Source organism: Flagellimonas pacifica, assembly GCF_900215465.1.
Classification (GTDB): domain Bacteria; phylum Bacteroidota; class Bacteroidia; order Flavobacteriales; family Flavobacteriaceae; genus Flagellimonas; species Flagellimonas pacifica.
The window spans coordinates 1-57,671 of the sequence record NZ_OBEH01000001.1; the positions used below are offsets into that span (position 1 = coordinate 1).

The window sequence follows — 57,671 nt, forward strand, 5'->3', positions numbered from 1 at the left end:
TTCTCTTTTACGCTGTCTATACAATATGTCAAATGAACTTCTCAATCTTACAAAGTGAGAAAAAAACCAGGTCAAACAACCCTCGCAATCCCCCCTTCAACACCCAGCCTCATCAGCTAAGCGGGTGCAAATATAAGCAGCTTATTTTTACTCCACAAATAGTTTTGATCTATTTTTTTTCAAAAAAACACCCTCCCTTTGTAAACCTCTGTTTATCAACATCGAAATACTCTTGTTTTCTTGAGATTTTAAGAAAAGAAATTCCACACCAGTCCAAAACGGATAACAAAATCTCTGTATGGATAATTTGGGGCTGAATAAAAAGTGGGTTCGGAGAAAGATGAATTGAAATGTTCTGCCTTTAAATATATCCTTGTTTGCCTAACCTTTGCGTTGATAAAAAAGTCCAACAATGGGTATCCACCAAACTCTTCCCTGTTCTGAATATAAAATTCGCCCAACAAAGGGTTATAGGCATTCATATTATAAGAAGTAAAGTATTTAAAAGTAACTCCCGTCTGTAAAAACATTGCTTTCTTAAAAACATCCTTCGAAAAATACAATGTATTCCTTGTTACCAACTGAGGTACGTTTAACACCTGTTTATCCTGGGTAACATCTTGATACAATATAGTATTGTTCAACGCCCATCTTCGCCATTTGATTTCTTTAGTATATTTTACACGCAAATGGTTTATGGTCTCGGTTTGCTGAAAAGGTTTTACAAATGCCGTTTCCTGGACATTGTCTATTTGCTCCTGAGTAGCAGTTGATTCAAAAAACGTATAATTGTCCACAGCACTGTAAGAAGCTTCCAATAATCCAAACTTTTTTGAATCAAATGCAAAATTGATACTCTGTATTTGTTGGTTTTCAAAAGTATCGGTATTCTGCCAATTAAAATTTCGATAATCACTTTGATACAACAAAAAATTAAAATTTGGCATTCTAGCAGAAACGTGAATTCCTCCTGTCATTAAATTGTTGTCGCTTACTTGATAGTCGACAGAGGCATTAAATTCATTTCCGGAAAGTTCCCCGGTTATATTATAATTGATATCTCCTTTCAGCACTAACCGTCCAAAATCTTTTAGATAAGTCCCTCCTATAGCAATCTCTTCTCCCTTTAATTGGTTTTGAATAGTTCCAGAATCGGTCACCAAGATGCTATTGAAAAAATAATTGTAATTAAAAAGACTAGCGTTTGCGGTAAGTCTGCCTAAAGTCCTATTTGAAAACTCGGCAGAAACCTTGTTAAACATTGTCTTTAATCTTGCTCTATCTTCTATTGGAACTACTAAAGGATTTTCTCCAAAAGCGTTATTCTGTGCGGATTGAACAAAGTCGTAATACTTAGTTTCATAATTGAATTCGTGCCCAAGGTTAAGCGATGTTGGTTTTTTATCCGTTGAATCCTTCTTATAGTTGAGGAGTTTTAATTGATGATCTAGATAATATCGTTTACCCAATATCTTATTGTTTGCATTGGTATACTGGACATCAATTCTTGACCTATCCGTAAAATCAGATTCCCCTCCTTCAAATTGTTCCCTGTTCAATAGTCCTCCACTTTCCTCAGACTCCAAATCTTGGGCCGCAATATGCCCCCTCACATTATAGTTGCCTTTTTTATTATTATAATTAAATGAAGTTCTAAAATTACCTGATTGAGCTTGATCAAACCTATATTTACCTAGTGACCTGAAACCTTTGTAAGCAATGGAAATGTTAAATCTTTTCGAAAGATTAAATGTCAATAGGGCATCTAACAACTGTCCTTGTTCCAATGTAGTTTTAAACATCAACTCAGTCATTGGTGTTGGCACATGATAGTAATTGATATCCTCTATTTCAAAATAATTATTATGTCTTGCCGCTGCGCCAATTTTAGGGTAAAATGAATTATTGGAAAAGGTTACTCCCAAAGTATTGTATGGTCTACCAATATTAGAGAAAGGCATCACTTCAAAATCATCTTTTCTAAGATAATTGTATTTGTATTCTTTTTTAATGGTAAGGGTGGTATCCAAAGATGTGGTATCCCTTGTGTATGAGATAATTTTGTAATCGGCAATCGGCACAACTCTATCTTCTTCCTCTTCAGGTATTATAGGCCTGGCGCCAGGAGGTCTTCTTTTTTCAATAGAATCTATTTTTTTCACAGGGTTTTCCGGGTTCTTTGCCGGAGGCACGGAATCTTGTTGTGCGAATATAAATTGACCCGTAAAAAAGAGTAGGGCAAAAAATAATAATCTCATTCCAAACTATTGGTCAGGCAAAGGTATGTGTTTTGTTTCTAAAGAAATGTGAAAGTTTTGAAACACTCCATATATAAAAACAAGGGCCTATGCGTTATAAGCATAGGCCCTTGAGATAAATTCTGTAATAAATCAACTAGGGTTTTGATCTCCAACATTTATATTTTCATTGGAGTTTAATTCTCCTTCTGGAATCTGCATTCTAAAGAAGTTTCCTTCAGGCGCAATATCTATTAAACCAAAATCTCTGTGGTTAGAACCTGCCCCTGATCTGTCCAATGGCTTTTTGAGTCTTTTCAAATCAAACCAGGACACACCTTCTCCCCAAAGCTCTATTCTCCTTTGAAGATAAATCTCCTCAACCAAAGCATCACCAGTGTTTGTTGTTTTTACATATCCCGGATCTCTATTGCTAACCAACTCAAACAAAACATCTGCAGCTGAAGCATCCCCTAACCTAGCTTTTGCCTCCGCTTCAATCAAATACATTTCGGCCGCGCGCATATAAGAATAGTCTCCTTCAAAAACCCCAGTTCCATCGATAAATTTAAGATTAGTCAAAGGTGGGTATGGAGATGCCTCATCATCTGGAGAAACCCATGCTGCTTTTCTTAAATCCGTGTCTGGGATTTGTTCATATAGACGAGCATCCATGATTTTATATCCAAGTCCAAAACCTATTCCTCCATATCCTCCTGCGCTGCTATCAAAATGGGAAAAGAAGGATATGAATGTTGTTGACGATTCATTATCTATATCAGCTCCCCACATCCATTCTTCGTTACCAATATCATCAAAACCATCGGCTGCATATTGATTGCCAGACATAAGACCGTAAGGAGCTTTTGCCGCTGCCGCGTTATCTGCCGCCAATTGCCAATTGCCAGTTTCCAAATAAATGTTAGCCAAAAAACCATGGGCCACACTCCGATCAATTTCCTGTTTTGAACTTCTAGTAAATCCGTCCAATAATGTTATGGCCTTTTCCATATCAGGTATGATTTGATCATAAACATCTTTTACCGTTCCTCTTGACTTTCCTGTAAAATCGACCCTATCAGGAATGGGCACACCAGGGTCATTCTCATGACCTATATAGGTATGCGAATAAACTCTTACTAAGTTAAAAAGGGAAAAACCCTTAATTGCCAATGCTTGGCCAAGCAAAGCATCCTCCTCAGAGGTTCTGTCCATTTTTGAATCAAGAGCATTGATTACACTATTCGCATCTGCAATAGCAGTGTAATATGTATTCCAAACAATATTGGTTCTACTACTGGTCTGCTGCCTTCCATTATAATTGTAGAGGAAAATATACCAATTAAAATTATTTAGAACTATATCCTGGGCCATCATATCTGTAATGGCCATAATTCCTTTTTGTCCATAGTCCACATCAACCCTAGCAGGGTTTCCAACCCCAAAAGACCTTAGGTTAGCATATATTCCCCGGACAATGGCCTGTGTTGCGACCGGAGTCCTTTTTACCTGTTCGGAGGAAATGGATCTAGCTGGTTCCGTATCTAAAAAATCATCCTCACAACTTGAGGCATATCCTGCTATCGCTATCAGTAGTAAATATTTAAACTTTTTCATAACTTTTAGAAATTAAGTGTTAAACCCAAAGAAGTAGTTCTTGCCAAGCCAAATTCATTTAAAGCGTTTCCGGTAATACTCAATCTTGGGTCATAACCCTGTCTTGCTTTTGACCACAAATGCAGATTATTCCCTGTTGCATATACTTTTGCTCCGGTTATTCCCAACAAATCCAACAACCTATTGTTGAACGAATATGAAAGTGTTACATTCTGCAAATTCAAGTAAGATGCATCCACAAGGAAAAAATCAGAGGTTCCTGCTTGGTTGACATCGGTAATATCCAACCTTGGGATAGAAGCGGTAGTGTTTTCCGGTGTCCAAGAATCAAAAACATCATTATGAAAGTTATCACCAGCTGATGTAGTACCCAATAAATTCTGATAGATACCATCATAACCGTACCCTCCAATTTGATAAGCGAAAGCAATATTCAATGAAAAGTTCTTGTAACCAAAATTTGTTGAAAATCCACCAAAAAACTCAGGTATTGCAGATTTGCCTACAAAATACTCTGTTGCACTTACCCTATCATTTGTTGTCTCTCTTTCTCCAGTAGGGTTGCCATTGACATCCAAAATATCTGTAAACCATAATCCATCTCCATTAGTTGGATCCACGCCAGCAAATTCTCGAAGAAAATAATCATATCTGGATCTTCCTTCTTCTAGTCTAAATCGGCCATCATCTATAAATTCATCAGGTAGTCTTGTAATCTCATTCTTATAATGAGTTCCATTAATATTGAAAGCCCAGTTAACATTTTCACTCCTTATGATATCTATACCTAGTTCAACCTCAACACCTTTGTTCTCCATATCACCAACATTCTCTGGCTCTGTCCCAACACCTTCGCTTTGGGCCAAAGGATTGAAAAACAATAAATCCTCTACCTCTCTTACGAAATACTCGGCATTCAACATGATTCTATTATCGAATAACCCAAACTCCAATCCAGCATTGATGTTGGTGGAAGTTTCCCAAACTAAATCTTCATTGCCCAACTGAAAAAATGTAATCCCAGGAATATTTCCCCCTGCATTTACAATATCAAACTGATCAGTGTAAGCGTAATAATTTCTATTGTCCAAATCACCGACAATGGTTCTATCATCCTCATACAAAATTGCATCATTTCCTTGCTGACCATAGCTTCCCTTTAGTCTCAAGTTTGTCAACCATAGAGCATCTGCCAAAAAACTTTCTTTATGCACCGACCATGCGACTCCTAAACCATAGAAATTACCCCATTTATTATCTGGAGAAAAAACAGAGGTTCCATCTCTTCTAAAACTTGCATTCAAGAAGTATTTATCATCAAAATCATACGTAAATCTGGAAAAATAGCCCTCAACGGCATAGTCCTTTTCATATCCCGTTAAGAATTGAATATTCACTCCATTATCCAACACAGCCAACCCATCAATAACAGTTTCTGTAACCTGACCAGCCAACAATCTAAAATTATAGTCATTGCTTTCATGTCCAAACAAAACCGAGAAACTATGCCTGCCATATTCTTTGTTCCAGTTTAATAGTTGTTGGTGTGCAGTGGTTACTCCGCGGTTAGAACGAGTTGTTATTCTACCGTTAAATCTTGCAGCATCTCCTCCAATTGGAGTAGCAAACTGTGTAATGTTTGCATTGGTAACATCTGCGGAAAGGTTATAAGTAAACTCAAAATCCTTTAAAAACTTTACAGAGGCACTAAATCTACCTGAAAAGTTATCTGATACGTTATCATCTATATCCAACAAACTTGTGGCTACAGGATTAGATGCAGATTTGAATGAAGGCCTAACTCCTACAGCTCCAAAATCTCCAGTCCCAAAATCAAAGATTCTATTGCCATCACTATCCCTAATGACATTACCTTGGGCATCTCTACTAAAAACAGGGTAAATTGGAGCTGTACCCCTAGCCCAACCAGCAATATTACTAACATTTCCAGATGCGAAACGATTTAAAGGGTCATCTGCCAAAGTATGTGCATAATTTACACTACCTCCTATTTTTAGCCACTTTAGAGGCTGAAAATCCGATGAGAGTCGGGCCGTTGTTCTTTCAAACCCAGAATTTATTACAATACCTTCATCATTAAGATGACCGATAGATAGAAAAGTATTGGAAACATCATTTTTGTATCGTAAACTTAAATAATTCTCTCTACGAATACCGGTTCTATACGACTCATCAAGCCAGCTGTCTTGATATAGTAGATTTGCGTTGGATTTTATTGTGCCACTTGCAGGGTCTATGATCTCTCCTTCGGAAACATCATAATTGTTATAACCTATAGGAAAAGATGGATTGGTCACAATGTTCGCCGCTGCCGTAGCAGCGGCATTTGATGGGGTTTCCCCTCCATTGATCAAACCTACTCTTACCCGATCAAAAACAGCTTCGTAGTATTGACCTGGCTCGGTTATAATGTCATATTCAGGAACTGCCCTTGCATTGAACCCGACTTTTGTGTCTATTGTAACAGATAATTTATCTGTAGCTCCCTTTTTGGTAGTAATAATAACTACTCCATTAGCTCCTCTGCTTCCATACAGTGCATTCGCTGAGGCATCTTTTAAAAATGTCATCCCCTCAATATCTTGGGAATTGATGGAATTAAGATTTCCATTAAAAACAACCCCATCAACAACATAAAGTGGGGCGCTAGATGAATTGATAGAACCAATACCTCTGAACCTTACCGTAGGGTCGGCACCAGGTGCGCCAGATTGATTGATAATCTGTACACCCGAAACTTTTCCAACAAGGCCTTGAACAACAGAAGCTGTAGGAACATCTGCCAGCTCTTCAGTTTTTAATGTTGTCACAGAACCTGTAATCTCCTCCTTTTTCTGAGTACCATATGCAACCACAACAACCTCTTCCAATGCCTGGGCATCTTCTGACATCCGCACATCTATGATATTGGTATCACTTACTGTTCTTCTTACCGTTTGTTGCCCCAGATAGCTAAACTGTAACACCTCCCCAATACTAGCCGAAATTGAATAATTTCCATCAAAATCTGTTTGAGTTCCATTAACAGTGCCAAAAACCATAATGGAAACCCCAGGAAGTGGTAGTCCGTCCTGATCGGTAACCGAGCCGGTAATTTTCTTTTCTTGTGCCCATACCGAAGTGAAAATGCTTAGGCAACACACTAGTACCGACCAAAAATTCTTTGTTGTCATAAATTAATATTTTAAGAGTTAGCATTGCAATCCAACAAAGCAGGAAGGAAACTTTAAACAGTGGGCTAATTCAAATAATCTTCCACATATCATGAAAACAAAATTCGTCTTGGGAAGAATTAAGCTTTATAAGCTCCTGCTTTGCAAATTGCAGTGCAAAAAAAATGAAAGAAAGAATCCGGTTTGTATGCGCTTACTAACCTTTACGCCGATGCCGATAGATATTAACATTAACATCAAGAGCTAAACAAATCAATACTTAGCCCTTGGTTATGAGAGATTACATCAAATAGTTTTTTCCAAAAACTGTGTAGGTGTAGCATGGGTGAGCTTTTTAAAAGCTTTATAGAATGACACCCGATTATTAAAACCACATTCGTAAGCAATGTCAGAAATCGATTTCTTTCTTTCACGATCTTTGGACAATTTGTATTTCGCCTCTTCAATCCTATGTCCATTTATGTAGTCGTAGAAGTTGGTTTTGAAATTCTCATTGATTATTTGAGAGGCATGGTGTCTTGACACATCTAACAATTCAGCAATATCATCTAGTTTAAGTTCATGTTTCAAATACACTTTTTTAGTATTCATTAAATATTCCAATTTACTCTTTAGTTCTAATGAAAATGGTTTTGAAAGTCCTGTTTTCCCATATTTATCTTTCCCTTTAAAAGGGAAAAAACCATAAGTTTTCTGATTAACTTTTTTTGAATATTTAAAGAGAACACAAATAATAGCTAAACAGAGAAATATTGGTATTAACTGCGAACAGGCAAGTAAGCCATAGAACTCATCATCCAATTTTGCCCAACTATAAAAAGTCAAAAAAACATTATAGGAAAATAGAGGCAGAAAAAACAAAAAGAGCTTATCAGTTAAAGGAGAAAAACCTCTTTTAAAGAGCAAAAAAACATGCTTCCATTGTGACATAGGAAAAATTTAAATTTGGTCCAGGAAACAATTTGAAAAAAAAATAGTGATTGACATGTTGTCAATTGATGGATACCTTATTTGGGTATACGAAATGATATCCTTAGATACATTTAAACCTGAAAATAGATGTAATTTTAAAAATGCATCCCACTACAAGTCCCTTAGAGGGTTAGAGGGCAAGTCATCATCAACACAACCATTTTTCTAGAACAACCCCTGTTCTAATTCTAAAGAAATGTGAAAGTTTATGCCTCTCCTTATCTAGGGCAAGCACTTTTTTACTTTTCGAGGATTCTTCTTAGATTTCACCATTCATATTACTTGTATTCATTACCTTAATTAAAATGCTCAAAAACATTTATAAATATAAAAATGAGGCCGGTACCGACGAAGCTGGAAGAGGGTGTTTAGCAGGCCCGGTGACCGCAGGAGCCATAATTTTACCTGAGGGTTTCGCCAATGACATTTTAAACGACTCCAAGCAACTATCAAAAATAAAAAGAGAGCACCTACGCCCTCTTTTGGAAAGCGAGGCCGTTTCTTTTTCAGTCTGCCATGTTTTTCAGGATGAAATTGATTCCATTAATATTTTGAACGCATCCATTTTGGCTATGCACCGTGCTTTGAATGGTTTATCAAATACTCCTAGTTTTATTTTAGTGGATGGTAATCGCTTCAAACCTTATCCTTCCATTTCACATGAATGTATTATAAAGGGAGATGGGAAATTTATGAGCATTGCCGCCGCTTCGGTCTTGGCAAAAACCCATCGAGATGAGTACATGTCCAAAATTCATGAGGAGTTCCCTATGTACAACTGGAAAAAAAACAAAGGATATCCTACCAAAGAGCATAGGGAGGCCATTCGCAAATACGGATTGACCAAATACCACAGAAAAAGTTTCAGGCAACTTCCAGAACAATTGACACTGGATATTTAAAACCCTAAATTTGTTGAAACTCCGAAAATGAAACCCAAGGCATACCTCTCCTTACTTATCCTTATTTTCCTTTCGTGCAAAACAGAAATAAAAACCACTAATTCACTTTTACAGCACCTTCCTCCCAACGCTGGGTTAATTGTGAAAATCAACAATTTAACCAACTTCAAAAGTGAGCTCAAGAACAATGTTTTTTTAGAAAAGACAAGCGATTTTCCTATTCACAAAGATTTGGTGGAAAAACTTAAAGGTCTAGAGTATGTTAAAACAGATAACTCTTCCCTTTTGGCTTTTTTTGAAGTAGGTAAGGATAATCATGAATTTGTTTTTATCTCTGAAAACAGTATTGATTTTTACAATTTGGAAGGAGTGAACGAAAAGGCAGTTGAAACATTGGCATATCAAGAAAACAATATTCTAAAATATAGTTTTGGAGATTATGTAGTATACAGTTTACTAAAAAACAACACTATTATTCTGAGCTCTTCTCTAATGTTAGTGGAAAATATGGTTCGAGCCAAATATCCCTACCCCACTAATGAAACATTAAACCGATTATATAATACTTCGGAGGCCACAAAATCGGCCACACTCTTTTTTAACTTAGACGAGTCATCTTCCTTGGTTTCATCTCAACTAAAAGAAGACACGAACAGTACAAAAACATTTTCGGATTGGGTTTCAATGGATTTTTCGGCCAATTCGGACAATATCAATTTAAATGGAGTAGCCGTTGCTTCTGATTCCACCAAAAATTTCACCAACTTGTTTAAAGGAACATCTCCTTTAAACAATAAAACTTCACTTTTTGCACCCCTGAATGCGCAGGCAATCATTTCCTACACCTTTGATGATTACCAGGTTTTTGCTAAAAACCAAAATACGTACTTGGACAGGGCAAAGCCAATAGATTCTCTTTTCAATACCATTGAAGAGATTGGGCTTATTTACTTTAACAATCAAAAAGTAGTTCTTCTTAGCTCCTTTGGCGCCGAAAGTTTATCAGAACAACTGAATACAGATAAAATAGCTTCTTTAACATATCAAGGAAGCGAAATCATCACCTTAAAAAGCAAAAACCTATTAGCAGAAAACTTTAAACCACTGGTAACTGATTTTAAATCTTCATTTTGTACAATTCTTGAAAACACTTTTGTTTTTTCCGAAAGCAAAGAACCACTACAAACCATAATAAGCAATTATAAAAGCTCATCATCTTTTAACGACTCCCCAGTGTTCAAAACCGCCACAAAATCATTAGCCAATGAATCGAGCATACTTTTTGTTTCCAACGCTTCTGGGGCAGATTTTTTTACTCAAAATCGGTTTACCCCATCATTTTTTAACGCATTCAAAAAGCCAGATTTTTCAGGCCACACCTTTGCTGCACAATTTGTTGCTGACAACGACTTTGCCCATGCCAATTTTCTCATATCCAAAATAGAAAAAAAGGCAAAAACCAATTCGGTAGCCCCGTTGTTCACTTTAGAACTGGACACTGACCTTGCCATGGACCCCCAATTTGTAAAAAACCATAGAACAAACAAACAAGAGATTATGGTCCAAGATCAAAATAATTCCCTGTATTTAATTTCTACCGAAGGCAAAGTACTTTGGAAAAAGCAGCTTAATGGCAGAGTTAGAGGTCCTATCAAACAAGTAGATATCTATAAAAATGGGCGGTTACAACTAGCTTTTTGCACCAATAACCAATTTTTGATTTTAGATAGAAATGGAGAAGAAGTTCCTCCTTTCAATAAAACTTTTGAAGGTGGAAACCTAAATTCATTGGCTGTATTTGATTATGAAGGAAATAAGGACTATCGTTTTATAGTTACGCAAGGCGAGAAAGTATTCATGTACAATAACAAGGCAAATATTGTACCTGGTTTTACTTACACCCGGGCTCAAAGCCCCATCATTTCGGCCCCAAAACACTTTAGGGTTTCCAACAAAGATTTTTTGATATTTCAATTGGAGAACATGAGTCTGAAAATACTCCATAGATCTGGAGGTGAACGATTAAAGGTTTTACAAAAAATTGATTTCTCTGACAATGAGGTGTTTCTTTATAAAAACAAGTTCTCCACAACCAACAAAAAGGGAATATTGCATCAAATTGACACCAAAGGAAAACTTACAAGCACCAATTTTAACCTTAGCAATGATCATGGTATGCACACCACAAGTAAGACCCTGGTCTTTATGGATGATAATATTTTGAGCATTAAAGGGAAAAAAGTTGAACTGGATTTAGGGGTATATACCAAGCCCAAGATTTTTTATATCTATGATAAAATCTATGTGAGTGTAACCGACATTCAAAATCAGAAAATATACTTGTATGACAGCCAGGCCAAACCCATTCCAAATTTCCCTGTTTTTGGCAATTCACTGATTGATATGGTAGATATGGATAATGACAAAAAGCTGGAAATGGTGGCCAAAGACCAGGAAAATTCAATAATTGTGTACAAAATGAACTAGTAGCGTCCGTCTTGCAACCTATACAATAGTTTAGGCCAAACACACATTCTTTTTTCCAATTAGCTTATAAATTTTTTATTTTCAACTAATTACACCATCAAAACACTACAAAAATGAAAACCTCTTTTGTGGGCAAGATTTTATTTTGCTCAATCCTTGCATTTACCTTTGGCTCAAACAGCAATGCCCAATTCTTTAAGAAATTGGCAAAAAAAGCAGAAAGGGCCGCAGAACGAACTGTTGAGCGTCGCGTGGAACGTGAAACAGAAAAGAAAACCGATCAAGCCCTGGATAGTATTCTTGAACCCGGCTCTGGCGGAAAGCAAGCTCCAAAAACTCCAAAGACCAATGATGGTCAGAACAATTCTGGAAACGACTCATCCAATTCGGAGACTTCTGTCGCAACTGGCCCCAAAACCATAAAAGTCTACAGTAAGTTTGATTTTGTCCCAGGTGATAAATTAATGTTCTTCGATGATTTTGCCCATGACTTTGTTGGCGATTTCCCATCAAAATGGAATACAAATGGTGGAGGGGAAATTGTCTCCATAGGTGATTCATCAGAAAAATGGTTAGAATTAATTTCAGGGTACAGTATGTATTACATTCCCGATGTACCACAGCTACCAGAAGAATATACTATTGAATTTGACCTGATGACCGTTGGCATTAATAACAAAACATCTTCAAACGCAAAACTGCGAATTGATTTATCAAACGATGATAAGTTTAAAGAAGGAAGCAATTTTGTTCAGGCACATATTTCAGTTTGCCAATATACGCCGGTGGGAATCACTATGGAAAACAGAATCAACAATCAAAGGGAAATCTATAGTGTAGTCAATGCGGACCTGAGGGACGAAGTACTTAATAGACCTCATATATCCATTGCAGTTAACAAACAACGTTTTAGGTTATGGGTTAACGAAGAGAAACATATAGACATACCTCGCATCGCTCCAACCGGAGCAGCCCTGACCACCTTAAAGTTTCATAAGAACGGATTCAAAGAAGGCGAAGAACGTCTGTTCATCACTAATCTAAAAGTTGCCGAAGGAGGAGTAGATCTTAGAAGAAAACTGATTTCGGAAGGAAGAATATCTACCAATGGCATCTTATTTGATTCTGGTTCTGCAAATATCCAACCGCAATCCATGGGAATCATTAGACAAATATCCCAGGTGCTTTTACAAGAATCAGCCATGAACATAAAGATTGTGGGACATACCGATGCAGATGGCTCCGATGATAACAATATGAAACTTTCGCAACAGCGGGCCGAGGCCGTAAAAAGTGCATTGGTATCTATTTATGGTATTTCAGCGGACAGATTGGTTTCAGAGGGAAAAGGAGAATTAGAACCCGTTGGTGACAACAGCACTATTGCAGGAAAAGCACAAAATAGAAGAGTTGAATTTATAAAACAATAAGAATGAAAAACTTAATAGTATCAGTCATAATCTGCTTTCTTGCTGTTCAAATTGGAGCCGCCCAATCCCAGTGCAGTAAATATTACCCCCTTGAAGAAGGGGTGTCTTTTCAGTACACCAGTTATAATGGTAAAGGAAAACTGGAAGGTAAAACAGATTATACCGTATCCAATGTTTCCGATTCCGGGGGAAAAACCTCCGCAACCATGCAAATGAAGTACCAAGATCGCAAAGGCAAGGAGATTATGTCTTCTGATTATGGTTTTACTTGTGAAGGAAATGTCGTCAAGATTGATTTTCAATCTTTAATGAACCAACAAATGATGCAACAATTTGCTGCAGTTGAAATTGATGTTACTGGAACGGATATTGAATTGCCAAACAATTTGACCGTAGGTCAGGAGTTAGCTGATGCGAATGTAAAAATAGCTGCTGATATGGGGGGAATGACCATGAATATGAATGTAGAGACCATAAACAGAAAAGTAGAAAAAAGGGAAAAGATATCCTCGCCCGTAGGTGATTTTGAGTGCTATGTTATCTACAGTGAGAATAAAACTAAAATGCCAATGATGGGCAATAAAATATTTCCATCAAGAGTTTGGCTGGCCGAAGGTATTGGTATGGTAAAGCAAGAGAGTTATAACCAAAAAGGAAAGTTGACCAATAGTATGGTCTTGACCAAGTTTCAAAAATAGAAGAATATTTAAAACATTAAAAAACCGAAGCTTAAGCTTCGGTTTTTTCTTTTATAAGCTCTGCCTGAAAAAGCGTTGCAAAATGATACTGTAACTTTTGTTTCACCTCTTCTATATCTATCACAGCCTTGCCCAATTCCACATTTAAAGAAGTTACTGCTTTGTCTTTGATCCCACAGGGAATCATCAAATCAAAATAGCCTAGATCAGCATTTACATTAAGTGCAAAACCGTGCATGGTCACCCAACGACTCGCTCGTACTCCCATAGCACAGATCTTTCTGGCAAAAGGGGTCCCAACATCCAACCAAACTCCGGTTTCCCCTTCTGAGCGAACACCTTTTACACCATACTCTGCAAGGGTTAAGATGACCATCTCTTCCAACAAACGTAAGTATTTATGAATATCAGTGAAAAAGTTGTCCAAATCCAGAATAGGATAGCCTACAATTTGTCCTGGGCCATGATACGTGATATCCCCTCCCCGATTGATCTTGTAAAAAGTGGCACCTTTTTCTTGTAGTTTCTGTTCATCTACCAACAGATTACCCATATCACCACTCTTTCCCAAAGTGTACACATGAGGATGCTCCACAAATAAAAAGTGGTTAGGGGTTTCAAGGTTTGCCTCTTCTCTTCTATTCTTGATTTTTAAATCAACAATTTCCTTAAAAAGGGTTTCCTGGTAGTCCCAAGTTTCCTTGTAATCTTTAAAACCCAAATCTTGCAGATGGACCTTTTTGTTCATCTGGCAAAGATACGAAGACCTTTAAAGGGAAACTAGTCTTCCAACTCCACCTCAAGGTCTAAGAGCGAAGGATCTTTCATCAGGTCTAAAAACTTAACCTCGTAAATTAAGGTTTTTCCATCTGCACTAAACGTAGCTTCTTCTGCAGTGGTCGATTTTACTTTTTTAGGAAAATGGTACTTAAGGGTATAGGTAGATCCAGAAAGGAACATTTCTGCTCCCTGCAAGCTATCAATTTGTTGTTGGAACTGTTCTTGATCCAAAATCTTGGCTTTTCTGGTAAAACTATTGTTTGCAAAAGAGTAACTCACCTCTGATGCAGAACTCTCCATAGGTGCAGGAGCTGCTCCTTCTTTTTGGGACCCTAATACATTGGCTCCTTGAAAAGCATTAAAAGCATCGTTTACTTCGCTTACATTCTTGAACTCACTGAACAAATCAAACTTCATAAGTTTTTCCTCAGGGTTCATTACCATATGCATCTTAAAAGGCTCCAGTTTTTTAAGCTTTGCCTGTTCTTCAGGCGATAAAGTGGCTATGCTATCCTTCTTTTCTTCCAACAAATCCTTAAAAGAAATAAGCGAGTCAACAGCCTTTTCATTGGTCTTCTTCATTTCTTCGCCCGCCATTTCCATTAATTCAGAACCATCAAAATTGATGGATAGTTTACCAGACCCATCTTCTTTCAAAGTAATTTCTTCAGTGAAATTGCATGAAGAGGTCAGGGCAACTAATACTGCCCAGGCTAAGATTTGGATTTTATTCATTGTATTGATTTTAATTTGTATTGTTTAAAATTACGAGCGCTCCTATTACTCCAGGTACCCATCCGCAAAACGTTAAAAGTAATACAATAACAAAAGAACCACAACCTTTGCCGATAACAGACAAGGGAGGAAAAAGAATGGCCAATAAAACTCTCCAGAAACTCATTGATTTGATTTTGATTGATGTAACTCATTAGTCTTTCAATTCACACATTTGTTACACAAAACCTTTATTTTTAACCCAGATGAAAGCATTTATGAGGATTATCGTCTTTCTTGCCATTCTTTTGAGCTGTATGTCCATTTTTGGGCAATACAATTTTTCAGGTTATGTCTCTAGGGAAAACCAAGGGAATGCCATTTATCTCTCACTGGTTGAAGATTACCGAAAAACATCCCGCATCTATTTGGAACAGATAATTAGCAAGACAACGGTTGATTCCCTGGGCTTCTTTCAGTTTAAGGGAGATAATCTTTTGAAGGACAATAGACTCTACCGAATTCATTTGGATGGTTGTTCGGACAATACAAATGCAAGTCATTTTTTGGGAACCTGCGACAGCAGCAAAAGCGTACTATTTATCGCAAACAATAAGGATACTTTAGAATTTCCCACATCTTTTGAAGAGCAAGCCCTCTGCACTATTACCTCTACTAACCCTAAATCTTCAATACTATTGGAAGTTGACGCCTTAAAGGAAGAAATGATTTTTGACTTTTTGGATTACCGAAGTGAAGCCAACAGAAAATTAAACTCCGATAAATGGTTCAGCTCCCTTCAAAAATTTGGCAAAAATTCTGATGAACCTTTGGTTGAATTGTTCATTTATGATTTTCTATCGGACAAAAGAAACGAAACCTACACTTACTATCTTCAAGATATTACCACTAACCAATACTATGACCAACTATTGGACAGGTTAAGAACCAACTACCCCAATACTGATTTCACTGAACAATTTGAAGCAGAAATTACCACTGATCGGCAGTTGGCCAATTTTAAAAACACCACTGATTGGGGTTGGAAATGGGTTACCCTGACCCTCCTTGTGCTATCTCTAGGCCTGAATCTATATTTTCTTACCGCAAGAAAATCCAAGGCGAGGAGTAGAACCAATAATCTTATCCAAAAACTGACTCCGCAAGAACAAAAAATAGTCCAGCAAATTCTATTGGACAAAAGCAATAAAGAAATTGCTTCTGAACTTTTTGTGAGTCATAGCACCATTAAAACCCACATCAACAACCTTTACAAAAAATTAGAGGTTTCCTCTCGTCAAGAAATTGTCTCCATCTTCAAAAAGTAAACTTCCTTGGAAGAATCCCTCAAACATTTGTAAGGGGCCAACATGAAACATTAAAAGAAACCTCAAAGTATTTAAATCTCTATTATCTTGTAAAATTCCACCTGGGGTCTAGTCCTCATTTCCATCCATCAAAAAACCAATGCAGCGCTGATTTTATAGAATTTTCGTTTCCAAATTTTAAACTGAAAAATCATGAAATCAATTTTAGTTACATTCTTGTTAATTAGCACTTCCATTTTTGCCCAGGATATTAATAAAGAAATTGTACTGGAAAATGGCAAAAAATTTATGGTTGGGAAAATTAATGCAGAAGCACTTCAATCCCAACCCTACGCAAACTGGTACAACCCCAATTACCAAAACTACACCGTGGATAAATCCATGGCAGATATGTTCAAGAAAAAAATAAAAGAATGTAACATCAAACTTTTCTTAGGAACTTGGTGTGGTGATAGTAAGCGTGAAGTTCCCAGAATACTTAAAATTTTGCACGAGGTCAAATTTCCCACAGATCAATTGGAAATTGTGGCTTTGGACGGACGTAAAGAAAATTATAAAAAAAGTCCCACAGGTGAAGAAAAGAGTCTTAACATCATTAAAGTACCTACAATGATATTCTTCAAAGAAGGAAAAGAAATCAATAGAATTGTGGAAAGTCCTCTGGAATCTTTGGAGGAAGATATGGCTCAAATTGTTTCTGGAAAACCTTATACGCCCAATTATGCCACATTAAGCAAGGCCAAGTGAGGAATTAAAGCGCAAAAGTGTAATTTTGCGCTTTAATTTTTTATAGACTATGCAACTATCGGAACAGGAAATCGTTCGAAGGGAGAAATTATCAAAGCTGAGGGAACTGGGAATCAACCCCTATCCTGCTGCACTTTATCCAGTGGATGCCACTTCAAAAAGCATCAAAAACGATTTTAAGGAAGGAAAACAGGTAGTGATTTCCGGTAGGTTAATGTCAAGAAGGATTCAAGGAAAAGCTTCTTTTGCCGAATTGCAGGACAGTGAAGGGCGTATTCAGGTATATTTTAACCGAGATGAAATTTGCCCTGGAGATGACAAGACCCTTTATAACGATGTTTATAAAAAGTTACTGGATATAGGTGACATCATTGGTGTTGAAGGTGAGTTATTTACCACTCAAGTAGGTGAAAAGACCGTTATGGTCAAAAACTTTAGCTTATTGAGCAAAGCTTTACGCCCGCTTCCCCTACCAAAGGTAGATGCAGATGGAAAGGTGTATGACGAATTTAATGACCCAGAGCTTCGCTACCGTCAACGGTATGTGGATTTAGTGGTGAATCCGTCAGTAAAAGACACTTTCATCAAGCGTACAAAAATCACAAATAGCATTCGGGAATTTTATAACGAAAGAGGGTATTTGGAAGTTGAAACACCCATCCTGCAGCCCATTCCGGGTGGAGCGGCAGCAAGACCATTTTTGACCCATCACAACGCCTTGAATATTCCATTATACCTTAGAATTGCCAACGAATTATACCTGAAAAGGTTGATTGTAGGTGGTTTTGATGGTGTTTATGAGTTTTCCAAGGATTTTAGAAACGAAGGAATGGACCGTACCCATAATCCAGAGTTCACTGTGATGGAGCTCTATGTGGCTTACAAAGACTACAACTGGATGATGGAAACCACGGAGCAATTACTTGAAAAAATTGCTGTTGATGCCACCGGAAGTACCAAAGTGACGGTTGGAGATAATGAAATTGAGTTTAAAGCACCTTATGCGAGAGTTCCTATTTTGGAAGCCATAAAAATCCACACTGGCCATGATGTTGCCGGTATGGACGAAACACAATTACGGGAAGTAGCCCAAAAACTCAACATTGAAGTGGATGAAACCATGGGAGTTGGCAAACTTATCGATGAGATATTTGGTGAAAAATGTGAGCACTACTACGTACAACCTACATTCATAACGGACTATCCAAAAGAAATGAGCCCATTGACCAAAGAGCATAGGGACAACCCAGCACTTACCGAGCGTTTTGAACTGATGGTGAACGGGAAAGAATTGGCAAACGCCTATTCAGAATTGAACGACCCCATTGATCAGCGGGAACGTTTTGAGGAGCAGCTCAAACTTTCAGAAAAAGGAGATGACGAAGCCATGTTCATTGATCAAGATTTTCTACGTGCCTTGGAATACGGAATGCCCCCAACTTCAGGAATTGGTATCGGTATTGACCGTTTGGTGATGCTAATGACCAACAATTCATCCATCCAAGAAGTACTTTTCTTCCCACAGATGAGACCGGAGAAAAAGCAGGTAGAGTTGACAGAAGAAGAAAAAGTCATTATGGACATACTAAAACCGATTGGTGAAATGTCATTGGCAGAATTAAAAAGCAAGGTAGGACTAAGCGGCAAGAAATGGGATAAATCCATGAAATCCTTGAACAAACACAGTCTTATAAAAGTGATTGTAGAGGGTGAAAACAAGACTGTTAAGCTTGTTTAACAGTCACATTCGTCCTTTACCAAATGTGATTCATCTTTTTTATAAATCTAATAGCGTAAATTTTACATATATTTAATCCTCTAAGTATCAGGGGATGAGATTATATACGCAAACTGGATTTTTCTTATGTACCCTTTGGGCAATGCTCATTCTTAACACAGCATGCCAATCATCGGATCCAATTGACTTTGGCTCTCAAATTAAGCCCATTCTTAACAAGCATTGTATCTCTTGTCATGGAGGGGTTAAAAAGAATGGTGGATTCAGTCTTTTGTTCAAGGAAGAGGCCTTTGCAAATACCGAATCTGGTGTACCTGCAATAATACCAGGCAATGCTTCAAGAAGTGAGTTTATAAAACGATTGCATGAAGAAGACCCTGAACTTCGTATGCCGTATGAAAAACCAAAGTTGTCCGATGAGGAGATTAATCTTCTGACAGAATGGATAAATCAAGGAGCACAATGGGGTCAACATTGGGCCTATACACTTCCGGAAAAAGTTGAAATTCCAAAACTGATAGAAGAAGCTGGATTTTCAGGAGACAATTCATCTTTTGTCAAAAATGGTATCGATCAATTTATCCTTAACCGACTACAAAAGGAAAATATTGAACCAAGCCCATCCGCGAGCAAACAAATACTGGCAAGGAGAGTCGCTTTGGACATCACTGGTTTACCCCCAGATACTCAGCTGTTTCAAAATTACAAACATGGAGATTTATCTTATGAGACCATGGTGGATAGCCTTTTGGCCAAACCCACATTTGGTGAGAACTGGGCAAGTTGGTGGTTAGATATGGCTCGTTATGCAGATACAAAGGGATACGAAAAAGATCTTGGGCGAACTATGTGGCAATATCGAGACTGGGTCATCAAATCCTTCAACCAAGATATGCCCTATGATCAATTCACTATTGAGCAATTAGCCGGAGATCTCTTGCCAGACCCTTCTATAGATCAACTTATCGCCACGGCATTCCATAGAAACACCATGAACAATGATGAAGGAGGCACTGATGATGAAGAGTTTCGGGTCGCTGCGGTAATAGACAGGGTCAATACCACTTTTGATGTATGGCAAAGTACCACCATGGGCTGTGTACAATGTCACGGACATCCTTATGATCCTTTCAAACAGAAAGACTACTACAATCTTATGGCATTTTTCAACAATACAGGAGATGAAGATACGCCTAACGAGGCTCCAGCGTTACGATTCTATTCTCCAGAGCAACAAGATGTGGTAGATAAGGTAAACAATTGGGTTTCAAAACATGGCGATTCAAATACGGTTAAGGGCTATAAAGATTTCTTGAGATATACAGAACCAGTATACAAATCCCATAGTTTAAAAGATTTTGATAACGGCTCTTATGATGATCATGCGTCGGCAATACTCTGGAACAATGGCTCTTGCAGATTGGAAAATGTATGGACACATGGCGCAGAATACCTATATTTTAACCATTACTCCAATTACAATGGAACTTCATTCACGATAAGAAAAGACAATGCTGAAGGTGAAATTCTTACCCAATTCACCTTGAACAAGACTGAAGAACCAGTGACCAAACGAATTCCCATCAAGAAAGTGGATGGCCCAATAAACATTTATATTGAAATAAGCAATCGCAAAATCCCAAAAACCACAAATGCGCTACACATATATTGGTTTGCCTTTTTACCAGATATTCCTGGAAGTAGTGAACCTGGTTTTTCAAAAATCCAAAGAGCATTTGATAAAGCAGTGAACTTTAAGGCTCCTATTCTTCCAGTAATGGCCGAAAATCCAAAATATATGGCACGCACCACTCAAGTCTTTGAGCGTGGGAATTGGCTATTGTTAACAGATACGGTGCATCCGGCAACACCTCCTGTATTGAATTCTTGGCAAGAATCGTGGCCCAAAGACAGATTAGGATTCTCCAAATGGTTAGTCGACAAAAAAAATCCATTGACAGCAAGGACTTTGGTCAATAGGGTTTGGCATCAAATCTTTGGCAGAGGACTTGTTTCTACGGTTGAGGATATTGGCTCTCAATCTGATTTTCCTTCACATCCGGAGCTTTTGGATTGGTTGGCCCTACGATTTATGAATGAGCACCAATGGAGCATAAAATCCCTAGTAAAGGAAATTGTATCGTCAGGTACGTATCGTCAAAAATCAGAATTAACTCCAGACAGCTATCAAAGTGATCCAGAAAATGAATTTTATGCCAGAGGTCCAAGACAAAGGTTGAGTGCCGAACAGATTCGAGATCAGGCGTTGGCTATTTCGGGTTTGCTCAGTTCTAAAATGTATGGCCCTGGGGTTATGCCTCCTCAACCAGAAGGGGTTTGGCAAACTGTGTATAGTGGAGAGCAATGGCTAGAAAGCAAAGGAGAAGATCGCTATAGAAGAGCCGTGTATACTTATTTGAAAAGAACTAGTCCCTACCCCTCTTTTATCACTTTTGATGCTGGTAGTAGAGAAGTCTGTACAATTCGAAGAACTGTTACCAATACTCCTCTGCAGGCATTGGTTACTCTAAATGACCCAGCCTATCTTGAAGCTTCCTATCATTTAGCTAAGAACATGCAATCTTTGGACAACGTAGAAGAGCAATTGGCATACGGTTATGAAAGAGCAACTCTTTCAAAAATAGCACCTAAAAAACTGAATGCGTTAAAAGAACTATATGCAATATCAGTGGAGGAGTTCAAAACTGACAAGGACAGTTTGACACAATTTTTACATTTTGATGCCAATCCAACAGCGGAACTTGCAGCACTCACAGTGGTTGCAAATGCCATAATGAATTTGGACGAATTTTTAACCAAGGCCTAAAATGGATCAGATAGAGCGACTTATTAGGGAAAAATTAATACGGGATGCACAAGCCAAAACCCGAAGACATTTTATAAAAGAATGTGCAACCGGCCTGGGCGGATTGGCCTTAGGTTCAATATTTTTGGGCTGCGACCCCTTGGAACCTAAAACGAAAGAACAAAAGATCACTTTTTCGGAACGAGATTTAAATCCATTGGCCACCCTACCTCCTCCTCATACGCCAAAGGTAAAATCGGTCATATATCTTCATATGGCAGGTTCGCCTTCCCAACTAGAGATGTTTGATTACAAACCTGTCCTACATAAATTGAATAATCAAGACTGTCCTGAATCCCTCTTACAAGGGAAAAAATTTGCTTTTATAAAAGGAACTCCAAAACTATTGGGGCCACAGGCTAAATTTTCACAAGAAGGCGAATCTGGCAATTGGGTATCCAACTATTTGCCCCATTTTAAAAAAGTAATTGATGAAGTGGCATTTCTTAAAGCTGTGCATACCGATCAATTCAATCATGGTCCCGCACAATTATTTATGCACACCGGAAGTCCAAGGTTGGGCAGACCCAGCATTGGCGCCTGGGCTACATATGGTTTAGGGTCAGAAAACCAAAATCTCCCTGGTTTTGTAGTTCTGACATCTGGTGGAAAAACGCCAGATGCCGGAAAGAGCGTGTGGGGAAGTGGATTTTTGCCTTCTGTGTACCAAGGTGTACAATGCAGATCGGAAGGAGACCCGGTTCTATATATTGAAGATCCAAAAGGGATTTCAAGAGACCTCAAAAAAAGTACCATTGATGCCATAAATAAAATTAATAAGGAGGAATACACCAAGTATGCGGACCCTGAAATATTGGCACGCATTAACCAATATGAAATGGCCTATAGAATGCAACTTGCCGTTCCCGATATAATGAACATTCAAAATGAACCGGAAAACATTAAGGAAATGTATGGTGTGGAACCTGGAAAAGAATCCTTTGCCAATAATTGCCTTTTAGCTCGAAAATTAGTGGAGGATGGTGTTCGCTTTGTACAATTGTTCGATTGGGGTTGGGACAGTCATGGTACCGATCATAGTACAGCTGTTGACCTTGGGTTGAGAAACAAATGCCGTGAAATTGACAGACCTATTACAGCTTTGCTGTTAGATTTAAAACAGCGTGGATTGTTAGATGAAACTTTAGTTGTTTGGGGTGGTGAATTCGGCCGTACCCCAATGCAAGAAAACAGAGGCAATAAAGAAATGGGGTTTAAAGGAAGGGACCATCATGGTGATGCCTTTACCATGTGGATGGCCGGAGGCGGTGTAAAAAAAGGAGCTTGCTATGGCAAAACAGATGATATCGGTTTTTTGGGCATTGAAGGACGGGTATCGGTTCACGACGTTCATGCCACGATTTTACATTTGCTAGGCTTTAACCATGAAGAATTCACATTTGAGTTTCAAGGGAGAAACTTTAGACTAACCGATGTTGAAGGAGAAATTATTCAAGAAATATTGGCTTAAAACCAACCATAACCAATACTAATCTTTAAAGTTTTATGAGAAATATCCTTACCGTTATTTTGATTCTTATTTTGGGTAATATTTATGCCCAGGATCAAAAACTTCAATTTTTTCAAACCAACTGGGGAAACACACTCTCATGGGACGCATTTTGTGAAAGAACAAAAAAATCCGGATTTGATGGAATTGATGTTTGGTTACCTGCTGACACCGAAAGTCAAAAAGCTCTAAGAACCGCTTTAAAAAAACATGGGTTATTGTTGAATTTAATGCACGGAACCAATAAAAATATTCCCTTCAAACAAAGTTTGGCACAATTTGAGGAAAAACTCAAGGTTTTGACACAGTGGAATCCTGTATTGGTCAACTGCCATACGGGAAGTGATTTTTTCACACAAGAACAGAACCAGGCTTTTATCAAAATAGCAAACAAGATTTCCAAAGAAAGTGGTATTCCTGTTTATCATGAAACCCATCGAGGACGTTTCAGTTATACACTTCCGAATACAAAAAAATACGTCAGTGCCATTCCCGATTTAAAACTGACTTTGGATATTAGTCATTGGATGGTGGTTCACGAATCCTTACTTGAAGGACAGGATGAAAACCTAAGGGAAATTGTTGACCACTCACATCATATACATGCAAGGGTAGGACATGCCGAGGGACCTCAGGTGAATGACCCTGAAGCACCCGAATGGAAAAAGGCTTTGGACAGGCATTTGGATATTTGGGAGCAAATAATTTGTAAACGTTGGTCCGAAGGACAGCAGACCGTTACCATAACTTCAGAATTTGGGCCTCCAGCATACTTGCCCGCACTTCCTTATACCCAAATTCCGGTTGCAGATCAGTGGAAAGCCAATGTTTTTATTATGAATGCCCTAAAAAAAAGGATGAAGATTCAATAGATGCCTATGGATATTCTTAAACAGTTTTTAGGTCGGTTACACCCTCTTTTGGTCCATTTACCCATTGGCTTTATCATCCTGGGACTATTGTTGCAATTGTACGACAGAAGAAAACATTCATACAATAAAGTTGTCGCCTTTGTATTTCTATGGGCAGGAATTGTTTCCATATTCACTTGTGTATCGGGCTATCTTCAATATTTGGGAGAGGGATACTCTTTTGATACCGTAAAGTGGCATTTATGGCTGGGCATTGCCACTACCATTTTTTGTTTTTTGATGTATTCAAGAATTTCAGGAAAACCATTCTTAGCATTTCTTAAACGATTTCCAATCGTGCTATCCTCTACTCTTTTATTTGTTTTGATCTCATTCACGGGGCATTTGGGTGGTGATATTACCCATGGCAAAGGATACTTGCTTGAACCGTTTCCCAACTCAGTGAAGTCATTTTTTGGATATGAAACATTCGAAGAAAAAACTATAGCACTTACTGAGGAAAACTGGGAAACCTCCCTGTTTTATGAAGACGTGATCCAACCATTGATCAACAACAAATGTGTGAGCTGTCATAATCCTAAAAAGGCCAAGGGGGAATTAATGCTACATTCTTTGGAGGAAATGCTGAAAGGTGGAGAAAGTGGAGAAGTTATTGTAAAAAACAAGCCAGAGGAAAGCCCCCTATACAGCAGGCTCATTTTACCAAAAGATGACGAAGACCATATGCCTCCCCAGGAAAAAACTCAATTGACCAAAGATGAAATCACATTGATAAAAACTTGGATATCGTATGGCAATCCTTTTAATGAAACAATTGGGGAGTTAGCATTGAACAAGGAGCTTTTTCTATCATTTTTTCCTCAAAAAGAAAACAACATCTATCCAGACACCATTGTTGTCACTGCGCCTACAGATTCAATAACTCTTATCAAAAAATTTGGAATACATGTACAGCAGATTAGCAATGCTTCTAACTTTTTAAGTGTTTCTTGTATCAACAAACCTTCTTTTGGTGATAATGATTTTGAAATGTTGAGTCCGATAAAAGAACAAATTGTGGTTTTGGACCTTGGCGGAACGCAGATAACCGACGCTATTTTTGAAAAACTTACTTCCCTGCCCCATTTAACCATATTAAGACTGGATAATACTACCTTGTCGGGAAATGGCATTGCCTTTTTAGCACAATTGAAGCACTTGAAATCAATAAACTTGACCCACACTAATTTCGAGAGTTCCTTTATCTCACCTCTTGGTAAGTTCAAAACATTGCAAAAGGTCTATTTGCATAATACGGAGGCAAGTAAAAACGAAGAGCAACGTTTAAATGGAAAGCAAACCATTTTGGACTATGGCAATTACGAACTTCCCAAGATAGCTGCGGATTCCATTATTTATTGAGCATTGAAGTTAAAACATCAAAACCGAAGCATTTTCACGTATAATCCGAAGGGCTTTGGACATCTGATTCTCGACAGTTTTAATAGAGATACCCATATCTTGAGCTATTTCTCTATATTTTCTACGCTCCAACTTGTTCATAATAAAGATTTCCTTGCATTTTGGAGGTAATTTATCAATAAGCTCTTCCAGTTTGACCAAAGTTGAATTTAAGTAGGTATCGTCTTCTTTCTGTTCAAAATAACTCTCGTAGATAGCATCCCACCTAATCTTATCCAATAAATCAGGCTGCTTTTTTTGCTTCCTAAGTTGCTGCAAAAATTGATTATGACACGATTTGAACAAGTACCCCTTCAAAGAACCCTTAATGGTTATCTGTTTCTTCTTTTCCCAAATCCTTACCATCACATCCTGAACAATATCCTTGGATAGGTTTCTATCTCCGCTTAATTGAAAAATGTAGTTGCACAGCCAATCGTAGTATTGATCAAACAAATACTCATATGCCTGAATCTCTCCTTGTCTAAGTTTTTCAATAAGTTGTGGTTCTTCCATGATTAAGAATAAACTTGTTAAAAGTAAAAAAATAAAATAAATAGGGGTTTTTTGAACATCCTGCATCTTTATAACACAACACTATGTGAAAATGCAAAATAAAGAAGCGTTAATTGAGAAGTTTTTAAACAGGACTATTTCGCCAATTGAGCGAAAAGTGTTGAAAAACTGGGTACTGAAAAAGAAGAAAAACCTAGATTTCTTTAAAGAAGAGATAAGAAGGCGCTCAAAAAATACCCTTTACCATCATTTTGATGAAAGTGAGGCTTTCAAAAGATTTTTGGGCACTATTGAGCAAAAACAATCCAAAAAGTGGGCTCCCAAAAACTTCTTGAAATATGCAGCTATTTTTATTGGTATAGTATCCGTTGGCTTCCTCATATATCAATCTCAAGGCTATTTGGGACGACCAGATAGTGTTGCCCAAAATGAAAAAATCAATGAAAATCAACAAAACAATGTTGTTATCTCCCTTGCAGATGGAACAAAGCAAGTTATAACTACAGATGGTTCAAACGAGCTTGTTGACAAAAACGGGGATACCATTGCCAAAAGACAGGCACAAGGTTTGGATTTTAGCCAATTGGACAACGAACAGAATCAAAATCTTGTATTTAATGAAATATATGTGCCTTATGGTCAAACCTTTAACCTCACCTTATCTGATGGGACCAAGGTTTGGTTAAACGCAGGAACAAGGTTGAAATTTCCCCAAAACCTAAATTCAACCACACAAAACAGAATAGTTTATCTAGATGGGGAGGCCTTTTTTGATGTGATCAAGGATGAAAAAAGACCTTTTATTGTCAATGCAGAAAACTTGGACATTAAAGTGCTGGGAACGCAATTCAATGTTTCAGCGTATAAATCTGATGGTGAAATTGCTACCACGCTGGTAGAAGGTTCCGTAAATGTTTATGAAAACTCAAATCCAGATGCGAAAATCTTACTGACACCAAACCATCAAGCCTCTTTCATCAAAGAAAATGGCTCTATGAGCAAAAAGAAAGTGGATACCCGACTCTACACAAGCTGGATGGAAAACAGATTAATCATAGATAACCTCACATTTGAAGAGGTCCTGATCAAACTGGAAAGAACGCATAACGTTTCTATTATTAATCAAGTTGGGAAATTAAAAAGTGAAGTATACAAGGGTGAATTCGAAAATGAAGATATTCAAAACATTTTGCAAACAATCGCCGTGAGCACGCCATTTACCTATAAAATAGAGAACAATGTAATTACAATTATAGAATAAAAAGGGAAGGTGTTGCACCACCTTCCCCAATACTAGATCGCTAACAAGGATTATTAACAATCAAACACTCAAAATTATGAAAAAAAGCATGGTTTTCAAGTCACCTTTATTTTTGGTGACCAATGCAAAAATGTCGCTTAAAATGAAGATTAGTTTGTTACTTACTTTCTTTATTATTTGTCAACTCTCTGCCAGTGATATATACTCGCAGCAAAAAGTGCAATTTAACTTTAAGGATGTTCCCTTAAAAGAAGTGCTCAATGAAATAAAAAAACAGTCAGGCTACAAGTTTTTTTACAATGTAAAAGAAATTGATGATACCAAACGGACATCCTTATCTGCTTCCAATGAAAAGATATTTGCGGTTTTGGACAGACTTACAGTCCAGGAAAGTTTGGAATATTCCATAAATGGCAACCAGATTGTCCTTAAAAAACAATCTCTGGATAAAATGAACACTCCTACTAAAGACCAAAAGGAAATTAGAGGTTCAGTAAAAGATGGCGATGGCAACCCTTTACCGGGTGCAAACATTTTGGTAAAGGGGACCACCAACGGAACCCAAGCCGATTTTGATGGGAATTTCACGCTTGAACTTGATGATGAAAATGTCACCCTTGTAGTTTCTTATCTTGGTTTTAAAACATCAGAAGTTCCCCTGAATGGGCAATCCAACATTGATATTGTTCTAAAAGAAGATGCCGCCCAGTTGGAAGATGTTGTGGTAGTGGGGTCCAGAAATCCAAATAGAACTGCAACCCAAACTACAGTGCCGGTGGATGTTATAGATGTTGCAGCTATTGCAAATCAAGGCCCGCAGGTAAGCGTTAATCAGATATTGAACTATGTGGCACCTTCATTTACCTCTCAATCACAAACAGTTTCAGATGGTACAGATCATATTGACCCTGCTTCACTTCGCGGATTAGGCCCTGATCAAGTTTTAGTATTAATCAATGGAAAAAGAAGACACAATACAGCTTTAATAAATGTAAACGGTACTGTAGGTGCAGGTAGTGTAGGTACCGATATGAATGCCATTCCGGCCGCGGCTATTCAGCGGATAGAAGTACTAAGGGATGGAGCTGCAGCACAATACGGTTCGGATGCCATTGCAGGGGTCATCAACATTGTTTTGAAAAAAGCTACCGGAAAACTGGATCTTTCATTAACTACAGGAGCTAATTTCAGTGAAAATAGCAATCAGTTTGAAGGTGGTAGCGATGGCGAAAAATTTCAATTGGACGCCAATTTTGGACTACCAATTGGCGACAGAGGGTACATCAATTTTACCGGATCTCTTTCTACAAGGGAACCAGCATTGAGAAATAAAGATTATGCAGGTGATATTTTTCAAGGATTTCATGGAGCCGAACGGATTTTTGCAGCTGGTGGAGGTACCGTAGCCGATATGACTCTCCAAGATTATGCCAATGCATCACAAAGTATCGGTTATTTAGATCAATCCGTTAAAGATCAAATTGCAGGATTAAACCTGAATGATGATACTGACATAGCGACATTCCGTGATTTGCTAGGTTTTGATGCCGATGAGGATGAACTTGCTGCCCGAGGCCTCACACGAAAAGATTTCAGGTTCAAAGTAGGTACATCAAGGCTTAGGGAAGGAAAGTTTTTTGCCAATATGTCCATTCCTGTTTCGGAAACTACAGAGATCTACGGCTTTGGAGGCATCAGCTACCGTCAAGGTTTGGCCTCAGGATTTTACAGAAGGCCAGCACAAGGTGATGGCCGTGCCAATACTCCAGCATTTCCAAATGGATTCCTCCCAAATATTGGTACAGATATCCTTGATCAATCCCTTTCCGTCGGGATTAGAGGGAAAATAAATGAATGGGATGTCGATTTCTCTAACACTTACGGTAGAAACACTTTTGATATTACAGTGGGTAACTCCAGTAACGGAACTTTTGGAGTTGCAACACCACGCTCTTTTGATGCAGGTGGTTTGGGCTTCACTCAAAACACAACTAATTTGGATTTCAGTAGGTTCCATGAAGATGTTTTTGAAGGGTTCAACGTAGCCTTCGGTGCCGAATACAAAGTGGAAAAATATGAGATCGTGGCTGGGGAAGAATCCTCATACACTAGCTACGACATCAATGGGAATCCTGTAAACAGTATAACTCCTGATAATCAGTTGGTTCGAAATAATTTTACTGGCGCACCCTTAGGCGGGGGGGCTCAGGTTTTTAGAGGGTATGATCCTGGAAATGCTACGGAAAAATTTAGAAACAATATATCGCTATATGCCGATTTTGAAGCAGATTTTACCGAAAATTGGTTATTGAGCTTGGCAGGCAGGTATGAGAACTATTCCGATTTTGGAAGCACTTTCAACTATAAACTAGCCACCCGACTAAAAATTTCAGAGAATTTGGCTCTTAGAGCAGCTAGTAGTTCAGGTTTTCGGGCACCATCCCTTCATCAACAATTTTTCAGCAGAACAAGTACTGTTTTTGTGGACAATGTTCCTTTTGAGCAGGGTACGTTCACCAACGATAGTAGAGCAGCAACCTTAATTGGTATTGACAAGCTTAAAGAAGAGACCTCTAATAGCTTTAGTGCGGGATTAACAGGAAGTTTTGGTGAATTCACCATAACAGTAGATGGTTATTTAATCAATATTGATGATCGCATTGTTTATAGTGGAAGCTTTGGTAATGGCGGAGACCCTGAGCTTACATCAATTTTCGAATCAGCCGGTGCAACTAGCGCACGATTTTTTGTGAATGCTATTGACACCAAATCTTCTGGGTTGGATATTGTGCTCTCTCATAAAACTAGTTGGGGAGATGCCACATTGAAAAATGATTTGGCGGCAACCTTCAATAAAACAGAGGTAGAGAATATTTTTGTTCCTCCCCTCATTGCCAATGCCGGTTTGAGTGGTTCATTCTTTGATGGACAAGAGGAAGCCTTCTTGACATTGGCCCAACCACGAACCAAATTAAACCTTACCAATATGGTTTCATATAATTCATGGGATTTTATGTTAAGAAATGTCTTCTTTGGTGAAGTTACCGACCCTGATGATTTTAATGGAGATGCCAGAGTAGAAGGTACTGAGGTAAGTGATGATGCTATTTATGGAGGGAAATTGATCACTGACCTTACCGTGACCAAATCATTTTCAGACAATCTTTCTCTAACTATTGGCGCTAGCAACCTTTTCGATGTTTATCCAGATGAAAATAGGGCCGGTGGTACTTCAGGGGATCAGTTTGTATACTCCAGAAGAACATCCCAATTTGGGTACAGCGGCCGTTACCTGTTTGCAAGATTACGTTTAAGCCTGTAATGTTTCATACTGCTTAAATTATTTGAGTTTGGTTTATTGATAAAACCCTCCTTTAAAAGGAGGGTTTTTTTTATGTCAAAGAGACAGCTATCTTTAGAGCTTTGAATTCTAATTCTGAAATGGAAAAATCCAAAATCCTAGGACTCCTTTTAGGTCCCATCGCATTCCTTATCTTAATTAACCTACCAATGGAATTGGTCTCCGAAAAAGGCGATTCCGTAATCGCCGTCGCCGTATGGATGCTAATTTGGTGGATCACAGAGGCCGTCTCTATATCAGTAACCGCATTACTACCGTTATTCTTGTTGCCTCTCCTTAAAATATTACCTATTGCAGAAGTAGGTGCAAACTATGGCAGTCCTATTGTTTTTCTGTTTTTTGGCGGGTTTGTAATGGCATTGGCACTGGAAAAGGTCAATTTACACAAGCGTATCGCTCTAAATATTATACGCTTAACGGGAACAACGCCCAACAAGGTAATTTTAGGTTTTATGATTGCAACGGCTTCTTTGAGCATGTGGATCAGCAATACGGCCAGTACGGTTGTAATGCTACCTATTGCCCTTTCCGTAATAAACCTGTTGATTGACGACGAGGATGGCTTTACCAAAAACGACAAAAACTTTGCATTGAGTGTAATGTTGGGTATTGCATTTTCGGCTAACGCAGGTGGAATTGCCACAGTAATTGGCACACCTCCAAATTCCGTATTGATCGGTCTTTTGGAAAACGAGTACAATACCGAAATTTCATTTTTGAAATGGATGACCCTAGGTCTTCCTTTTTCCATCATTATGGTAGCTATTTGTTATTTGGTATTGGTTAAATGGATGTTTCCCAATCGAGATTTAAAATTTAATGCATCCAAAGAAGTTATTGATACCGAGTTGAAAAAATTAGGTCCCACTTCTGGAAAGGAAAAACTGGTGCTGGCTATTTTTGGAGTTACAGTTTTTCTTTGGATCTTTAGAACCTTGATTAATGCCTTTTTCCCCAAACTTGGACTCACGGATACTATGATCAGTATTTTTGCTGCCATTGCATTATTTGCAATTCCTTATAATCTGAAAAAAGGAGATTTTATCATACGATGGAAAGATACTTCTAAACTTGCATGGGGTATTTTAATTCTATTCGGTGGCGGGCTTGCTTTGGCCAAAGGAATGTCTACCAGTGGGATTGTTGATATGGTTGCAGAATCCATAGCCAACAGCGAAATTAGTGTTTTGTTAACTGCATCACTGTTGATTCTCTTAATGCTCTTTATGACCGAATTGATGAGTAATGTTGCCTTGGTAGCTGTTCTAGCTCCTGTTGTGGCCGGTATTGCCATAGGTTTGGATATTCCCATCCTGTATTTACTCATTCCGGTGACCATTGCCAGTAGTTGTGCTTTCATGTTGCCCATGGCAACTCCCCCAAATGCTATTGTCTTTGCCAGTGGTTATGTGAAAATTGCTCAAATGGCAAGAATTGGAATCTTTTTGAATCTTATTGCTGTTGGACTGCTGATCTTAGTGTTCCAATTTGTATTACCTATTTTATTCTAAAAAAATAACCCCTCATGCAGGAGGGGTTATAGACAAACTAACTAACTCAAAAAATATAAAAAACTAACTTTATTGTATATAGGGATCAAAACCTGCAGGTAAATACCCCGAGGTATCAAACCCCAATTCTATTTTATCGCAAACATCAATATAATTGATTGCCTTCAAAGAAAATTTACCACTGTAAGGATCAAAATTTTCAGGCAAGTACATGGCGGTATCAAACCCCAGTTCCCAATCCTGATCTTCTTCAATGAACACCACTTTATTGATATCAAACTCCTCTCTTGGAGCATTTGATTTATTGGCACTAACTGCAGTAATCGAAACAATTCCTGCCAGCGTCCCTAAGATGTAATTTCTATATTTCATAACTATCGTTTTTGATTTGTTATACAAAGGTAAAACCACAAATTGTGAAGTTTATTACAATTAGTTTTTTGTTAACGCTGCTAAGAATTTCAGTAAAAAACAGAGTCATCAATTCTTAGTTTCCATTATTGAAAACCCCGTTGCTTTAAGCAGTAAATTTTGTAGGATTGATAATGTTAAAACCCTTTTATTATCATTTACACTTAATCGATTTTCATGTTATTTTTTTGTTAAGTGATTCTGGTGGGTATGTAGTGTACTTCAATTAACATTAAGACAACAAAAAGCCCTCGATCGAGGGCTTTTCTAACTAACTCAAAAATTTGTAAAATGAAGATTAAAACATCCTACCTAGTTTGCCCTTGTATATGGGTCAAAATTTTCTGGGAGATACTCTGTGGTATCAAAACCCAAGTTTATTTCTTCGTCCTCAACAAAATTGATTGAAGTTACTTCTATGATATCCTCATAAGGATCAAAACCTTCTGGCAACATATATTCGCTGTCCAAACTTAGGATTAACTCAACTTCCTCTTCAATGTAAGGGATAGCATTCAAATCTACATACACTTCGTATGGCGAAAAACCTTCAGGCAAATAATCCATGGTGTCAAAACCTAGGTCATTGTCTTCATCCTCCATGTAATTAATGGTGTGAACATCTACTATCTCTGTGTAGGGATCAAATCCTGCGGGTAAATAATCCGCGGTATCAAAATCCAGGTTCAACTCAGTTTCGTTTTCGGAGTATATAATGGAATTCAAATCAAAATAAGCTTCATAAGGGTTAAAACCTTCAGGAAGGTAATCGGAGGTATCAAACCCCAAATCTTCCGTCAATTCTTCTTCTATGAATTCTATTTCGTTCAGATTCAGTTCAAAGGACTCCTCATTATTCATGTAGTAAAATCTTGAGGGAACCTCTTTTAGTTCAGCATTGATCTGCAATACTGTAAAATTGTTCTCTAATGTACTGGTGGTTTCCAATTTGGTTTCTACAACAGGGACCGCCGTACTTTCTTGGTCGTTTGCTACGGCGGTACTACCCAGGAGTACCAAACCGTAAATCATTAATAATTTGTTCATTTTTGATTGAATTTTTTGATTGATGATGTATGCTTATAAGACTACCCAAATTCTAAATTGTTACAGCTTTTTTATTTTTTTAAGGAAAAATAAATTTCCTCTCAGCCCAACTATAAGTTGTGTTTCAACGGAAAGCTACAGTAAAAATAGATACTCCCAGAGTTTCGCACATCTCAGAAAAAAATTGAGAGTTAATATTTATTTAACAGTCTGTTTTTATGTTTTTTAGGTTCTTTGGTGCTATTCATTATATCAAACCGACATCAAATGATCAGAAACATTCTTACCAAATTTTTTTTCGCGCTTTTTCTTCTTGGCGCAGTTCAAACTTCAGAAGCACAACTTTTTAAAAAGAAAAAGAAGAAAACCGAACAAAAAACAGACGCCAAACCTAAAAAGGGTGATATTAAACCGTATGATAAGGTAATCACCAAAGAAGCAAAAACAGATGAGGGTCTTTTCCAAGTTCACCAAGTAGAGGACAAACATTATTATGAGATCCCTGATTCTCTATTTAATAGGGAAATGTTAATGGTTAGCAGAATCTCCAAAACAGCAACAGGAATTGGTTTTGGTGGCGGTAAAATAAACACCCAAGTTCTACGATGGGAAAAAAAACCAAAAAAGGTATTAGTTAGAGTTGTTTCCTATGGAAATGTAGCCGCAGATTCACTTCCAGTGCATGAAGCCGTGGTCAATTCCAACTTTGAGCCAGTGCTGTATGCGTTCAACATCAAAGCATTCAATAAAAAAGATTCTTTAAATCCCGCAACTGTTATTGAGGTAGATCCTTTGTTTACCAAAGATGTAAGTGCTCTGGGCATGCCCGATTTTTATCGCAAAAGATATAAAGTAAGTCGTTTGGATGGAGAACGAAGTTATATCGAATCCATCAAAAGTTATCCTTTAAACATTGAAGCTCGCCACGTAAAAACTTACGCTGCAGGTGCTCCACCAAGCAATCAAAGTTTAGGCTCTATTTCTATTGAAATCAACAACTCTATGATTCTTTTACCAGAAGAACCCATGAAACGTCGCTATTTTGATGAACGTGTTGGGTGGTTTGCAAGAGGGCAAGTTGATTATGGACTGGATGCACAAGAAAGTAAAACGGTTCGTTATCTGGATCGTTGGCGATTGGAAGTGAAAGATGAGGATATTGAAAAATACAATGCCGGAGAATTGGTAGAGCCCAAAAAGCCTATTATTTATTATGTAGATCGTGCAACTCCAAAAAAATGGGTTCAGTATATAAAACAAGGTATAGAAGATTGGCAAGTGGCATTTGAAGCTGCTGGTTTTAAAAATGCCATTTTGGCCAAAGATCCCCCTACTATAGATGAAGACCCTGAATGGTCTCCTGAAGATGTACGTTATTCCGTTGTGCGCTATTTAGCATCCCCTATACCCAATGCCAATGGCCCACATGTAAGTGACCCTAGAAGTGGTGAGATTTTGGAATCTGATATTAATTGGTACCATAATGTAATGACCCTGCTTCGCAATTGGTTCTTTGTGCAGACAGCTACCATAAACCCTGAAGCACAAAGTGTAGCATTTAAGGATGAAATTATGGGTAGATTGATTCGATTTGTATCTGCTCACGAAGTTGGCCATACGCTGGGTCTTCCACATAATATGGGAAGCAGTGTGGCTTATCCTGTAGATTCACTCCGTTCTGCAAGCTTCACCCAAAAATTTGGCACGGCACCTTCTATTATGGACTATGCAAGGTTCAATTACGTAGCCCAACCTGAAGATAAAGGAGTGGCTTTGATGCCAAATATTGGTATTTATGATAAATATGCAATCCGCTGGGGATATAAACCTATTTTGGAGACATCGGCAGAAAACGAAAAACCGATTCTAAATGGCTGGATTCGGGCTCATGAAAATGATCCAATGTACAGATTTGGGCATCAACAAGTAGGAGACGTACATGACCCAAGTTCGCAAACAGAAGATTTGGGGGATGATGCCATTAAAGCCAGTTTATATGGTATTGAAAACTTAAAACGTATTGTTCCCAGTCTTATGGCATGGACCACAGAAGAAGGCGAAGATTATGATGATCTTGGAACGCTTTATGGCCAGGTTGTTGCACAGTTCAGACGTTATATGGGACATGTTTCCAACAATATTGGTGGTGTTTATGAGCATTACAAAACCGCAGGACAAGAAGGAGCAGTTTATACCCATGTGGATAAAGAACACCAAAAGAACTGTATGGCCTTTATGCAAGAGCAATTGTTCAAAACTCCAAAATGGTTGATTGATCAGCAGATTTTCAATAAAACTGAATATTCTGGATCTGTGGAACGTATTCGCTCAATGCAAGTAAGGTATTTAAACAATATTTTGCAATTGGGAAAACTTGCTCGTGTCATTGAAAATGAAACGATCAACGGTAGCAACGCATATGGCTTGTTAGAGATGATGCGTGATCTACGAAAAGGAATCTGGTCCGAGACGCGAAGTGGTAAATCTATTGACACGTACAGAAGAAACCTTCAAAAAGCCCATATTGATCGCTTGGAGTATTTGATGACAGCCCAAAATCAAGGAAAATTATCAGACTTTGGAGGATATAGAAAATCCACCGCGGTAAATACCAGTCAATCCGACATCCGATCAGTAGCAAGAGCCGAACTCAACAATCTAAAGCGGGATATTAGAAGTGGTCTTGGTAGAATCTCAGATACCATGAGCAGGTACCACCTTCAAGATGCCCTAGAGCGCATCGACCTTGTTCTAGAGCCCAAATAGCTTCAATGTTGTAAGAAATTACCATTGGAAATGGCCTTTTTTGGATAAACAGTGCATTTTATCGGTTATACCATGCATTTTGTCCTGTTCACATCTAAAAAAGGCCATTTCACAACATATGATAGCTAAGTGCCTTCGCTTTCCCTATTTTAGTATTCCCAAATCCCAAAATCATGACCTACAAAATCAAGAGTCTTATCTATCTCTCCTGTTTTGTGATTACCGCAACCATCTATTATGGTATCGAACAGGAAGACGAGTTCAAAAATCAAGTAAATTCCCCCAAGGTCGCAGAAACCGATTTTGAAGATACCGATGACTTGGAGGACACCCAAGAAGATTTTGTCGTAGATCAAGAATAACATCCCCTTTGTTTTTCCGTGTTAAATGCTTCATAAATTATGATCTGTTGGTTAAACCATCATGTGCAAGTGTTGTCCAACAAGCAAATCATTAAAATTTAAACATATGAAACAATTAGCAGTAATGTTGGTCTTATTGACCACTGTGGGCGCTGTTGCACAGCGGCATGAAGGGCCTAGAATGGGAAAGGGACCAAAAATGAACATGACGGCCGAACAAATGGCCACCCTGAAAACAAAGAAATTGACCTTGGCTCTAGATCTCACTAAAGCACAACAAACCAAGGTGATGGACATTAATTTGGACCTGGCTGAGTATCGCAAAGCGAAGTTTGCCAAAATCCAAGCAAAAAAAGAAAGTGGAGAATGGAAAAGACCCACCTCTGATGAGCGATTTGCATTTGAAAATGCTCGATTGGACCACCAGATCGCACATCAGCAAAAAATGAAGGAAGTATTGACCAAAGAGCAATACCAAACCTGGAAAAAGCTGAGATCGAGAAAAGGAATGAACGGCAAAAAGAAAATGCAGGAGAAGGGAAGAAGAGGATAGTGTTTTTTGTTGATTTTAGAAGCCACGCCGGCCATGGACGTGGCTTCTTTTTTACCTCATTTTTAAACTCCTCTATAAAACGAAAATCGTATTTTAGAAACACATTCCTAAAAACGATTACATGAATCTCAATCAGGTTACGGTTCCTTCCCTAAATATTGAAAACAGTATTACTTTTTATACCACTTTGGGGTTGCAATTAATTGTAAAAGCTTTACCTCATTATGCCCGTTTTGTATGCCCAGATGGAAACAGTACATTTTCAATACATTTGGTGGAGGAATTACCCAAAGGAGAAGGTATTTCTATTTATTTCGAATGTACAGATTTGGATGAAACGGTTACCCTTTTGCAAGAAAAAGGCATTAATTTTGACGACCCTGCCTCTGACCGTCCTTGGTTGTGGAGAGAGGCCCGGCTCCGCGACCCTGACAATAATCGATTGATTCTTTTCTTCGCTGGTGAAAACAGGCTAAATCCTCCTTGGCGTATTAATTGATTCTCTTCTTTTGACAAAACCTTAAGATTTCCCTCCAACCTTTTAACATTTAAAGACGTATATATTGTAACACCCATAAGGGCTGTCTTAATCTTAAATTGATAAAAAATGAAAGTTAACTATCTGATTTCGGCCCTAACCACCCTATTGACTATATCCTTTAGCTCGGCCCAAGATAAAAATCATGATTCTTGGAACGAGAGTGTTTTTGAACCTGGTGAACAGGTCTATATGTTTGGAAATAACGTAAAATTGCGAAGTGCCCCAAAAATGGAATCCGAAGTATTGGAACTCCTTAAAATTGGAGAATGGGTCCAGATTATTGAAAAAACGGAATTTTCATGGCCCTACCGAGGTTACGATTCTCCTTTTTACAAAGTAAAATATGATGATAAAGTAGGTTATATTTTAGGTGGTTTATTGTCAATTGAAAAGAAAGTTTTGAATGGAATCGATTTCTATTTTGCATTTTCTAAAGAAGGTTCTCGTAATTTTCTCAACATAAGGAATGTTATAAATGGAGATTATCTAGAACAAAAAGTTCCTTTGACCCATACCAATATTACCATACATCCTTTGGATAATAAAGGTGTTCCTGATTTAGATGGAATTTTGTTTGTCAACTACATTGCGGAAGCCTGTGGTGTGGAAGGCGGAGGCATTTATCTTTTTGCCCATGGCAAAGGACTTACCAAAGTGGCTGAACTTTCTGAAATTTCAGATTCAGGGGTATTTTATCGTTCTGAACGGTTCATCTTCCCTGATGAACAAGAAGGTATTCCAAATAAGATACTTCTTAAAAAGGAACAAAGAGAAAATCTTGATGAAGCTTCAGTTTGGACTAAAACTTTTGTGGAAACTCGACAATTAACCTGGGTTGATGAAAAATTAGTTCCGGATTATCAATAAAGAATCACAAATTAGCAAATAGGTCCTTCCATAGTATTTGGAAGGACTTCTTTTTATCTCTAATTATCGGTTATTCTGACGATATGTTAAATTATCTGTTAATTAGCAGATATTTTTAATTATCGGTTATTTTACCGATATTTGTATTCATGAGTATTACAACCGCCATAATAACCGGAGATATTATCAATTCCCGAAAGGAAACACCAAAAGCTTGGTTACCTAATCTAAAACAGGTGCTAAACACTTATGGAAATGAACCCACTCAGTGGGAAATCTACCGTGGTGACAGCTTCCAATTAGAAACTCTTCCAGAAAAAGCTTTGGAGGCGGCCATATACATAAAGGCCAGTTTAAAACAAGAAAAGGGAATTGATGTACGCATGGGAATAGGTCTGGGAGAAAAAGATTATACCTCTAAAAAAATAACTGAATCCAACGGTTCAGCCTTTGTTCATTCAGGAGAATGTTTTGAGAATTTAAAAAAACAGACACTCGCGCTAAAATCAGATTCAAAGATATTTGACCAAACCATTAATCTTATGTTGCAACTTGCAGCCCTTAGCATGGATAGTTGGTTCCCAGCAACCTCCTTGATTGTAAAAACTGCCCTAGAACACCCCAAATCCAATCAAAAAGAATTGGCAGCTTTATTAGACAAATCACAAAGCAATATCAGCGAAGCATTAATACGCGCCGGATTTGATGAAGTGCAAAAAATGATTCAATTTTACAAATCCCAACTCACACAACTATGACATTATTTGCCTTAAAACTCATTCTTGCCCACTTTCTGGGTGATTTTGTTTTTCAACCCGCACATTGGGTAGATGATAAGCTTCAGAAAAAATGGAAATCCAAATATCTCTATTGGCATATGGGAATCCATTTGTTGGCACTATTGGTTCTGCTTCAACTTGAACATTTGGGTGTTATTGCCATTATAATGGTCACCCATTTTTTAATTGATTTGGGTAAACTTATATTCTCTAACACAAAAAACTTTAGATGGCTTTTTGCACTGGACCAAATACTTCACTTATTAGTCATTCTACTGATTATTAATTGGCACACACCTTTTCAAATTGATTTTGAGTCGGTTTTGAATGAAAAAAATCTTTTATTCATCACCTTTTTGGTATTTGTAACCTACGTTTCGGGAATTCTAATGCGGATGCTCTTAGCTCCGTACATCACGGAAGTGCAAAAAAGTGATGATGCCGAAGGTGGTTCTCTTAAAAATGCTGGAAAATATATTGGTATGTTGGAACGCCTTTTTGTTTTTGGTTTTATCTTATTGAATCAGTGGGCGGCCATAGGATTATTGATTACGGCCAAATCAGTGTTCAGGTTTGGAGACCTCAACAAGGGTAAAAACAGAAAACTCACCGAATATGTTTTGATTGGAACATTGTTGAGTTTTGGTCTTGCCATTTTAGCAGGAATGCTGTACAATCATATGGTAGAAATGGTGGCATAAAAAAAAGCAGATCTTATAGATCTGCTTCGTTTTAAAGAGGAGAATGGTATCAAACTCCAACAGGCTGGTTCCATATTCCGGTTACGGCGGTTTCTTTCACATAGGTTGAAAAATCTTTGGGTTTCCTTCCCAAAACTTTCTCTATATCCTGTGTAATAATCTGATTTGCCTCATTTCCCAAAACTTCGGTAAAAAGATAATTGATTAACCAAATGTAATCTTCCGGAACACCATGGTCCTTCAGCATTTTGGCATAAGCAGGTAAAGCGATTGCGGTAAATGTTATTTCTCTTCCGGTAGCCTGGGCGATTTCAGCAATAACCTCTCTAAAAGTCAAAAACTTTGGACCGGTTAACTCGTAGATGTTTCCATTGTGCTTATCGTCGGTCAAGGCTTCAACAGCGACCTCGGCAATATCATCAGCATCTACATAGGGTACTTTTACATCTGCCTGGGGCAAGGCTACAATACCAGCTTGAATGGGTTCCAAAAAGAAACTCTCACTAAAATTTTGGTTGAACCAACTGGCCCGTACAATGGTATAATCCAGTCCACTATTGATGACCACTTGTTCGCATAGTTCAGCCTCACGTTCCCCTTTTCCAGAAAGCAACACCAACTTTTGTACGCCCATCCTTTTAGCCTCTTTTACCAAACCTTCAATAGCTTCCAAAGCTCCTGGGACCGCCAAGTCTGGCTGAAAACTAATGTAAACGCTCTGCATATCTTTCAATGCTCTACCCCAAGTCTCAGGATCGTCCCAATCAAAAGCTGGATTTTCACCTCGTGAACCAATACGCACATGGTGTCCTCTTTCGTTTAGCTTTTGGACGATTCTTCGTCCTGTTTTTCCAGTTCCTCCCAATACTAAAATGTTCTGTTTCATAATTGTTCGTTTTAATATTTATTTACTTATTCCTGTAATAATTAATAATGCGAATGAAATCGTGGTCGATACAACCCTAATGCTGTGAAATCGATTCCACGGGTTTTCAAACTTTTCTCGCAGCGCTTTTAATTCTTCTACACTGCTTTGGAGCAAATCGGTCTTATCCAAAATTTGATTTAGGGGTACATTGCCCAATATGGTGACCAAGACCAATCCAAAGAAATAGATGACCACGGCTATTGTTATCATCCAAAAATGTGTGTTGGAAATACCTTTGTTCATAAATATGGCGGCAATGCCCATAAAAAATGACCCAATAAAAACAGTGAAAAACAATGGGTTTTCAATACTTCGGTTCATTTTCTGAAATGCTTGTAGATAATTCAGGTCGTCCAATTGCCCAATACCAGGGGTTACGGCGTTTCCCCAAGTAAAACATAGTCCTGCGACTAGACCAAAGCATAGCGTGACCGCGAAAAGTGTGAGATTGCTCATTATAATTTCCATAATCCATAATTTTGCTTACTTCTATTGTTTGTTAAACTTCATACTAACCTTGATATACCAATACAGTGCAGCTACCACCATAAATTCTAGGGCAATCAACCAAAAGCCCAGGTCCGTAAAAAAGGCATAGTAACTACCTCCGTTGGGGATAATCAAAAAGGGTACAGTAATCAATGCATCGAGAGTGACACTCGTTAAGAACAATATCTGACCAAGTTGCCAGCCATGTACGGCGTGTCCATTTTTGTAGTATAGCCCAGCTCCTGTCCAAACCAAGGGTATTACTACCGCAAATAAGACTGCATTGGCCTGTTGGTCCCTATCATCCATTATGGGGAGGTAAAAGGACAGGACATATGTGCTAACCCCAAGTATCCAAATCAACACTCCAATTCCGATAGCTCTAACTGTTTTCATGACTGCTCGTTTTTAGATTACGAAACAAAACTAGAGCAGCACTCCGGTGACAAGTTGTTTGAAAAGGAGTATGATTTGTTCGAAAAGGATTAATGCTTGATTTCGCTGGGGCGGAAACCGAATTTTTTGGCAAAAGCGTTGGAAAAGGAACTCAAACTATCGTAACCAACATGCCAGGCCGCTTCTTGGACAGTAGCTTCATTTTTTCGAATTAGCTCATGGGCTTTGGTCATGCGTTCATTCTGAAGATATTTGAAAACAGGAACCCCAAAAAGCTCTTTGAAATCTTTTTTAAGCTTAAACGTGTTCAATCCTATCTGCCGTGAAAGCTCGGTTAGTGAAGGAGGGGTATCCAAATTATTGGATAGGATTTCTTTGGCCTCATATAATTTTTCACGTTCAACATTTTTAATACCACCATCCTTCAAGATGGAGAGTTGCCAAAAAAAGTGAGACAACAAAGCGGTAATCTGACTTCGAAAGAACATCATCTTGGCTTTGCCTTCATAGGTGTTTTTGAAAATGCCATCTACGATATGTTGCATCTCCGGGGTCATAAAAAATCGAGGCCCTTCTACATAATGATCTGATGGCTTCACCAATTGCCCCAACAATTCTGAGAATAATTCTCCTTCATTGTTGGGTAACTTTTGTAGATTTTTGGGCGAAGTGGCTATAACAATGCATTGCAACGGTTTCTCCACAGAAACTGTATGTTCACATTCCACCTGTTCATCGGCATAAAAGGAAAGTGCAAGACCCATGGTGTTCTCATAATCCTGTTGCTTATCGCCATATTTCATGGACAAATGCACATTACCCGATCCATATAGGGCAACAGCAATCAATGGTTCATCAAAATGACATGAATCAATGGTAATTTTATCCGAATTGGCCTCCTCTATCAAAACGGTAAAATCATTGATGTCCAAAATGTCTCGAGTCATTTGTCCTATTTAGGTCTATTAAATTTACCCAATTTCAAACAAATCAATGTACATTCCATGACAACTAAAAGTAAAAAACCACCCTTAGGGTGGTCTTCACTTAAATCAATCACCAAGCCTATTTTAAAATAAATGCATCAATGGTCTTGGCAATATTATCCTCTGAACTGTCAAAATCTTCTGAAAAAAGATGAGCATAAAGAGGCATACCATCAACTTTGGCATTGAGTTTCAAATCCTGTTTTTCTGCAAAAACATTGTCCCATTTCGTTCGGACCTTAGCCCAGTTAGCCCCATGCTCCTTCCACCAGTTTTGGGCAGCTAGACATCTGCTATCATCAACTTTTTTATAGGTATTGAATCCCTTTTCTTCAGCCAAAACCACATCGGTGACTCCTTCTTTTCTAATGATTTTTTTATTATCCTGATCATGGACCCACCCTTCTTCGGCAACAACATGTCTATTGTTTCTAAGGGTCAAGTTATAGTCACTTCTTTTCGTGTATTCTCTTCTTGGTAATGGTGCATCAGCGGCATTTTCCCAATAACTTTGCCCATCTTCATGTATCCAGGCTGCAGATCCTTCATAACGAGGGCTATCATCTACTTGATACACTTTTTGTGTCCACTGTCCTTTCACTTGCTCTTTTGGAAGCGAAACATAGTTCCAAACATTATCACCGTTATAGGTATATAGATCGGTATTCTCAAAAAGCCAATCTTGTCTCCAATGTTTTATGATCCGTGGGGAATCTGGTTTTCCTACAACCAACAGATGCTGCATTACAATTTTCTCCTTATCATCAGATACCAACTGCACCCATTCCAGGGCTTTATCATGCTTTACTTTGGAAGGAACATAGTTTTCATCATCTGAATATTCAAAAGTTTCAGCAAAGTTGAAGCCCACCTCATAACAGCCACACATACTTTTTATGGCCTGTTGGTCCTTTTTCTTTTTGCTCTGCGCATTGGCTTGAAACGCAAACATTAAACATACTGCGGTAAAAATTAAAAGTTGTTTCATCGTAAACGTATTGTTTTTTGGAATTAAAAAAATTGAAAAATTAATATTATTCTTATTTAGATTGAATTAAAATAAATATATATTTGCCACAAATCTAATTAGAATGATTCTAAATAAAAACGGTTTCTTCATTTATTTTTTCCTCTTTAGTTTTTTATGCCCTGCTCAAGAATCTTTTAAAAAGCATAATGATTCCATTCTTATGGAAAGCTTGGATGAAGTGATAGTAACGGCCACGCGTACCGTTCGTCAACTCTCTTCCCTACCCCTACCAGTAACCCTGATTTCCAAAAAGCAACTGCAACAGACAGGAGTAACCCGCCTAAATGAAATACTGAACGAGCAAACGGGAATCATCATAACCCCGGATGCCACAATTGGTGGGGGCGAAGGCGTACAAATTCAAGGTATTGCATCAGATTACATTTTGGTGCTTTTAGATGGTGTCCCTGTTGTTGGTCGAAGTTCAGGCAATCTTGATTTAAGTCGCTTTGCCATAGGCAACATCAAACAAATTGAAGTGGTAAAAGGGCCTTCCTCCAGCCTTTTTGGCTCCGAAGCTTTAGGTGGGGTTATCAATATTATTACCGAAAAGCCAGTTTCCAATAAAATTGGTGGTCAAATATCACATAGAACGGCCTCATTTAACCATCAAAATACCAACATCAGCCTTAATCAATGGGCAAATAAAATTGGATATTCCTTTTTTGCAGACCGGTTGAGCACTGATGGGTATGACCTATCACTAAATCAAGAAGGTAAAACCGTAAATCCGTTTTTTAATTACACCTTTAATGGCCGACTGTTTTACGACCATTCTGACCAATTGGATGTTTATGCCTCTGGACGCTATTTCTTCCAGGAGTTTGATATTGCTCCCAGTACCAGTGAAGAAAAGGATGCAAATATTCAACTCAGAATCAACCATAATCCCTCCAAAAAAATCAATCTGCAGTACGAGCTTTACTATACCAACTACATAACCAATGAAAACACCATTGATGCAGCCAATAATAACCTGCTCATTGAAAATGATTTTGACCAAAAGCTCTTTCGACCCGAAATCCGTTTCAATTATGCTATCAATCCCAACAACACCCTAACTGCGGGAGGTGGTTACAATTTTGAAACTCTTGATCGCTCACTTTTCACGGAAAAAGTATCCTTTGATTCCCAATATGTGTTTGCCCAGTACGATTTTAAACCTTTGGAAAAGCTCAATCTAATCGCTGGTGCCCGTTTTGATAATCACAGCGAATATAATTCACAGCTGAGTCCCAAAATATCTGCCCGTTACGAACTCACAGAAAATCTGGCCATCAAAGCTTCGGTGGGGAGTGGTTTTAAAGCCCCTGATTTTAGACAGCTATACCTTGACTTCACCAATGCTGCTGGGGGAGGTTACTCTATATTTGGAAAGGACGTGGAGGCCGAAGGTATACAACGACTTCAAAACAATAATGAAATTGCAACCCTTCAGGTTGATGTTTCAGACTTAGGAAAAAAATTGGATGCGGAGAGTTCCGTTGGCTACAATCTTGGAATCGTCTACAAAGAAGGAAAACTATCCTCAGAACTTAACTTTTTTCGAAACGATTTTAAAAACCTTATCGACACCAGAATCTTGGCCGCCAAGACCAATGGACAAAATGTATTTGGCTACATCAACAGGGAAAGTGTGTATACCCAAGGTTTGGAAATTGACCTCAAGTACAGACCTTCCAATCAACTTAATTTTTCAGCTGGGTATCAGCTCTTGTATGCCTATGACAAAAACAAAAAGGAAGACATTGAAAATGGTGAAGTATTTGCCCGTGACCCCGAAACTCTGTCAACTATCCAGTTGAAAAAATCAGATTATTTTGGTTTGGAAAACCGCTCTAGGCATACCCTAAACTTCAAAGCTTTCTACGAAATCCCCAAATGGAAAGCCAATGCCAATCTAAGGGTTACTTATCGAAGCAAGTTTGGCCTTACCGATCGCAATGGCAATGGATTGTTGGATGATTTTGACGATTCTTTTGTTGACGGCTATGCACTGGTAAATCTAGCCTTCGGAAAAACCTTTTTTAAACATTACCAATTACAATTTGGAGCCAATAACCTGTTGGATTTCAAAGGTAACAATCCATTGGCCGCTCAGGATAGCAAAATCCTTATCAATCCCGGAATTCAACTGTTCACAAAACTTAATATTCAATTTTAATCTATAAATACATATGAAAACCACTTTAAAACTTTTTAGTCTTTTGTTCTTTTTTATCGCCTTTGTAAGCTGTAGTAATGATGACGGCCCAAATCTGGTTCCTGTTCAAAGTAAGACAGCCTCCAACATTCCTGCACCACAAACCGGAAAGCAAGGAGAACCAGCGGGAGGGCCGTATACCAAATTCAGTTTTGTTACAGGTGAGGTAACCACAAGCGATACCGACTGGGATATTGCTTTCAGGGGGACATCTATTGTTGTAAACGGTGGGACAGCAACAGGTACAAATGATGAACCAACAAGAAACGGAAATGGGGGAATCTCTATCCAATCTGGAACTTTTGCCAGTATTACAGATGCAGATGGACTCACTTTTACCCAAGATGCCGATGGTGCCTTTGCAATACCTACCGGAAGCAACAACGGATGGTACAGCTACAATCCTGCCACCCATATTATAGCACCTATCCCAGGAAAGGTTTTTATTATCCGAACCCATGATGGGAAATATGCTAAAATGGAAATTGTGAGCTATTATAAAGATGCTCCGGTAGAGCCAAATTTTATGACAGATGAATATCGTTTCTATACTTTTAATTACATCTACAATCCCAATGCAGGTGAAACCAAACTAACCCCACCTGTAGAATGAAAATAAACATCCTATTTATTGTTTTGCGTTTGATTTTGGGTGGAATGATGGTTTATGGTGGAATCCAAAAGTTCCAAAAACCCATCCCCTCTCCTATTGCAGTTGTAGAAAAGGCACAAAAATTCAAAGCTCCTGAAAAGGAAAGTACACTTCAAAAAATATTGTACATCAACGGAGCAAAACAGACCGGATATTTTTGGCAGGTTTTAGGCATAGCCGAACTACTATTTGGATTGTTGATATTGTTACAGGGAAGTAGTTTTGTTGGAGCTGTTTTTTTGCTGCCCATCACCTTGCACATCTTTTTGTTCCATCTTTTTTTAGAGGCCGATGAAGTCAATGAACTGTTACAAACAGGCGGACTTTTTGCCATTAACACCGCCCTTGTGCTAAAAGAACACAAGAAATGGAAACACTTGCTCTGGATTAAACCGATTTGACTTTGAGCTGGTTTATTTTTTTAGTTTGTTTAAATGAAAATGGGGCATATGCCCCATTTTCTATTTTATTACTCCTTTCCCTGTCATCCTGAGCGTCCTCCTTCCGAAGTCTTGCACAGAGGATAGGCAGTCGAAAGGAGGGAAATCTTGAATTAATCCAATCCCTTCCGTTCTTCGGACACCTTCCCTTAACCAAGGGAAGGAGCTTTTTTCAAGTTAGAATATACTATTGTTCCTTTCCCTATAAGGGAAAGGTGACTCCTGAAAAGAGTCGGAAAGGGTTGAAAACACTACCCGCAGCATCATGAAAAAAATGTGCTACGGGCAGCGAACCTAATTATTGGATTTTGTTCTTTTTCAAAAAATTGTCGATGTAATTGGCAATCTCAATTCCTTTTTCTTCCAAAGCAAAATGGCCTGTGTTCAACAAATGGAATTCTACATTTTTTAGATCTCTTTTATACGGATGTGCCCCAGCTGGTGGAAAAATGTAATCGTTCTTTCCCCATACAATCAAGGTAGGCACCAGATACTCACGGAACAATTTTTGCCATCCGGGATATCTATCCACATTGGTGCGGTAATCATAGAACATGGCCAATTGAATCTCATTGTTTTCCGGACGGGTCAAATGTTGTAGGTCAATGTTCCAGTTATCCGGGCTTACCTTGGTGCTGTCCTGAACTCCATGCAAATACTGCCATTTAAGACCTCCTAATTGATGAAAACCTTCCAAGGCCTTTCCGTTTTCAACCGTGTATTCGTTCCAATACTTTTTAAGGGGAATCCAGAAATCCACCAATCCCTCATCGTAGGCATTTCCGTTCTGCACTATAAATGCCTCCACACGTTCCGGATGCTTTTCAAAAATTCTGTACCCCACTGGTGCACCATAATCCATCAAGTAAAGGCTATAGCGATCTACTTTTAGCTGTACCAACAACTCATCAATAATCTCTGCAAAATTGTCAAAGGTGTAGTCAAACTCTGCCATTGGAGGTTGAGAACTACGTCCATAACCGGGGTAATCTGGTGCAATTAAGTGGTATTTGGAAGATAGGTCGTCCATTAAATTGCGGAACATGTGCGAAGAAGTGGGATAACCGTGCAATAAAAGTAAGGTGGGAGCGTCTTTGGGGCCCGCTTCGCGGTAAAAAATATCCAATCCGGACACCTTTGCGGTATGGTAGGTGGTTGGATAATCTTGTTTTGTTGCGGATCTTCTTTTGTTTTGTCCGTTAAGGCTCGAGGCGACCAATACCGCCAAAGTAAAAAGTGTTACAATCGTTTTTCTAGTTTTCATTGTTTTTAATTTAATCGTTATTATTATTTTACCGAACGTTCGGTAATTTTAATGTTCAAATTTTTTTAGGTTTTGTATCGGTTCTTAATTTGTTGGATGGCATTCTGAAAAGGCTCCGTACTGTCCATCGCTTTGGAAAGTACCAAACTGCCCTGTACCTCAATAAAGCTTTGCTTCGCCATTTGCATGGCGGTCTCTGCATCTTGCCCAACAGCTTTTCCCAAAATGCTGAACGACTCCAACCATTGGTTGATTCCTTTTTCAATCTTTTCACCAAACAGTGCCATTCCGGTATCCATGGAAAGGGAACGGTACAAACATACCTCCCGTCCCTCGTTGTAAACGGCATTGATGTTGTCCAAAGCTTCTTTTAAACGTTGGGTTGGTACCAGTTTTTCATCAGAGAGCACTTTATAGACCTTATCATTGATCCATGATTCCATAAAGTCGAGGACGGCAGCGGTCATTTCTTTTTTCCCTCCGGGAAAGCGATGGTACAGACTCGCTTTTTTTAGACCCGTGGCCTCTGCCAACTCATTAAGGCTGGCTCCATCATACCCTTTGGAACGAAACACGGACATAAGCCCGTTTAAAATTTCTATATCTGATACTTTTGCCATTCTCATGGGACAAATGTAAAAAGAATTTTAATTTTACCAAACGTTCGGTAAAATTTTAACATGCTTTAACACCTTTTGCAGCTACTTTCTTCAAAATTGAAGGGAGGCCGCAGTTTTTAAGCCCTATGTGTAACCCAAAATTCTACAGTTTGTATTAATTTAAATCTCAATCTTTCTGCACATAAAACTTTATTTCTTATTTAGTAATAAAATCACAATTCATGACTCTTATTGTCGCTAAGATAAATGGACACAACATTAAATTCGTTTCCGATTCGAAAGTTACTGATCAATCCTCAGTCAGAAATAATCCATTGGCGGGAAATTTAAAGGCTTTAATACTTCATCCAGAAACATGTTTAGCATATGCTGGAAACATCCATTACGCAGAAATTTTACTAGATGATTTTTTCTCTGGGAAAATTAAAGATTTCAAACAATTAGCAAACAGATGTGCACAATTAAATTTAGAGTCCAATAATACCACTGATTTTTTAATTGGAACTCTATTTAATAATAAGCCTGCTATATACAAATTTTCAGATGGACAGATGTCCCTAGATTACCAAGATCTGTGGATTGGTGATAAAATAGCTTTTAACAAATATCAATCTGAATATTACTCAAGTTCTGCTAAAGATAAAAATCCTTTTGTTCGAATGTCACTTGCATTTAAGAAAGTGATTGATGACGAAAAAATACCTTCTGTAAGCGATTTTCAAATCTCAGTTGAGGCAAAACCATATGGGGAATCGAGCTCTTCAATTTTTGTCTACGAGCTAAAGACAGAACTAAATTTCGCACCTCAAACCATAAGTATTAAAGGAGGGAAGCATTTTACGCCTATTACTGTTGGAGGACCAGAAATTGGAGGTTATGGAATTTGTTATTTAAGATCAATTAGCACTTATAAACCTGGAATTGCAATTCATTTTCCGCAGGGTGAATTTGGTGTTTTATTTTGTCCAAAAATAAATCATAACAAGCCAATAATAATTAAAGAAAAGGATGGTGAAGTTTTTGCAAAGAAAATATGGAAAAAATATGAGGTAGGTCTTCAAGGTATTGTGTTAAAAGATGGATTTGCAATGAAGCATATTGTTATACCGGAATCATCATAATGCAACATGCTCAACCTCCGCTGCCACCAGAATGTTTCTGGTGTTTACCCCAAACACCCCTTTAACTTAACATAACACTCCTCTGCCACAGGCAATAGTTCTTTACCATTATAGGTAGTTGGCCATTGCGGTGCCCGATCTAAATAACCGCAATAGATTGCCACAAAAGCCTCTAGGTTTTGGGGAGGCACTTGCATGAGTTTTGCTACAAGGGAGATCAGATCAAGATCGTACAGGCCGCCATGATCTAGCCCGACATTGCACAACGTTTGGGTAAGTTGGCTATGTTTTAGATCTTGTTGGATCAAGGTAATGATCAGGGATTTGTGGCACATAATACATATTGTTTTATGATATAAAGGCATATCTTTTTATACTGTTTTACCATATTATTTTTATTGTATTTTGCTTTCTGCTTAACCAATATTTTTAAGGTTAACTCTTTTTTATTACTATGTAATAACCCACGGCAGACCATGAACATGAACCGCATCAAAATCGTTTTAAAAGAACAGGGCCGTAGCCAAACTTGGTTGGCCGAGCAGATTGGTTGTTATCAATCCAAAAATTAATCTCCCATTACCATCCCTACCGTCTTGATGTTTTGCATCAACCCACCTTCCCTTAACCAAGGGAAGGAGCTTTAATAAATACAAACAACTAATTCCTTTCCCTGTGCAGGGAAAGGTGGTGTTACGTAGTGACATCGGAAAGGGTAGAAATATTTAATTAATGCCAATCCCTTCCGTCCTTCGGACACCTTCCCTTCGCCAAGGTGAGGAACTGTTCTAAACCAAAACATTATTGGTTCCTTTCCCTAAAAAGGGAAAGGTGGCTCCTGAAAGGAGTCGGAAAGGGTGTAAACCACTGCTTTCATCTTTTTTACTATTTTGGTATAATAAATGAAAAGGCACGACCACCCAAATCTTCGGCCTCACCGAAAAGAGCTACGTCAAAACCTGACCCCAGCCGAAGCATTTCTTTGGAAACAACTTCAACATAAAAAGCTGGATGGCCGAAAATTCAGAAGGCAGCACAGTATCGACCATTTTATTGTAGATTTTTATTGCGCTTCCGAAAAACTCATAATCGAATTGGACGGACAAGTGCATATGAATCCAATGGCTGAAGAAAAGGATTTGAAACGCACCCAATATTTAGAAAATCTAGGGTTTACTTTAATCCGTTTTGAAAACAAAATGGTATTTGAGAATTTGCCATCCGTACTTCAGGAGATTAGGGAGAATTTCAAATAGCATAGTCAATCCCCTCCGATTCCAACAAAGTTGGAACCACCTCCCCTTATCCAAGGTGAGGAGCTTTTCAAAATCAGAAAATAATAATTGTTCCTTTCCCTGCACAGGGAAAGGTGATTCCTAAAAGGAATCGGTAAGGGTAGAAATCAATCCCTTCCGTCCTTCGGACACCTTCACTTTCCTTCGACTGCGCTCAGGATGACAGGGAAGGAGCTACTTTTCGAGTTAAAAAATAGTTTTTACCGCCTCAATGGTCTTGTCCAAATCAGCGTAGCTGAGGGCATCGTTTAAAAAGTAGCTTTCAAAAGCTGATGGTGGTAAATACACCCCCTGCTCCAACATCCCATGAAAGTATTTTTTAAAGGTATCGTTATTGCCCTTGGCCGAGGATGCAAAGTCCACCACAGGTTCTTCACAAAAATGCACCGAAATCATACTGCCATAGCGATTAATCTGATGGGCAACTCCTTTTGAAACCAGTACTTCAGCTATCCCTTTATATAAGTATTCCGTTTTCTCCGCCAAGCTGGTAAATACTCCCGGATTGTTGTTGAGTTCGGTGAGCATGGCCAATCCGGCACTCATGGCCAAGGGGTTTCCACTTAAGGTTCCTGCTTGATACACGGGTCCTTCGGGAGCCAAATGGGACATAATCTCAGCTCTGGCAGCAAAAGCCCCTACGGGGAGTCCGCCCCCAATTACTTTTCCGAACATCACAATATCAGCATCTATGCCCAAAGCTTCTTGCGCACCTCCTTTGCCCAAACGGAATCCGGTCATCACCTCATCAAACAACAACAAAATACCTTCTTGGGTGCAGATATCCCGTAAACCTTGGATAAATTCGTTGGTTGGAATGATACAGCCCATATTTCCAGCTACAGGTTCCAGAATCAAGGCTGCAATCTCACCTTTATTAGCTTCCACCAAAGCTTTTACGCTTTCCAAATCGTTATAATTGGCCAAAAGTGTATCTTTTGCGGTGCCTTGGGTCACCCCAGGACTATTGGGGCTTCCAAAGGTCACCGCCCCACTCCCTGCCTGAATCAAAAAAGAATCGGAATGGCCATGATAGCACCCTGCAAATTTGATAATCTTATCTTTTCCGGTATAACCTCGGGCCAATCGCACAGCACTCATACAAGCTTCGGTTCCGCTATTCACAAAACGGATTTTGTCGATATTGGGCACCATGGAAACGGCCAGTTGGGCCAGTTCAGTCTCAATTTCGGTAGGCATTCCAAAGGAAGTTCCCTTTTTGGCTTTTTCTACTACAGCATTGATCACAGGCTCATGGGCATGACCCAAGATCAGTGGCCCCCATGAGGCAATATAATCGATGAGCTGGTTGCCGTCCTCATCATATAAATAAGCTCCTTTAGCTTCTTTTACAAAAATAGGGTCTCCCCCTACGGCTTTAAATGCCCTTACTGGGGAATTTACCCCTCCGGGAATGTATTTTTTGGCCTCCGCAAACAAGGCACTGCTTCGTTGGTATAGCATTTAGTATTCTATTCTTTGATGTCAGTTCGAGCGCAGTCGAGAACCATTTTTGAACAGCCGCATCTCGACTGCGCTCGATGTGACAGTTATTTTGATTTTTCTTTCCGGATATTGAGCACTTGCCCAATGGAAATGGTATTAGTATTAAGGTTGTTGATTTGTTTGAGCTCATCTACTGAAATGGCATATTTACGAGAGATGGCATACAGGGTTTCCCCCTGTTCCACCACATGGGTAAACACTTCATATTTTTTAGGTGCCCGAACGGTTTCCAGTCCTCCACGCACCACTTCTGCGTCATACTGGTCCAAATTATATCGTTCAATCAAGGCAATCAATTTTTGTGGATACTTCCTGTCCGTTGCATACCCCGCCTGACGCAAACCGTAAGCCCATTTTTTATAATCGTTCCGTCTGTAATTGAACAGAAATTTATATCGTGACCTTGAAGAAAGAAAAATACTATGATCTCGGAATGAATACATGGGATGGTTGTACTTTCGGAAGCACTCTCCCTTGGCATCGTCATCATGAAAATCGAACTCCCCGTCCCACCCGGTATGGCATTTTATCCCAAAATGGTTATTGGTCTTTCGGGTGAGTTCCCCTTTGCCCGAGCCACTCTCCAAAATACCTTGCGCCAAGGTAATACTTGCAGGAATACCAAAGGCACGCATCTCGTACTTGGCCATTTCGGCAAAAGTCTCTATATACTCCTGGGTGTTTGCAATGGGAAATTTTACAAATCGACCAGGGTTCACAGGTAAAGGATATAATTCAGAATCTTTGGGACCATCCTTTGGAAGTCCCGTATTGGGATCTTGGTCCTTTTTAACCTCCACCACCGGTTTGGGTTGACGGGTCACCGTCCTCTTTTTTGATTTACAGCCCGTGAACACTAAAACGAGCACCAAAACATATCCTATTCGTTTGATCATACGTCCAACAACGGTAAATTCCTTTTTTTTAATGCAAGATTCATACCTTCTATGCCCTGCAGCCCTCCTGTATGAATGGCCAAAATTTGGGCCCCTTTTTTAAAAGTATCCTTTTTTATCAAGTCAAAAATACCAAAAAGCATTTTTCCGGTATAAACAGGATCCAAGGGAATTCCAGTTTCTTTTTTAAAGGTGTTGATAAAATTGATCAAACTTGCATCAACCTTGGCATAGCCTCCAAAATGGTAATCAGAAATTAAATCCCAATTTTCGTTTCGGGCAAATTTACGGATATCTTCTTTTAGAAAATCACCTTTTAAGGCAGGGAAACCCCACACCGTTTGATGGGCTTTTGCTGAATTGGTAAGTCCGGATACGGTGCCTCCTGTTCCAACACAACTGCAAATAAAGTCAAACTTAACATCTGCTTCGGTCAAAATTTCTTCACAACCTTTAACCGCCAAGGTGTTGGTTCCCCCTTCGGGAAGGATATAAAACTTGCCAAAAGCATCGTTCAATCCATCCAAAAAATATTTTTCATTTTTTTTTCGATAATCGCTTCGCGAAACAAAATGAAATTCCATTCCATGATCACGCGCTAATCTCAATGTTGGGTTTTCTTGCCAGCTGTCCTTTAACTCTTCTCCTCTAATGATACCAATGGTCTCAAATCCTTTCTCCTTTCCAGCGCAGGCCGTTGCGGCAATATGATTGGAAAAAGCACCACCAAAGGTGAGTAAGGTGGTATGGCCTTGTTGCTCAGCTTCAAGCAAGTTGTATTTAAGCTTTCGGTATTTGTTACCTGAGATATGTGGGTGGATAGTGTCCTCCCTTTTGATGTAAAGGGTCACTCCTTTTTCTTCAAGAATGGATAAATCTATTTTCTGATCGGGAACAAGCAAGTTGTGTGATTAACGCGTCAAATAGTCCAAAAAACCAAAGGACTTTCTGCGTGCAAGATACTCTTTATCCTCCTCGTTTGCATAAGCTTCACGTTCAAAACTAATGTTTTGGTACGCCCTATAACTGTCCAAATAAAGTACAGTTCGCAACAGCCATTCAGCAATGTATAAGATATAAAAAGGAAAGATCAACAACTCTTGCTGTTGTTTTAAGTGTATGCGCTCATGATTAATGAGCACTTCATCTTTTTTAAGATTATCTTCTTTTAAAAAGATAAATGGCCAAAGAGATAGGCCTACATAATTTCGATAAAAGAAATGTTTAAAAACTAATATCACGTTTAAACTATAATAAGTTTCTTACAAAGATAACCTCCAATATATTAGAAATTTGGATTGATCCGATGATAACATTAACAATTTCGGTGAACTACTTAACAATACTACAATTGGTGCTTTTCATCGGAATACTGTAATTTTATATTGGTTTCTATTTATATGAAAGAATATATTCCCTTGGAAGAGGGCGATTTTTACCTCTCTGAAGAAGGTTATAAAGTATTTACCAAGCAGTACCATCTAAAAAGGGGATATTGTTGTGAGAGTGGTTGCCGCCATTGTCCTTATGGCTACGATAAAAAGACAAACTCAAAGCGCTAAAGCACTGTTCGGCATAATATTTGTGACTGATTTTTAGTGATTTATTGAACTCAAAAAAGATTTCTATGAAAAATTTAAAACTGTTTTCCTTAGCTGCCTTAACAATTACTCTACTGTTTTCCTGTACCTCGGTCAGAGTGGTTTCCGATTATGATCAAAAAGCTGATTTTCAAACTTTCAAATCATATGCCTTTTATAAAACTGGCATTGACAAGGCCCAAATCTCTGATTTGGACAAAAAACGTATTCTTAGAGCCATTGAGGCTGAAATGAGCTCTCGCGGTTTTGTTAAATCTCAACAACCAGATGTTTTGGTAAGCATCTTTACCAAAGAACGTGAGCGTGTTGACGTCTACAACAACAACTTTGGTTGGGGTTATGGAGGTTTTTACAATCCTTGGGTCTGGGGTCCTGGATGGGGCTGGAACAACACCCCCAATGTTAGCACACGTACCGAAGGATCTCTTTACATTGATGTAATAGATGCCAAAAAGAAGGAACTGGTATGGCAAGGTCGCGGTGTAGGAACCTTAAACAATACTAAGAACTTAGAAAAGAAAGAGGAACGTATTCGAGAATTTGTATCGCATATTCTTAAAGAATATCCTCCATCAGTAACAGCTGTTGCAGCGAATTAAAAAATTATCAAAAACAGAGCGAAGAATCCAAAGTAGCTGAATTGAAAGTGTTCATCGAAGTTGGAAAAGTGAAGTGGGTTCTTCGTTCTCTTTATGTTTCTTTGTTACAACAACGGAAAGGTCTTTTCGTTCTTTACCTCATTTAAAACAAAAGCACTTTTCACGGCCCCAATATTGGGTAAGGATGCAATTTTAGTCTTCGCAAACTTATAATACGCATCTAGATTCTTTACAATAACCTTCAGCAAAAAGTCAAACTCTCCCCCAACCACAAAACACTCCGTAACCTCGGAGAATTGATTTACCTGTCTCAAGAAATCATCCATTAAGTGCCCCTTTTGGGCTTCCAGGGAAACAAAACTGAATACGGTAATACTGCTTTCAATTTTTTCTTTATCAATTATGGCAGCATAGTTCTTGATAAAACCCTCTTGCTCCAATCTTCTTATACGTTCATACACCGGGGTCTTGGTCAAACCAAGTTGTTCAGCGATATTTTTGGCAACAGTCTTGGCATCTTTTTCCAATATTTTTAGAATCTCACGATCAATGGCGTCCAATTGTGCTTGCATACTTTTTCCTGTTTTGCTTCTTTCAACAATTCAAAATTAATACATATTCCTAAAATATTACACGTAATAAGTCTTTATTCCTTCTAAGAATAAATTAACATGTTATTTGTTCCGTCATCAGTATATTTATAGGAAGATTTTAATTCATTTACAATGAAAGATGCTGCATACGAAAGCAATCCCATTTTGGATAAACTGCCCGAACATCTAAAACAGTTTATCAAACCTCAAAATTATGAGGAGTATTCCGCCATTGATCAAGCGGTTTGGCGCTATGTAATGCGCAAAAATGTGGATTATTTAAGTAAAGTGGCGCACAGATCATATGTAGATGGACTGGAGCAGACTGGAATTTCCATTGACCATATTCCCAACATGTACGGTATGAACCGTATTTTAAAGGAAATCGGTTGGGCTGCGGTTGCCGTAGATGGTTTTATTCCTCCTGCAGCATTTATGGAATTTCAAGCGTATAACGTATTGGTAATTGCATCGGATATCCGACAATTGGAAAATATTGAGTACACACCAGCTCCAGATATTATCCATGAAGGAGCCGGCCACGCTCCTATTATCGCAAATCCAGAGTACGCAGAATACCTAAGGCGATTTGGCGAAATTGGCAGCAAAGCCATTTCCAGCGCCAAGGATTATGAACTTTATGAAGCGGTAAGGCATTTATCTATCATAAAAGAAGCTCACGGCACTTCCCAAGAGGAAATTGATAAAGCCGAGAAACATATTGAATACCTGCAAGAAAACATGGGTGAACCGAGTGAAATGGCCCTTATTCGAAATTTGCACTGGTGGACAGTAGAATATGGGTTGATAGGTACCGTGGATAATCCAAAAATCTATGGAGCGG

52 protein-coding genes (1 of these 52 running past the window's edge) are annotated in these 57,671 nt (G+C 38.5%); 29 read left to right on the plus strand and 23 right to left on the minus strand.

From position 1 onward, the window contains the following. Window positions 1-248 precede the first annotated feature (248 nt). The 4 genes from CRO15_RS00005 to CRO15_RS19680 form a co-directional block, all read right to left on the minus strand. Window positions 249-2,258 (minus strand): putative porin, encoded by a 2,010-nt coding sequence (locus tag CRO15_RS00005; protein WP_097043692.1) that lies wholly within the window; start codon window positions 2,256-2,258, stop codon window positions 249-251. Window positions 2,259-2,390: 132 nt separating this feature from the next. Continuing rightward, a complete protein-coding gene (locus CRO15_RS00010; RefSeq protein ID WP_097043693.1) occupies window positions 2,391-3,854 on the minus strand; it encodes a RagB/SusD family nutrient uptake outer membrane protein in 1,464 nt (487 codons plus the stop codon). A gap of 5 nt (window positions 3,855-3,859) precedes the next feature. Then, a complete protein-coding gene (locus CRO15_RS00015) occupies window positions 3,860-7,048 on the minus strand; it encodes a SusC/RagA family TonB-linked outer membrane protein (RefSeq protein ID WP_097043694.1) in 3,189 nt (1,062 codons plus the stop codon). A gap of 285 nt (window positions 7,049-7,333) precedes the next feature. Beyond that, window positions 7,334-7,639 carry a helix-turn-helix domain-containing protein gene (locus tag CRO15_RS19680; RefSeq protein WP_165769887.1) on the minus strand — a complete coding sequence of 102 codons (306 nt, stop codon included), beginning with the start codon at window positions 7,637-7,639 and terminating at the stop codon, window positions 7,334-7,336. Between the two features lie 686 nt (window positions 7,640-8,325). Here CRO15_RS19680 and CRO15_RS00025 point away from each other — a divergent pair. From CRO15_RS00025 to CRO15_RS00040, 4 genes are all read left to right on the plus strand, one after another. Next, a complete protein-coding gene (locus CRO15_RS00025) occupies window positions 8,326-8,922 on the plus strand; it encodes a ribonuclease HII (RefSeq protein ID WP_097043696.1) in 597 nt (198 codons plus the stop codon). A 27-nt stretch (window positions 8,923-8,949) separates the two neighbouring features. After that, window positions 8,950-11,409: a ribonuclease HII gene (locus CRO15_RS00030; RefSeq protein WP_097043697.1), complete on the plus strand. Its 2,460-nt coding sequence runs from the start codon at window positions 8,950-8,952 to the stop codon at window positions 11,407-11,409. A gap of 113 nt (window positions 11,410-11,522) precedes the next feature. Then, the gene (locus CRO15_RS00035; protein ID WP_097043698.1) at window positions 11,523-12,839 is read left to right on the plus strand and encodes an OmpA family protein; all 1,317 of its coding nucleotides are present in this window, start codon (window positions 11,523-11,525) and stop codon (window positions 12,837-12,839) included. 2 nt (window positions 12,840-12,841) lie between these two features. Continuing rightward, window positions 12,842-13,537: a TapB family protein gene (locus tag CRO15_RS00040; protein WP_097043699.1), complete on the plus strand. Its 696-nt coding sequence runs from the start codon at window positions 12,842-12,844 to the stop codon at window positions 13,535-13,537. Between the two features lie 31 nt (window positions 13,538-13,568). On the opposite strand, the gene lipB is transcribed toward CRO15_RS00040, so the two are convergent. From lipB to CRO15_RS00055, 3 genes are read right to left on the minus strand one after another with little or no spacing between them, the layout of a single operon-like run. Next, window positions 13,569-14,285, minus strand: coding sequence for a lipoyl(octanoyl) transferase LipB (gene lipB / locus CRO15_RS00045; RefSeq protein ID WP_097043700.1), 717 nt, complete (start codon window positions 14,283-14,285; stop codon window positions 13,569-13,571). 32 nt (window positions 14,286-14,317) lie between these two features. Then, on the minus strand, window positions 14,318-15,052 hold the full coding sequence (locus tag CRO15_RS00050; RefSeq protein ID WP_097043701.1) for a hypothetical protein: 735 nt from the start codon (window positions 15,050-15,052) through the stop codon (window positions 14,318-14,320). Between the two features lie 10 nt (window positions 15,053-15,062). After that, a complete protein-coding gene (locus CRO15_RS00055) occupies window positions 15,063-15,218 on the minus strand; it encodes a YqaE/Pmp3 family membrane protein (RefSeq protein WP_097043702.1) in 156 nt (51 codons plus the stop codon). A gap of 79 nt (window positions 15,219-15,297) precedes the next feature. Between CRO15_RS00055 and CRO15_RS00060 the strand changes: the two genes are divergently transcribed. The 7 genes from CRO15_RS00060 to CRO15_RS00090 all read left to right on the plus strand — a co-directional run bounded on the left by CRO15_RS00060 (window position 15,298) and on the right by CRO15_RS00090 (window position 25,493). Next, the gene (locus CRO15_RS00060) at window positions 15,298-16,359 is read left to right on the plus strand and encodes a response regulator transcription factor (protein WP_097043703.1); all 1,062 of its coding nucleotides are present in this window, start codon (window positions 15,298-15,300) and stop codon (window positions 16,357-16,359) included. Between the two features lie 192 nt (window positions 16,360-16,551). Further along, entirely contained in the window at window positions 16,552-17,106 is a 555-nt protein-coding gene (locus tag CRO15_RS00065) for a thioredoxin family protein (protein ID WP_097043704.1), read from the plus strand. Between the two features lie 49 nt (window positions 17,107-17,155). Continuing rightward, window positions 17,156-18,844, plus strand: coding sequence for a lysine--tRNA ligase (gene lysS / locus CRO15_RS00070; protein WP_097043705.1), 1,689 nt, complete (start codon window positions 17,156-17,158; stop codon window positions 18,842-18,844). A gap of 94 nt (window positions 18,845-18,938) precedes the next feature. Next, window positions 18,939-21,671, plus strand: a complete 2,733-nt coding sequence (locus CRO15_RS00075) for a PSD1 and planctomycete cytochrome C domain-containing protein (RefSeq protein ID WP_097043706.1) — start codon at window positions 18,939-18,941, stop codon at window positions 21,669-21,671. A gap of 1 nt (window position 21,672) precedes the next feature. Continuing rightward, window positions 21,673-23,181, plus strand: coding sequence for a DUF1501 domain-containing protein (locus CRO15_RS00080; RefSeq protein ID WP_097043707.1), 1,509 nt, complete (start codon window positions 21,673-21,675; stop codon window positions 23,179-23,181). A 35-nt stretch (window positions 23,182-23,216) separates the two neighbouring features. Next, window positions 23,217-24,092, plus strand: a complete 876-nt coding sequence (locus CRO15_RS00085; protein WP_097043708.1) for a sugar phosphate isomerase/epimerase family protein — start codon at window positions 23,217-23,219, stop codon at window positions 24,090-24,092. Window positions 24,093-24,098: 6 nt separating this feature from the next. Beyond that, window positions 24,099-25,493: a c-type cytochrome domain-containing protein gene (locus CRO15_RS00090; RefSeq protein WP_097044787.1), complete on the plus strand. Its 1,395-nt coding sequence runs from the start codon at window positions 24,099-24,101 to the stop codon at window positions 25,491-25,493. Window positions 25,494-25,502: 9 nt separating this feature from the next. Here the strand turns inward: CRO15_RS00090 and CRO15_RS00095 are convergent, their stop codons facing one another. Next, window positions 25,503-26,048 (minus strand): RNA polymerase sigma factor, encoded by a 546-nt coding sequence (locus tag CRO15_RS00095; protein ID WP_097044788.1) that lies wholly within the window; start codon window positions 26,046-26,048, stop codon window positions 25,503-25,505. A 91-nt stretch (window positions 26,049-26,139) separates the two neighbouring features. On the opposite strand from CRO15_RS00095, the gene CRO15_RS00100 reads away from it, so the two are divergent. The 3 genes from CRO15_RS00100 (at window position 26,140) to CRO15_RS00110 (ending at window position 32,181) form a co-directional block, all read left to right on the plus strand. After that, a complete protein-coding gene (locus CRO15_RS00100; protein WP_097043709.1) occupies window positions 26,140-27,309 on the plus strand; it encodes a FecR family protein in 1,170 nt (389 codons plus the stop codon). Window positions 27,310-27,385: 76 nt separating this feature from the next. Beyond that, a complete protein-coding gene (locus CRO15_RS00105; RefSeq protein WP_243396864.1) occupies window positions 27,386-30,631 on the plus strand; it encodes a TonB-dependent receptor in 3,246 nt (1,081 codons plus the stop codon). 119 nt (window positions 30,632-30,750) lie between these two features. Continuing rightward, window positions 30,751-32,181, plus strand: coding sequence for an SLC13 family permease (locus tag CRO15_RS00110; RefSeq protein ID WP_097043710.1), 1,431 nt, complete (start codon window positions 30,751-30,753; stop codon window positions 32,179-32,181). 69 nt (window positions 32,182-32,250) lie between these two features. On the opposite strand, the gene CRO15_RS00115 is transcribed toward CRO15_RS00110, so the two are convergent. Both CRO15_RS00115 and CRO15_RS00120 read right to left on the minus strand, forming a co-directional pair. Continuing rightward, window positions 32,251-32,553: a hypothetical protein gene (locus CRO15_RS00115; protein ID WP_097043711.1), complete on the minus strand. Its 303-nt coding sequence runs from the start codon at window positions 32,551-32,553 to the stop codon at window positions 32,251-32,253. A gap of 351 nt (window positions 32,554-32,904) precedes the next feature. Then, window positions 32,905-33,639: a hypothetical protein gene (locus CRO15_RS00120; protein ID WP_133067185.1), complete on the minus strand. Its 735-nt coding sequence runs from the start codon at window positions 33,637-33,639 to the stop codon at window positions 32,905-32,907. A gap of 267 nt (window positions 33,640-33,906) precedes the next feature. On the opposite strand from CRO15_RS00120, the gene CRO15_RS00125 reads away from it, so the two are divergent. The 7 genes from CRO15_RS00125 (at window position 33,907) to CRO15_RS00155 (ending at window position 40,208) form a co-directional block, all read left to right on the plus strand. Then, on the plus strand, window positions 33,907-36,405 hold the full coding sequence (locus CRO15_RS00125) for a zinc-dependent metalloprotease (protein ID WP_097043713.1): 2,499 nt from the start codon (window positions 33,907-33,909) through the stop codon (window positions 36,403-36,405). Between the two features lie 173 nt (window positions 36,406-36,578). After that, window positions 36,579-36,767, plus strand: a complete 189-nt coding sequence (locus CRO15_RS00130) for a hypothetical protein (protein ID WP_097043714.1) — start codon at window positions 36,579-36,581, stop codon at window positions 36,765-36,767. 106 nt (window positions 36,768-36,873) lie between these two features. Then, a complete protein-coding gene (locus CRO15_RS00135) occupies window positions 36,874-37,320 on the plus strand; it encodes a hypothetical protein (protein WP_097043715.1) in 447 nt (148 codons plus the stop codon). A gap of 121 nt (window positions 37,321-37,441) precedes the next feature. Then, entirely contained in the window at window positions 37,442-37,819 is a 378-nt protein-coding gene (locus CRO15_RS00140; protein WP_097043716.1) for a VOC family protein, read from the plus strand. A 108-nt stretch (window positions 37,820-37,927) separates the two neighbouring features. Further along, window positions 37,928-38,728, plus strand: coding sequence for an SH3 domain-containing protein (locus tag CRO15_RS00145; RefSeq protein ID WP_097043717.1), 801 nt, complete (start codon window positions 37,928-37,930; stop codon window positions 38,726-38,728). A gap of 149 nt (window positions 38,729-38,877) precedes the next feature. Further along, window positions 38,878-39,486 (plus strand): transcriptional regulator, encoded by a 609-nt coding sequence (locus CRO15_RS00150; RefSeq protein ID WP_097043718.1) that lies wholly within the window; start codon window positions 38,878-38,880, stop codon window positions 39,484-39,486. Next, on the plus strand, window positions 39,483-40,208 hold the full coding sequence (locus CRO15_RS00155) for a DUF3307 domain-containing protein (protein ID WP_097043719.1): 726 nt from the start codon (window positions 39,483-39,485) through the stop codon (window positions 40,206-40,208). The genes CRO15_RS00150 and CRO15_RS00155 overlap by 4 nt, the downstream gene beginning before the upstream one ends. Before the next feature lie 49 nt (window positions 40,209-40,257). On the opposite strand, the gene CRO15_RS00160 is transcribed toward CRO15_RS00155, so the two are convergent. The 5 genes from CRO15_RS00160 to CRO15_RS00180 form a co-directional block, all read right to left on the minus strand. After that, window positions 40,258-41,094 (minus strand): NmrA family NAD(P)-binding protein, encoded by an 837-nt coding sequence (locus tag CRO15_RS00160; RefSeq protein WP_097043720.1) that lies wholly within the window; start codon window positions 41,092-41,094, stop codon window positions 40,258-40,260. Window positions 41,095-41,112: 18 nt separating this feature from the next. Further along, complete coding sequence (locus CRO15_RS00165) at window positions 41,113-41,604, minus strand: anthrone oxygenase family protein (protein ID WP_097043721.1); 492 nt, start codon at window positions 41,602-41,604, stop codon at window positions 41,113-41,115. 21 nt (window positions 41,605-41,625) lie between these two features. Next, window positions 41,626-42,021: a DUF5367 family protein gene (locus CRO15_RS00170; RefSeq protein ID WP_097043722.1), complete on the minus strand. Its 396-nt coding sequence runs from the start codon at window positions 42,019-42,021 to the stop codon at window positions 41,626-41,628. Between the two features lie 89 nt (window positions 42,022-42,110). Beyond that, window positions 42,111-42,968 (minus strand): helix-turn-helix domain-containing protein, encoded by an 858-nt coding sequence (locus CRO15_RS00175; protein ID WP_097043723.1) that lies wholly within the window; start codon window positions 42,966-42,968, stop codon window positions 42,111-42,113. Between the two features lie 118 nt (window positions 42,969-43,086). Next, window positions 43,087-43,995 carry a DUF6607 family protein gene (locus CRO15_RS00180; RefSeq protein ID WP_097043724.1) on the minus strand — a complete coding sequence of 303 codons (909 nt, stop codon included), beginning with the start codon at window positions 43,993-43,995 and terminating at the stop codon, window positions 43,087-43,089. 103 nt (window positions 43,996-44,098) lie between these two features. Between CRO15_RS00180 and CRO15_RS00185 the strand changes: the two genes are divergently transcribed. The 3 genes from CRO15_RS00185 to CRO15_RS00195 are packed head-to-tail and all read left to right on the plus strand — an operon-like array spanning window position 44,099 to window position 47,293. Beyond that, on the plus strand, window positions 44,099-46,201 hold the full coding sequence (locus CRO15_RS00185) for a TonB-dependent receptor plug domain-containing protein (protein ID WP_097043725.1): 2,103 nt from the start codon (window positions 44,099-44,101) through the stop codon (window positions 46,199-46,201). 13 nt (window positions 46,202-46,214) lie between these two features. Then, window positions 46,215-46,853 (plus strand): HmuY family protein, encoded by a 639-nt coding sequence (locus CRO15_RS00190; protein WP_097043726.1) that lies wholly within the window; start codon window positions 46,215-46,217, stop codon window positions 46,851-46,853. Then, window positions 46,850-47,293, plus strand: coding sequence for a DoxX family membrane protein (locus CRO15_RS00195; protein ID WP_097043727.1), 444 nt, complete (start codon window positions 46,850-46,852; stop codon window positions 47,291-47,293). The genes CRO15_RS00190 and CRO15_RS00195 overlap by 4 nt, the downstream gene beginning before the upstream one ends. 337 nt (window positions 47,294-47,630) lie before the next feature. Here the strand turns inward: CRO15_RS00195 and CRO15_RS00200 are convergent, their stop codons facing one another. Next, on the minus strand, window positions 47,631-48,596 hold the full coding sequence (locus CRO15_RS00200) for an alpha/beta fold hydrolase (protein WP_097043728.1): 966 nt from the start codon (window positions 48,594-48,596) through the stop codon (window positions 47,631-47,633). 65 nt (window positions 48,597-48,661) lie between these two features. Beyond that, a complete protein-coding gene (locus CRO15_RS00205; protein WP_165769888.1) occupies window positions 48,662-49,216 on the minus strand; it encodes a TetR/AcrR family transcriptional regulator in 555 nt (184 codons plus the stop codon). Window positions 49,217-49,437: 221 nt separating this feature from the next. On the opposite strand from CRO15_RS00205, the gene CRO15_RS00210 reads away from it, so the two are divergent. Further along, window positions 49,438-50,337: a hypothetical protein gene (locus CRO15_RS00210; RefSeq protein ID WP_097043730.1), complete on the plus strand. Its 900-nt coding sequence runs from the start codon at window positions 49,438-49,440 to the stop codon at window positions 50,335-50,337. A gap of 44 nt (window positions 50,338-50,381) precedes the next feature. On the opposite strand, the gene CRO15_RS00215 is transcribed toward CRO15_RS00210, so the two are convergent. Next, window positions 50,382-50,672 (minus strand): hypothetical protein, encoded by a 291-nt coding sequence (locus tag CRO15_RS00215; RefSeq protein WP_097043731.1) that lies wholly within the window; start codon window positions 50,670-50,672, stop codon window positions 50,382-50,384. A gap of 567 nt (window positions 50,673-51,239) precedes the next feature. Here CRO15_RS00215 and CRO15_RS00225 point away from each other — a divergent pair. Further along, window positions 51,240-51,593: an endonuclease domain-containing protein gene (locus tag CRO15_RS00225; protein ID WP_097043733.1), complete on the plus strand. Its 354-nt coding sequence runs from the start codon at window positions 51,240-51,242 to the stop codon at window positions 51,591-51,593. Between the two features lie 225 nt (window positions 51,594-51,818). Here the strand turns inward: CRO15_RS00225 and hemL are convergent, their stop codons facing one another. The 4 genes from hemL to CRO15_RS00245 form a co-directional block, all read right to left on the minus strand. Beyond that, window positions 51,819-53,096, minus strand: coding sequence for a glutamate-1-semialdehyde 2,1-aminomutase (gene hemL, locus CRO15_RS00230; protein ID WP_097043734.1), 1,278 nt, complete (start codon window positions 53,094-53,096; stop codon window positions 51,819-51,821). An 86-nt stretch (window positions 53,097-53,182) separates the two neighbouring features. Further along, window positions 53,183-54,034 carry a glucosaminidase domain-containing protein gene (locus CRO15_RS00235; RefSeq protein ID WP_097043735.1) on the minus strand — a complete coding sequence of 284 codons (852 nt, stop codon included), beginning with the start codon at window positions 54,032-54,034 and terminating at the stop codon, window positions 53,183-53,185. After that, window positions 54,031-54,936 (minus strand): 1-aminocyclopropane-1-carboxylate deaminase/D-cysteine desulfhydrase, encoded by a 906-nt coding sequence (locus tag CRO15_RS00240; protein ID WP_097043736.1) that lies wholly within the window; start codon window positions 54,934-54,936, stop codon window positions 54,031-54,033. Before CRO15_RS00240 ends, CRO15_RS00235 begins: the two co-directional genes overlap by 4 nt. Before the next feature lie 9 nt (window positions 54,937-54,945). After that, the gene (locus CRO15_RS00245; protein WP_097043737.1) at window positions 54,946-55,275 is read right to left on the minus strand and encodes a hypothetical protein; all 330 of its coding nucleotides are present in this window, start codon (window positions 55,273-55,275) and stop codon (window positions 54,946-54,948) included. A 159-nt stretch (window positions 55,276-55,434) separates the two neighbouring features. On the opposite strand from CRO15_RS00245, the gene CRO15_RS19685 reads away from it, so the two are divergent. Both CRO15_RS19685 and CRO15_RS00250 read left to right on the plus strand, forming a co-directional pair. Then, entirely contained in the window at window positions 55,435-55,596 is a 162-nt protein-coding gene (locus tag CRO15_RS19685; RefSeq protein ID WP_165769889.1) for a DUF5522 domain-containing protein, read from the plus strand. A gap of 65 nt (window positions 55,597-55,661) precedes the next feature. Continuing rightward, the gene (locus tag CRO15_RS00250) at window positions 55,662-56,234 is read left to right on the plus strand and encodes a DUF4136 domain-containing protein (RefSeq protein WP_097043738.1); all 573 of its coding nucleotides are present in this window, start codon (window positions 55,662-55,664) and stop codon (window positions 56,232-56,234) included. A gap of 104 nt (window positions 56,235-56,338) precedes the next feature. On the opposite strand, the gene CRO15_RS00255 is transcribed toward CRO15_RS00250, so the two are convergent. After that, on the minus strand, window positions 56,339-56,806 hold the full coding sequence (locus CRO15_RS00255) for an Lrp/AsnC family transcriptional regulator (RefSeq protein WP_097043739.1): 468 nt from the start codon (window positions 56,804-56,806) through the stop codon (window positions 56,339-56,341). Between the two features lie 153 nt (window positions 56,807-56,959). Here CRO15_RS00255 and CRO15_RS00260 point away from each other — a divergent pair, with 153 nt between their 5' ends. Further along, window positions 56,960-57,671: the 5' portion of an aromatic amino acid hydroxylase gene (locus tag CRO15_RS00260; RefSeq protein WP_097043740.1), read on the plus strand. The gene runs 1,055 nt beyond the window's last position; 712 of the gene's 1,767 nt are visible here — the first part of the coding sequence; it begins with the start codon at window positions 56,960-56,962; its stop codon lies off the right edge, out of view.

Bases quoted from the DNA above. Each gene is read 5' to 3' on its own strand.
- CRO15_RS00120 (WP_133067185.1), bottom strand. From the start codon at position 33,639: ATGAACAAATTATTAATGATTTACGGTTTGGTACTCCTGGGTAGTACC.
- CRO15_RS00075 (WP_097043706.1), top strand. From the start codon at position 18,939: ATGAGATTATATACGCAAACTGGATTTTTCTTATGTACCCTTTGGGCA.
- lysS (WP_097043705.1), top strand. From the start codon at position 17,156: ATGCAACTATCGGAACAGGAAATCGTTCGAAGGGAGAAATTATCAAAG.
- CRO15_RS00185 (WP_097043725.1), top strand. From the start codon at position 44,099: ATGATTCTAAATAAAAACGGTTTCTTCATTTATTTTTTCCTCTTTAGT.
- CRO15_RS00080 (WP_097043707.1), top strand. From the start codon at position 21,673: ATGGATCAGATAGAGCGACTTATTAGGGAAAAATTAATACGGGATGCA.
- CRO15_RS00055 (WP_097043702.1), bottom strand. From the start codon at position 15,218: ATGAGTTTCTGGAGAGTTTTATTGGCCATTCTTTTTCCTCCCTTGTCT.
- CRO15_RS00170 (WP_097043722.1), bottom strand. From the start codon at position 42,021: ATGAAAACAGTTAGAGCTATCGGAATTGGAGTGTTGATTTGGATACTT.
- CRO15_RS00175 (WP_097043723.1), bottom strand. From the start codon at position 42,968: ATGACTCGAGACATTTTGGACATCAATGATTTTACCGTTTTGATAGAG.
- CRO15_RS00150 (WP_097043718.1), top strand. From the start codon at position 38,878: ATGAGTATTACAACCGCCATAATAACCGGAGATATTATCAATTCCCGA.
- CRO15_RS00135 (WP_097043715.1), top strand. From the start codon at position 36,874: ATGAAACAATTAGCAGTAATGTTGGTCTTATTGACCACTGTGGGCGCT.
- CRO15_RS00130 (WP_097043714.1), top strand. From the start codon at position 36,579: ATGACCTACAAAATCAAGAGTCTTATCTATCTCTCCTGTTTTGTGATT.
- CRO15_RS00085 (WP_097043708.1), top strand. From the start codon at position 23,217: ATGAGAAATATCCTTACCGTTATTTTGATTCTTATTTTGGGTAATATT.
- CRO15_RS00090 (WP_097044787.1), top strand. From the start codon at position 24,099: ATGGATATTCTTAAACAGTTTTTAGGTCGGTTACACCCTCTTTTGGTC.
- CRO15_RS00125 (WP_097043713.1), top strand. From the start codon at position 33,907: ATGATCAGAAACATTCTTACCAAATTTTTTTTCGCGCTTTTTCTTCTT.
- CRO15_RS00065 (WP_097043704.1), top strand. From the start codon at position 16,552: ATGAAATCAATTTTAGTTACATTCTTGTTAATTAGCACTTCCATTTTT.
- hemL (WP_097043734.1), bottom strand. From the start codon at position 53,096: ATGCTATACCAACGAAGCAGTGCCTTGTTTGCGGAGGCCAAAAAATAC.
- CRO15_RS00205 (WP_165769888.1), bottom strand. From the start codon at position 49,216: ATGGCAAAAGTATCAGATATAGAAATTTTAAACGGGCTTATGTCCGTG.
- CRO15_RS00010 (WP_097043693.1), bottom strand. From the start codon at position 3,854: ATGAAAAAGTTTAAATATTTACTACTGATAGCGATAGCAGGATATGCC.
- CRO15_RS19680 (WP_165769887.1), bottom strand. From the start codon at position 7,639: ATGAATACTAAAAAAGTGTATTTGAAACATGAACTTAAACTAGATGAT.
- CRO15_RS00110 (WP_097043710.1), top strand. From the start codon at position 30,751: ATGGAAAAATCCAAAATCCTAGGACTCCTTTTAGGTCCCATCGCATTC.
- CRO15_RS00155 (WP_097043719.1), top strand. From the start codon at position 39,483: ATGACATTATTTGCCTTAAAACTCATTCTTGCCCACTTTCTGGGTGAT.
- CRO15_RS00005 (WP_097043692.1), bottom strand. From the start codon at position 2,258: ATGAGATTATTATTTTTTGCCCTACTCTTTTTTACGGGTCAATTTATA.
- CRO15_RS00140 (WP_097043716.1), top strand. From the start codon at position 37,442: ATGAATCTCAATCAGGTTACGGTTCCTTCCCTAAATATTGAAAACAGT.
- CRO15_RS00115 (WP_097043711.1), bottom strand. From the start codon at position 32,553: ATGAAATATAGAAATTACATCTTAGGGACGCTGGCAGGAATTGTTTCG.
- CRO15_RS00250 (WP_097043738.1), top strand. From the start codon at position 55,662: ATGAAAAATTTAAAACTGTTTTCCTTAGCTGCCTTAACAATTACTCTA.
- CRO15_RS00035 (WP_097043698.1), top strand. From the start codon at position 11,523: ATGAAAACCTCTTTTGTGGGCAAGATTTTATTTTGCTCAATCCTTGCA.
- CRO15_RS00060 (WP_097043703.1), top strand. From the start codon at position 15,298: ATGAAAGCATTTATGAGGATTATCGTCTTTCTTGCCATTCTTTTGAGC.
- CRO15_RS19685 (WP_165769889.1), top strand. From the start codon at position 55,435: ATGAAAGAATATATTCCCTTGGAAGAGGGCGATTTTTACCTCTCTGAA.
- CRO15_RS00195 (WP_097043727.1), top strand. From the start codon at position 46,850: ATGAAAATAAACATCCTATTTATTGTTTTGCGTTTGATTTTGGGTGGA.
- CRO15_RS00025 (WP_097043696.1), top strand. From the start codon at position 8,326: ATGCTCAAAAACATTTATAAATATAAAAATGAGGCCGGTACCGACGAA.
- CRO15_RS00235 (WP_097043735.1), bottom strand. From the start codon at position 54,034: ATGATCAAACGAATAGGATATGTTTTGGTGCTCGTTTTAGTGTTCACG.
- CRO15_RS00050 (WP_097043701.1), bottom strand. From the start codon at position 15,052: ATGAATAAAATCCAAATCTTAGCCTGGGCAGTATTAGTTGCCCTGACC.
- CRO15_RS00165 (WP_097043721.1), bottom strand. From the start codon at position 41,604: ATGGAAATTATAATGAGCAATCTCACACTTTTCGCGGTCACGCTATGC.
- CRO15_RS00215 (WP_097043731.1), bottom strand. From the start codon at position 50,672: ATGTGCCACAAATCCCTGATCATTACCTTGATCCAACAAGATCTAAAA.
- CRO15_RS00015 (WP_097043694.1), bottom strand. From the start codon at position 7,048: ATGACAACAAAGAATTTTTGGTCGGTACTAGTGTGTTGCCTAAGCATT.
- CRO15_RS00095 (WP_097044788.1), bottom strand. From the start codon at position 26,048: ATGGAAGAACCACAACTTATTGAAAAACTTAGACAAGGAGAGATTCAG.
- CRO15_RS00145 (WP_097043717.1), top strand. From the start codon at position 37,928: ATGAAAGTTAACTATCTGATTTCGGCCCTAACCACCCTATTGACTATA.
- CRO15_RS00190 (WP_097043726.1), top strand. From the start codon at position 46,215: ATGAAAACCACTTTAAAACTTTTTAGTCTTTTGTTCTTTTTTATCGCC.
- CRO15_RS00100 (WP_097043709.1), top strand. From the start codon at position 26,140: ATGCAAAATAAAGAAGCGTTAATTGAGAAGTTTTTAAACAGGACTATT.
- CRO15_RS00105 (WP_243396864.1), top strand. From the start codon at position 27,386: ATGAAAAAAAGCATGGTTTTCAAGTCACCTTTATTTTTGGTGACCAAT.
- lipB (WP_097043700.1), bottom strand. From the start codon at position 14,285: ATGAACAAAAAGGTCCATCTGCAAGATTTGGGTTTTAAAGATTACAAG.
- CRO15_RS00225 (WP_097043733.1), top strand. From the start codon at position 51,240: ATGAAAAGGCACGACCACCCAAATCTTCGGCCTCACCGAAAAGAGCTA.
- CRO15_RS00160 (WP_097043720.1), bottom strand. From the start codon at position 41,094: ATGAAACAGAACATTTTAGTATTGGGAGGAACTGGAAAAACAGGACGA.
- CRO15_RS00210 (WP_097043730.1), top strand. From the start codon at position 49,438: ATGACTCTTATTGTCGCTAAGATAAATGGACACAACATTAAATTCGTT.
- CRO15_RS00030 (WP_097043697.1), top strand. From the start codon at position 8,950: ATGAAACCCAAGGCATACCTCTCCTTACTTATCCTTATTTTCCTTTCG.
- CRO15_RS00040 (WP_097043699.1), top strand. From the start codon at position 12,842: ATGAAAAACTTAATAGTATCAGTCATAATCTGCTTTCTTGCTGTTCAA.
- CRO15_RS00255 (WP_097043739.1), bottom strand. From the start codon at position 56,806: ATGCAAGCACAATTGGACGCCATTGATCGTGAGATTCTAAAAATATTG.
- CRO15_RS00200 (WP_097043728.1), bottom strand. From the start codon at position 48,596: ATGAAAACTAGAAAAACGATTGTAACACTTTTTACTTTGGCGGTATTG.
- CRO15_RS00180 (WP_097043724.1), bottom strand. From the start codon at position 43,995: ATGAAACAACTTTTAATTTTTACCGCAGTATGTTTAATGTTTGCGTTT.